Origin of the sequence: Azonexus fungiphilus, from assembly GCF_003634965.1 — a bacterium.
Classification (GTDB): Bacteria; Pseudomonadota; Gammaproteobacteria; order Burkholderiales; family Rhodocyclaceae; genus Azonexus; species Azonexus fungiphilus.
Window position 1 is genome coordinate 351592 of the sequence record NZ_RBXP01000014.1, and the last position, 54739, is coordinate 406330.

At 67.9% G+C, this 54739-nt stretch carries 52 protein-coding genes (2 of these 52 running past the window's edge); 22 read left to right on the forward strand and 30 right to left on the reverse strand.

Features of this window, described 5'->3' with window-relative positions; genetic code table 11:
• Positions 1-673, forward strand: partial view of a LytR/AlgR family response regulator transcription factor gene (locus tag DFR40_RS09220; RefSeq protein WP_121458176.1) — the 3' portion only. Its footprint begins 101 nt before the window's first position; 673 of the gene's 774 nt are visible here — the last part of the coding sequence; the start codon falls outside the window, past its left edge; the stop codon is at positions 671-673.
• Here the strand turns inward: DFR40_RS09220 and DFR40_RS09225 are convergent.
• Positions 670-1251 (reverse strand): response regulator, encoded by a 582-nt coding sequence (locus DFR40_RS09225; RefSeq protein WP_121458177.1) that lies wholly within the window; start codon positions 1249-1251, stop codon positions 670-672. The two genes, DFR40_RS09220 and DFR40_RS09225, sit on opposite strands and share 4 nt — an antisense overlap.
• Before the next feature lie 124 nt (positions 1252-1375).
• Positions 1376-3991 carry an aminopeptidase N gene (gene pepN, locus DFR40_RS09230; protein ID WP_121458178.1) on the reverse strand — a complete coding sequence of 872 codons (2616 nt, stop codon included), beginning with the start codon at positions 3989-3991 and terminating at the stop codon, positions 1376-1378.
• A gap of 132 nt (positions 3992-4123) precedes the next feature.
• Between pepN and DFR40_RS09235 the strand changes: the two genes are divergently transcribed.
• The 4 genes from DFR40_RS09235 to DFR40_RS09250 all read left to right on the forward strand — a co-directional run bounded on the left by DFR40_RS09235 (position 4124) and on the right by DFR40_RS09250 (position 8645).
• Positions 4124-4801: an energy transducer TonB gene (locus tag DFR40_RS09235; RefSeq protein ID WP_121458261.1), complete on the forward strand. Its 678-nt coding sequence runs from the start codon at positions 4124-4126 to the stop codon at positions 4799-4801.
• 3 nt (positions 4802-4804) lie between these two features.
• Positions 4805-5533: a MotA/TolQ/ExbB proton channel family protein gene (locus DFR40_RS09240; RefSeq protein WP_121458179.1), complete on the forward strand. Its 729-nt coding sequence runs from the start codon at positions 4805-4807 to the stop codon at positions 5531-5533.
• Positions 5533-5964 carry an ExbD/TolR family protein gene (locus DFR40_RS09245; RefSeq protein WP_121458180.1) on the forward strand — a complete coding sequence of 144 codons (432 nt, stop codon included), beginning with the start codon at positions 5533-5535 and terminating at the stop codon, positions 5962-5964. The genes DFR40_RS09240 and DFR40_RS09245 overlap by 1 nt, the downstream gene beginning before the upstream one ends.
• Before the next feature lie 74 nt (positions 5965-6038).
• Positions 6039-8645 (forward strand): ATP-binding protein, encoded by a 2607-nt coding sequence (locus tag DFR40_RS09250; protein WP_121458181.1) that lies wholly within the window; start codon positions 6039-6041, stop codon positions 8643-8645.
• 4 nt (positions 8646-8649) lie between these two features.
• Here the strand turns inward: DFR40_RS09250 and DFR40_RS09255 are convergent, their stop codons facing one another.
• On the reverse strand, positions 8650-9252 hold the full coding sequence (locus DFR40_RS09255; protein ID WP_121458182.1) for a methyltransferase domain-containing protein: 603 nt from the start codon (positions 9250-9252) through the stop codon (positions 8650-8652).
• Positions 9249-9737, reverse strand: coding sequence for a thioredoxin domain-containing protein (locus DFR40_RS09260; protein WP_170160191.1), 489 nt, complete (start codon positions 9735-9737; stop codon positions 9249-9251). The genes DFR40_RS09255 and DFR40_RS09260 overlap by 4 nt, the downstream gene beginning before the upstream one ends.
• On the opposite strand from DFR40_RS09260, the gene hemC reads away from it, so the two are divergent.
• The 5 genes from hemC to DFR40_RS09285 are packed head-to-tail and all read left to right on the forward strand — an operon-like array spanning position 9736 to position 13954.
• Positions 9736-10668, forward strand: coding sequence for a hydroxymethylbilane synthase (gene hemC / locus DFR40_RS09265; protein ID WP_121458184.1), 933 nt, complete (start codon positions 9736-9738; stop codon positions 10666-10668). The two genes, DFR40_RS09260 and hemC, sit on opposite strands and share 2 nt — an antisense overlap.
• Positions 10669-10674: 6 nt before the next feature.
• Complete coding sequence (locus tag DFR40_RS09270; RefSeq protein WP_121458185.1) at positions 10675-11457, forward strand: uroporphyrinogen-III synthase; 783 nt, start codon at positions 10675-10677, stop codon at positions 11455-11457.
• Positions 11454-12509 (forward strand): uroporphyrinogen-III C-methyltransferase, encoded by a 1056-nt coding sequence (locus DFR40_RS09275; protein WP_121458186.1) that lies wholly within the window; start codon positions 11454-11456, stop codon positions 12507-12509. The genes DFR40_RS09270 and DFR40_RS09275 overlap by 4 nt, the downstream gene beginning before the upstream one ends.
• Positions 12506-13696 carry a heme biosynthesis HemY N-terminal domain-containing protein gene (locus DFR40_RS09280; protein ID WP_121458187.1) on the forward strand — a complete coding sequence of 397 codons (1191 nt, stop codon included), beginning with the start codon at positions 12506-12508 and terminating at the stop codon, positions 13694-13696. The genes DFR40_RS09275 and DFR40_RS09280 overlap by 4 nt, the downstream gene beginning before the upstream one ends.
• An 18-nt stretch (positions 13697-13714) precedes the next feature.
• Entirely contained in the window at positions 13715-13954 is a 240-nt protein-coding gene (locus tag DFR40_RS09285; RefSeq protein ID WP_121458188.1) for a hypothetical protein, read from the forward strand.
• Positions 13955-13957: 3 nt separating this feature from the next.
• Here the strand turns inward: DFR40_RS09285 and hemF are convergent, their stop codons facing one another.
• The 9 genes from hemF to DFR40_RS09330 form a co-directional block, all read right to left on the reverse strand.
• Complete coding sequence (gene hemF / locus DFR40_RS09290) at positions 13958-14854, reverse strand: oxygen-dependent coproporphyrinogen oxidase (protein WP_121458189.1); 897 nt, start codon at positions 14852-14854, stop codon at positions 13958-13960.
• Between the two features lie 75 nt (positions 14855-14929).
• Complete coding sequence (purD, locus tag DFR40_RS09295) at positions 14930-16207, reverse strand: phosphoribosylamine--glycine ligase (protein WP_121458190.1); 1278 nt, start codon at positions 16205-16207, stop codon at positions 14930-14932.
• A gap of 128 nt (positions 16208-16335) precedes the next feature.
• Positions 16336-17928, reverse strand: coding sequence for a bifunctional phosphoribosylaminoimidazolecarboxamide formyltransferase/IMP cyclohydrolase (purH, locus tag DFR40_RS09300; RefSeq protein ID WP_121458191.1), 1593 nt, complete (start codon positions 17926-17928; stop codon positions 16336-16338).
• A 6-nt stretch (positions 17929-17934) separates the two neighbouring features.
• Positions 17935-18168, reverse strand: a complete 234-nt coding sequence (locus DFR40_RS09305) for a Fis family transcriptional regulator (RefSeq protein ID WP_028994262.1) — start codon at positions 18166-18168, stop codon at positions 17935-17937.
• The gene (gene dusB / locus DFR40_RS09310) at positions 18165-19193 is read right to left on the reverse strand and encodes a tRNA dihydrouridine synthase DusB (RefSeq protein ID WP_121458192.1); all 1029 of its coding nucleotides are present in this window, start codon (positions 19191-19193) and stop codon (positions 18165-18167) included. The genes DFR40_RS09305 and dusB overlap by 4 nt, the downstream gene beginning before the upstream one ends.
• A 70-nt stretch (positions 19194-19263) precedes the next feature.
• Positions 19264-20127, reverse strand: coding sequence for a 1,4-dihydroxy-2-naphthoate polyprenyltransferase (locus tag DFR40_RS09315; protein WP_121458193.1), 864 nt, complete (start codon positions 20125-20127; stop codon positions 19264-19266).
• Positions 20128-20263: 136 nt separating this feature from the next.
• The gene (locus DFR40_RS09320; RefSeq protein WP_121458194.1) at positions 20264-21562 is read right to left on the reverse strand and encodes an aminopeptidase P N-terminal domain-containing protein; all 1299 of its coding nucleotides are present in this window, start codon (positions 21560-21562) and stop codon (positions 20264-20266) included.
• A complete protein-coding gene (murU, locus tag DFR40_RS09325; RefSeq protein WP_245985651.1) occupies positions 21559-22254 on the reverse strand; it encodes an N-acetylmuramate alpha-1-phosphate uridylyltransferase MurU in 696 nt (231 codons plus the stop codon). The genes DFR40_RS09320 and murU overlap by 4 nt, the downstream gene beginning before the upstream one ends.
• A gap of 6 nt (positions 22255-22260) precedes the next feature.
• Complete coding sequence (locus DFR40_RS09330; protein WP_121458196.1) at positions 22261-23274, reverse strand: aminoglycoside phosphotransferase family protein; 1014 nt, start codon at positions 23272-23274, stop codon at positions 22261-22263.
• Positions 23275-23361: 87 nt separating this feature from the next.
• Between DFR40_RS09330 and DFR40_RS09335 the strand changes: the two genes are divergently transcribed.
• Genes DFR40_RS09335 through rsmA form a run of 4 tightly spaced genes read left to right on the forward strand, consistent with a single transcriptional unit; the run spans position 23362 to position 28953 of the window.
• Positions 23362-25878 carry an LPS-assembly protein LptD gene (locus DFR40_RS09335; protein ID WP_121458197.1) on the forward strand — a complete coding sequence of 839 codons (2517 nt, stop codon included), beginning with the start codon at positions 23362-23364 and terminating at the stop codon, positions 25876-25878.
• Between the two features lie 5 nt (positions 25879-25883).
• A complete protein-coding gene (locus DFR40_RS09340) occupies positions 25884-27182 on the forward strand; it encodes a peptidylprolyl isomerase (RefSeq protein WP_121458262.1) in 1299 nt (432 codons plus the stop codon).
• Positions 27179-28186, forward strand: coding sequence for a 4-hydroxythreonine-4-phosphate dehydrogenase PdxA (pdxA, locus tag DFR40_RS09345; RefSeq protein ID WP_121458198.1), 1008 nt, complete (start codon positions 27179-27181; stop codon positions 28184-28186). The genes DFR40_RS09340 and pdxA overlap by 4 nt, the downstream gene beginning before the upstream one ends.
• Positions 28183-28953 carry a 16S rRNA (adenine(1518)-N(6)/adenine(1519)-N(6))-dimethyltransferase RsmA gene (gene rsmA / locus DFR40_RS09350; protein ID WP_121458199.1) on the forward strand — a complete coding sequence of 257 codons (771 nt, stop codon included), beginning with the start codon at positions 28183-28185 and terminating at the stop codon, positions 28951-28953. Before pdxA ends, rsmA begins: the two co-directional genes overlap by 4 nt.
• A 41-nt stretch (positions 28954-28994) precedes the next feature.
• Here the strand turns inward: rsmA and DFR40_RS09355 are convergent, their stop codons facing one another.
• From DFR40_RS09355 to DFR40_RS09390, 8 genes are all read right to left on the reverse strand, one after another.
• Positions 28995-29186, reverse strand: coding sequence for a YgaP family membrane protein (locus DFR40_RS09355; RefSeq protein WP_121458200.1), 192 nt, complete (start codon positions 29184-29186; stop codon positions 28995-28997).
• 71 nt (positions 29187-29257) lie between these two features.
• Positions 29258-29926, reverse strand: coding sequence for a Crp/Fnr family transcriptional regulator (locus tag DFR40_RS09360; RefSeq protein WP_245985652.1), 669 nt, complete (start codon positions 29924-29926; stop codon positions 29258-29260).
• A gap of 4 nt (positions 29927-29930) precedes the next feature.
• The gene (gene xth, locus DFR40_RS09365; RefSeq protein ID WP_121458202.1) at positions 29931-30695 is read right to left on the reverse strand and encodes an exodeoxyribonuclease III; all 765 of its coding nucleotides are present in this window, start codon (positions 30693-30695) and stop codon (positions 29931-29933) included.
• The gene (locus tag DFR40_RS09370; protein ID WP_121458203.1) at positions 30692-31156 is read right to left on the reverse strand and encodes a glutaredoxin family protein; all 465 of its coding nucleotides are present in this window, start codon (positions 31154-31156) and stop codon (positions 30692-30694) included. The genes xth and DFR40_RS09370 overlap by 4 nt, the downstream gene beginning before the upstream one ends.
• Before the next feature lie 20 nt (positions 31157-31176).
• Positions 31177-33231, reverse strand: a complete 2055-nt coding sequence (locus tag DFR40_RS09375) for a M3 family metallopeptidase (protein WP_211329767.1) — start codon at positions 33229-33231, stop codon at positions 31177-31179.
• A 62-nt stretch (positions 33232-33293) separates the two neighbouring features.
• The gene (locus tag DFR40_RS09380; RefSeq protein ID WP_121458204.1) at positions 33294-34061 is read right to left on the reverse strand and encodes a DUF2189 domain-containing protein; all 768 of its coding nucleotides are present in this window, start codon (positions 34059-34061) and stop codon (positions 33294-33296) included.
• Between the two features lie 71 nt (positions 34062-34132).
• Entirely contained in the window at positions 34133-35065 is a 933-nt protein-coding gene (locus tag DFR40_RS09385) for a phosphoribosylaminoimidazolesuccinocarboxamide synthase (RefSeq protein WP_121458205.1), read from the reverse strand.
• An 80-nt stretch (positions 35066-35145) separates the two neighbouring features.
• The gene (locus DFR40_RS09390) at positions 35146-36459 is read right to left on the reverse strand and encodes a DUF3422 family protein (protein ID WP_121458206.1); all 1314 of its coding nucleotides are present in this window, start codon (positions 36457-36459) and stop codon (positions 35146-35148) included.
• Positions 36460-36616: 157 nt separating this feature from the next.
• On the opposite strand from DFR40_RS09390, the gene DFR40_RS09395 reads away from it, so the two are divergent.
• The 4 genes from DFR40_RS09395 (at position 36617) to DFR40_RS16990 (ending at position 42614) form a co-directional block, all read left to right on the forward strand.
• Positions 36617-37501, forward strand: coding sequence for an SPOR domain-containing protein (locus DFR40_RS09395; RefSeq protein ID WP_121458207.1), 885 nt, complete (start codon positions 36617-36619; stop codon positions 37499-37501).
• A complete protein-coding gene (locus DFR40_RS09400) occupies positions 37488-40829 on the forward strand; it encodes a UvrD-helicase domain-containing protein (RefSeq protein ID WP_121458208.1) in 3342 nt (1113 codons plus the stop codon). The genes DFR40_RS09395 and DFR40_RS09400 overlap by 14 nt, the downstream gene beginning before the upstream one ends.
• A 283-nt stretch (positions 40830-41112) precedes the next feature.
• Positions 41113-41727: a DUF6630 family protein gene (locus DFR40_RS09405; protein WP_121458209.1), complete on the forward strand. Its 615-nt coding sequence runs from the start codon at positions 41113-41115 to the stop codon at positions 41725-41727.
• A 68-nt stretch (positions 41728-41795) separates the two neighbouring features.
• On the forward strand, positions 41796-42614 hold the full coding sequence (locus DFR40_RS16990; RefSeq protein ID WP_147431307.1) for a hypothetical protein: 819 nt from the start codon (positions 41796-41798) through the stop codon (positions 42612-42614).
• A gap of 148 nt (positions 42615-42762) precedes the next feature.
• Here DFR40_RS16990 and DFR40_RS09415 read toward each other — a convergent pair whose 3' ends face one another.
• The 3 genes from DFR40_RS09415 to DFR40_RS09425 form a co-directional block, all read right to left on the reverse strand.
• Positions 42763-43137 carry a diacylglycerol kinase gene (locus DFR40_RS09415; RefSeq protein WP_121458211.1) on the reverse strand — a complete coding sequence of 125 codons (375 nt, stop codon included), beginning with the start codon at positions 43135-43137 and terminating at the stop codon, positions 42763-42765.
• Entirely contained in the window at positions 43134-45959 is a 2826-nt protein-coding gene (uvrA, locus tag DFR40_RS09420; protein WP_121458212.1) for an excinuclease ABC subunit UvrA, read from the reverse strand. Before uvrA ends, DFR40_RS09415 begins: the two co-directional genes overlap by 4 nt.
• Before the next feature lie 96 nt (positions 45960-46055).
• Complete coding sequence (locus DFR40_RS09425; protein WP_121458213.1) at positions 46056-46628, reverse strand: L,D-transpeptidase Cds6 family protein; 573 nt, start codon at positions 46626-46628, stop codon at positions 46056-46058.
• Positions 46629-46782: 154 nt separating this feature from the next.
• Here DFR40_RS09425 and DFR40_RS09430 point away from each other — a divergent pair, with 154 nt between their 5' ends.
• The 4 genes from DFR40_RS09430 (at position 46783) to DFR40_RS09445 (ending at position 50605) form a co-directional block, all read left to right on the forward strand.
• Positions 46783-47985: an MFS transporter gene (locus DFR40_RS09430; protein ID WP_121458214.1), complete on the forward strand. Its 1203-nt coding sequence runs from the start codon at positions 46783-46785 to the stop codon at positions 47983-47985.
• Between the two features lie 12 nt (positions 47986-47997).
• A complete protein-coding gene (ssb, locus tag DFR40_RS09435) occupies positions 47998-48465 on the forward strand; it encodes a single-stranded DNA-binding protein (protein ID WP_121458215.1) in 468 nt (155 codons plus the stop codon).
• A gap of 22 nt (positions 48466-48487) precedes the next feature.
• The gene (locus DFR40_RS09440) at positions 48488-49336 is read left to right on the forward strand and encodes an HDOD domain-containing protein (protein ID WP_121458216.1); all 849 of its coding nucleotides are present in this window, start codon (positions 48488-48490) and stop codon (positions 49334-49336) included.
• A gap of 144 nt (positions 49337-49480) precedes the next feature.
• Complete coding sequence (locus tag DFR40_RS09445; protein WP_121458217.1) at positions 49481-50605, forward strand: ABC transporter substrate-binding protein; 1125 nt, start codon at positions 49481-49483, stop codon at positions 50603-50605.
• 11 nt (positions 50606-50616) lie between these two features.
• On the opposite strand, the gene rfaE2 is transcribed toward DFR40_RS09445, so the two are convergent.
• The 6 genes in view from rfaE2 to DFR40_RS09475 are tightly spaced (at most 41 nt apart) and all read right to left on the reverse strand, a layout consistent with a single transcriptional unit that may run on beyond the window.
• Positions 50617-51105 carry a D-glycero-beta-D-manno-heptose 1-phosphate adenylyltransferase gene (gene rfaE2 / locus DFR40_RS09450; RefSeq protein WP_121458218.1) on the reverse strand — a complete coding sequence of 163 codons (489 nt, stop codon included), beginning with the start codon at positions 51103-51105 and terminating at the stop codon, positions 50617-50619.
• A gap of 41 nt (positions 51106-51146) precedes the next feature.
• Positions 51147-52844, reverse strand: a complete 1698-nt coding sequence (locus DFR40_RS09455) for a potassium channel family protein (RefSeq protein ID WP_245985653.1) — start codon at positions 52842-52844, stop codon at positions 51147-51149.
• Positions 52845-52857: 13 nt separating this feature from the next.
• Complete coding sequence (locus DFR40_RS09460) at positions 52858-53241, reverse strand: DUF6394 family protein (protein WP_121458219.1); 384 nt, start codon at positions 53239-53241, stop codon at positions 52858-52860.
• A 33-nt stretch (positions 53242-53274) separates the two neighbouring features.
• Positions 53275-53934, reverse strand: coding sequence for a BON domain-containing protein (locus tag DFR40_RS09465; protein ID WP_121458220.1), 660 nt, complete (start codon positions 53932-53934; stop codon positions 53275-53277).
• A 1-nt stretch (position 53935) separates the two neighbouring features.
• A complete protein-coding gene (locus tag DFR40_RS09470) occupies positions 53936-54526 on the reverse strand; it encodes a phosphoheptose isomerase (protein WP_121458221.1) in 591 nt (196 codons plus the stop codon).
• 39 nt (positions 54527-54565) lie between these two features.
• A protein-coding gene (locus tag DFR40_RS09475) for an HIRAN domain-containing protein (protein WP_121458222.1) crosses the window boundary here: on the reverse strand, positions 54566-54739 show its 3' portion. It continues 192 nt past the right edge of the window; only the last 174 of its 366 coding nucleotides appear in the window; the start codon falls outside the window, past its right edge — the gene reads right to left on this strand; it ends in the stop codon at positions 54566-54568.

A 54739-nucleotide genomic window follows, 5' to 3' on the forward strand; every position in this document is an offset into this window, starting at 1 on the left:
GGTGGCGATCGCCGGCGAGGCCGGCAACGGCCTGCAGGCGCTCGAGTTCCTGCGCAGCCAGGCGGTCGACGTGGTCCTTTCCGACATCCGCATGCCCGGCATGGACGGCATCGAACTGGCCAGCCACCTCGGCCGCCTGGCCCATCCGCCGGCGGTGATCTTCACCACGGCCTACGACAACTATGCGGTCCAGGCTTTCGACCTCAACGCCGTCGACTACCTGATGAAGCCGGTGCGCGCGCAGCGCCTGCTCGCCGCGCTGCAGAAGCTGCCCGAGCGGCCGCCGGCGGCCGGTCTGCTGGCCGGCATCGGCCTGACCGTGCGCGGCGGCGGTCGCAGTCATCTCTCCTGCCACGAGCGCGGCCGCCTGCTGCTGGTGCCGGTGGCCGAAGTGCTCTACTTCAAGGCCGATCTCAAATATGTGACGGCGCGCACCGTCGACCGTGAATACCTGCTCGACGAATCGCTGACCCAGCTTGAACAGGAATTCCCCGAGCGTTTCCTGCGCCTGCACCGGGCGGTGCTGGTGGCGCGGACGGCCCTGGCCGGCTTCGAGAAGGCCGCCGGCGACGATGCCGAGGCCTATGGCTGGGCCCTGCTGCGCGGGGTGCCGGAGCGTCTGCCGGTGAGCCGTCGTCAGTGGGCGGCGGCGCGCGGCGAGCTGACCGGTTAGGCGCTGCTCAGCGCCTGTGCCGGGGTGCCTGAGGCGGCGGTCGGCAAGGGCCGCGGCGCGGCGCGGCGGGGAACGCCTTCGTCGTCGAGCAGGCGGCCGATGCGGAAGAACACTTCGTGGCGCGAAAATGGCTTTTTCATGAAATCGTCGGCGCCGATGCGGGTGCCGAAGAACTGCTCCATCGCCTGCTCGTTGCCGCTCATCATGATCACCGGCGTGTCGCGCGTCGCTGCGTCGCGGCGGATCGCGCGCAGCGCCGCGAAACCGTTCATGCCGGGCAGCATGATGTCGAGGAAGACGAGGTCGGGGCGCTTCTCGCGCAGCGCGACCAGGCCGCTTTCGGCGTCCAGGCACTCGATGGTTTCGTAGCCGGCCGAGCGCAGGAACTTGCGCAGCACGGCAAGCACCGTTTTCGAATCGTCGATGATCAGCACCTGGGTGCCGATGCGCGCATCGACGCGCGGCTGCTGGCGCCTTTCTTCGGCGGCTTCGGCAGCCGCCGGCGTGGCCGCGGGTTGCGGCACCGTCACCGGCGCCGATCGGCCGAACAGGGCCTTGATCTGGTCGAAGATACCCATTGCTGCTTTCTCCGTAGTCACTGGCGCTTGTTTGCGCTCGTCGCGGGGCAATGCGGTATGGCCCCGGGGTGGTTCAATGCCGATCGCATTTGACCACGCCCGGGGGGTGATTGCCACATTTTTTTTAGGGTTGATCGCCTCCGCCGAGCGCGCGCGTCACCACTTCGAGCACGTCGCGCGACAGGCCGGCGTGATCGCGGATGCGTTCGAGCGCGGCGCGGGCGTGGGCCTGGCGGCCGGCGTCGAACTTGGTCCAGCGGTCGAAGCTGCGCGCCAGGCGTGAGGCGACCTGCGGATTGCGGTCGTGCAGCGCCAGTATCTGCTCGGCCATGAAGGCGTAACCGCTGCCGTCGGCGGCGTTGAAGCGGACCAGGTTGGCACCGAAGGCGCGGATCAGCGCGTAGATCTTGTTCGGGTTGCCGAGATCGAAGGCCGGGTGGGAGGTCAGTGCCTTCACTGTGGCCAGCGTGTCCGGCCGGCGGCTGGTCGATTGCGCCTGCAGCCACTTGTCGACGACCAGCGCCTCGTCCTTCCATTGGGCGTAGAAGTCGGCGAGTGCCTGTTCGCGCTGCGGGCAGGCGGCGGCATTGACGTTGGCCAGCGCGGCGAGTGCCGCGAACTGGTCGGTCATGTTGTCGGCCGTCCTGAACTGCTGCAGCGCGAGTTGGCGCACGGCCAGCGTGTCGAGTTCGAGCAGGTAGGACAGGCAGAGATTGCGCAGGGCGCGACGGCCGGCCTGCTCGCTGCTCGGCGCGTAGGCTTCCTGCACGGTCAACCCGGCATAAAGCCCGGAAAACTCGCCTTCGAGCTGTTCGGCGAGATGGCGGCGCAGGCCGTTGCGGGCGGCGTGCAGGGCATCCGGATCGACCACGCTCATCAGTTCGGCGAGCGTCGTTTCGCCGGGCAGGGTCAGGGCTTCGGCAACGAAGGCGGCGCCGCGCTGGGCCTGCGTCTGCAGCAGCTTGCGCGCAGCGTCGACGAAGCTGGCGGGCCAGGTTGGTGTGCGGCCGGCGGCGATGGCTGCGGCGGCGTCGAGGATCAACTGCGTCGCCAGGCGCTGGCCGGCTTCCCAGGCGTTGAACGGGTCGGATTCATGCGCCAGCAGCACGGTCAGCTGTTCCGGCGTGTAGTCGAAATCGAGATAGACCGGCGCCGAGAAGTCGCGCAGCAGCGACGGCACAGGCTCGCCGGCAATGCCTTCGAAAACGAAGGATTGCGTCGTCGCCGTCAGTTGCAGCAGGCGCTCGCTGCCCGGCAGCAGGCTGCCGTCCTCGGCGAACAGCGCGACGCGCAGCGGGATCAGGTAGGGCGCATCGTCGCTGGCGCGCGGGTTGGCCTGCGTGCAGGTCAGCGTGTAGGTTTTGGTTTCTGCGTCAAAAAAGCCGTCGACCGTGACGCGCGGCGTGCCCGGCTGCTTGTACCAGCGCATGAACTGCGTGAAGTCGAAGCCGGAGGCGGCGGCCATTGCCGCGACGAAATCCTCGCAGGTCACGGCCTGGCCGTCGTGGCGGCGGAAGTATTCGTCCATGCCGGCGCTGAAGCCGTCGCGGCCGATCAGCGTCTGGATCATGCGGATGACTTCGGCGCCCTTTTCATAGACGGTGGCGGTGTAGAAATTGTTGATTTCCACGAAGCTCTCCGGGCGGATCGGGTGCGCCATCGGGCCGGCGTCTTCCGGGAACTGCGCGGCGCGCAGGCCGCGTACCTCGCGGATGCGGGCGGTCTGGCGGTTGTGCAGGTCGGCGCCGAATTCCTGGTCGCGGAACACGGTCAGCCCTTCCTTCAGCGAGAGCTGGAACCAGTCGCGGCAGGTGACGCGGTTGCCGGTCCAGTTGTGGAAATACTCGTGCGCGACGACGCGGTCGATGTTCTCGAAATCGACGTCGGTGGCGACATCCGGGCGGGCCAGCACATACTTGGTGTTGAAGATGTTGAGGCCCTTGTTTTCCATGGCGCCCATGTTGAAGTCGCCGACGGCGACGATCATGTAGTGGTCGAGGTCGCATTCGAGGCCGAAGCGTTCTTCGTCCCACTTCATGGATTTCTGCAGCGCCGCCATCGCGTGCGGACACTGGTCGAGCTTGCCCGGCTCGACGTAGATGGCGAGCTGGACGTCACGGCCGGAGGCGGTGCGGAAGCTGTCGCGCAGCACGTCGAGCTTGCCGGCGACCAGCGCGAACAGGTAGGCGGGCTTACGGAACGGATCGGCCCATTTCGCCCAGTGGCGGCCGTCGGCTTCCTCGCCGCTGGCCACCGGGTTGCCGTTGGCGAGCAGGACCGGATAGGTCGCCTGGTCGGCGTGCAGCGTCACCGTGTAGGTCGCCATCACGTCCGGGCGGTCGAGGAACCAGGTGATGCGGCGGAAACCCTGCGCCTCGCATTGCGTGAAATAACCGTCCTTGGAACGGTACATGCCGGACAGGCGGGTGTTGCCGTCGGGCTGGATGCGGACGACGGTGCGCAGCGTGAAGGCGTCGGGCAGGCCGTCGACGGTCAGGCGGGTCGGCGTCGCGGAAAATGCCGTTTTCTTGCCGTCGACCGTCAGATCCAGGGTTTCCAGCTCTTCGCCATCGAGCATCAGCGGCTGCGCGGCCAGCGCCGGGTTGCGGCGCATCGCCAGCGTCGCGGTGACGACGGTGCCGGCGCTTTCGATCGAGAAATCGAGGTCGACGGTGTCGATGAAGTAGGCGGGCGGCGTGTAGTCCTTCAGGTAGATCGTCTGCGGGGTGTCGGTTTTCATGGTCGGGGTCGGGTTCCGGGGAGGTCGGCGATGATACCTGCGGCGTGCCTGCGACGATATGTCGCAGGCTGCGCGCGGCCGGTCGGGGTGCGACCCGGCCGCTTCTTGCGTATCATCCGTGGGCTCCGAATGATGTCATCTGCCACCGTGCCGCGCCAGCCGTCTTCCCTTGCCGAACCGCAAAACCCGCCCAGCCAGCGCTGGCTCGGCGTCGCCGTGGTCCTCGTCGCGCACGGCCTGGCGGTGTGGGCGCTGATGGCGCACCGGCTGCTGCCGACGCCGGACGAGGCGGTGACGCTGATGGTCAATTTCATCGCCCCGCCGGCGCCGCAGCAGGTCGCGCCGAAGCCGGCGCCGAAACCGCCGGAACCCAAGCCGCTGCCGAAGCCGCCGGTCCGCCAGCTGGTCGCCGAAGGGCCGCCGCGGACGCCGGACGAACCGGTCGCGCCGCCGGCACCGCCGACCCCGACGCCGGCGGTCGAAGCCCCGGCGCCGGCGATGCCGCTGCCGGTCGGTCCGGTGGCGCTCGGCGGCGAACTGTCGGTGGTCTGTCCGGAGCGTCGGGCACCGGCGTATCCGCCGTTGTCGCGGCGGCTCGGCGAGACCGGCAAGGTGGTCCTGCGCGTCACCCTCGACGAATCCGGCAAGGTCGCGCAGGCCAGCATCGACCGCAGCAGCGGTTTCGCCCGCCTCGACGAGGCGGCGCTGAGCGCGGTGCGCGGCTGGCGGTGCACGCCGGCGCAACGCAACGGCCGGCCGGTCCAGGCGACCGCCGTGCAACCCTTTAATTTCGTTCTCGAAGGAAACTGATCCATGGAACAGTCGGTCGTCGTCGAAGGCCTGGGTTTCGCCCACTTTCTCGCGCACGCGGACATCGTCGGGCGCATCGTGCTCGCCATGCTGCTGGCGCTGTCGCTGGCGAGCTGGTACCTGATCGTCACCAAGTGGCTGGGCAACTACCTGGCGCAGCGGCAGGCGCAAGCCTTCCTGCAGCGCTTCTGGCAGGGCGGTTCGCGTAGCGGCCTGGGCCAGCGCGTGCGCGCCGAGAAGATCGACAACGCCTTCGCCCGCCTGGCGCTGAGCGCGGTCGATGCGGCCGATGAGGCGGCGCAGGGCGACGACAACCTGGCCACCGCCGGCGGTCTTGCCGAGTACCTGACGCGCACGCTGAACAACGCGATCGACCAGGAGGCGGCGGCGTCCGAGCACGGCCTGACGGTGCTCGCCTCGGCCGGCTCGGCGGCGCCCTACATCGGCCTGTTCGGCACCGTCTGGGGCATCTACCACGCGCTGGTGCAGATCGGCCTGTCCGGCCAGGGTACGCTCGACAAGGTCGCCGGCCCGGTCGGCGAGGCGCTGATCATGACCGCCCTCGGGCTGGCCGTGGCGATCCCGGCGGTCCTCGCCTACAACGCCTTCAACCGGCGCAACCGCTTGTGGCTGGCCCGCCTCGAAGGTTTCGCCCACGATCTCTACGTGCTGCTGACGGTGAAAAACGAGCCCGCCGGCACGTCGACCGTGAACACCCTGCGGAGAGCGTGATGGCCGGCGCGGGCGACTTCCGCCGCTACCGCGGCAAGGCCGGCGACGGGCCGAAGGCCGAGATGAACGTGGTTCCGCTGGTCGACGTGATGCTGGTGCTGCTGGTCATCTTCATCGTCACCGCGCCGCTGCTCACGCATGCGGTCAAGATCGACCTGCCGCGCGCGGCGAGCACGGTCAACCTGACCAAGCCCGAGCACATCGAGTTCGGCCTGCGCGAGAACGGCGAGATGTTCTGGAACGGCGAGGCGGTCAGCCTCGACGAGCTGTCCGCGCGCAGCGCTGCCGCCGCCCGCCAGGAACCGCCGCCGGAACTGCACATCCGCGCCGACCGGCTGGTGCCCTACGAGAAGGTGGCCCAGGTGATGGCCATCGCCGCCCGCAACGGCCTGGCGCGCATCGGCTTCGTTTCGGACCCGGCGGCGCCTTAGGGATAACCCAGTGTTGAATCGCCTGCCCGCCAAGGCATAATCGCGGCGGGGCTAACGGCGAGGAGGGGCGGCGGATGCGGGGAGAGCGGCGACACATCGTTGCCCTGGTGCTGCTGCCGACCTTGCTGTCGCTGGCGCTGCTGCTCTTTTTCCTGCGCGGTTCGCTGCACGAATGGGCGCTGCAGCGCTGGGCCGAGGACAACCAGGCCTTCGTCGACGCGCTGGCGGCGCGGATCGACGCCGAAATCGAGCAACCGCTGCAACTGTTGCGCCTTGCCGCGCAGACCCCGGCCTTCCGCGACCTGCCGGCGCTGGCGGCGATCGATCCGGCGCTCAACGGCATTCCCGAGACGGTCGACCCGGAAAAACACCAGATTCTCGAAAGCCTGCGTCGCCAGGCCGGCTTTTCGGCACTGTTCGTGCTGACGCCGAGCGGCGACCACTATATTTCGCATCCGTTCTCGGTCCAGCGCTCGCTGCGCAAGTACAACCTCGCCGACCGCGCCTATTTCCGCCAGGCCGCGGCGACCGGCAAAGCCGTGGTCTCGGACGGCTTCATCGGCGCCGACGGCGTGCCCGGCGTGGCCATCGACGTTCCGGTCAGCGATGGCGACGGCCGCATCGTCCTCCACCTCGGCGGCGTCATCCACCTGCAGCGGCTCGGCGAGTTGCTGGCGGCGCCGAAGATCGCGCCCTTCGAGCGCGCCGTGCTCTTCGACCGCGCCGGCACCCGGGTTGCCGACTCCAGCGGTGGCCGCATCGACGATGCGGCGGCGACGCCGGCGGTGGTCGGCATGAGCCGGATGGTCGACGCCGAGGGCCAGGCCTGGCTGCGTTTCGGCACGCCCCTGCGTCACGGCTGGCGACTGGTGCTCGAGCGCAGCGAGGCGGCGCTGAACGCGGCGATCGCGCCGCAGGTGTACCGGGTGATGGGGCTGGTCGGGCTGATGGTGCTGGTGCCCTGCCTGATCGGCATGCTGCTCGCGTTCCGTTTCAGCCGCCGCTGGCGGCGCGCCGACCAGGCCCTGCTGGCGGCCAAGGACGAGCTCGAGCAGCGGGTGGTCGAGCGCACCGCGGCGCTGCAGCTGTCGGAGGCGCGTTACCGCAGCCTGTTCGAGACGACCGGCGAGGCGGTGCTGATCCTCGACGACCTGCGCATCGTCGATTGCAACCCGGCGGCGGTGACGCTGTTCGGTGCCGACAGCCGTGCGGCGCTGCTCGGCCATTCGCCGATCGAACTGTCGCCGCCGCTGCAGCCCGACGGCGAGAAGTCGGCAACCCTGGGCGCGCGCCTGATCGGCGCGGCGCTGGCCGGCGAGACCCCGCGCTTCGAATGGAACCACCAGCGCCTGGTCGATCGCCAGCCGTTCACCGCCGAAGTCATGCTCGCCCGCATCCGCCTCGACGACCGCGACCTGGTCCAGTGCGCGCTGCGCGACATCAGCGAGCGCCGTCGTCTCGACGCCGAGCTTGCCGCTTACCGCGGTCATCTCGAGGAACTGGTCGCGCAGCGTACCGGGGAGCTGGAACTGGCAAGGCGTGCGGCCGAGAGCGCCAGCATCGCCAAGAGCGCCTTCCTGGCCAACATGAGCCACGAGATCCGGACGCCGATGAACGCCATCCTCGGCATGGCCCGGATGGTGCGCAAGGGCGGCCTCAGCGAGGCGCAGGCTGGGCAGATGGACAAGCTCGAGGTGGCCAGCGCGCACCTGCTCGAAATTATCAACGCGGTGCTCGACCTGTCGAAGATCGAGGCCGGCCGCTTCACGCTCGAGACGCAGCCGCTGCAGGCGGCGGCGGTGGTCGCCAACGTCGTCTCGATGGTGCTCGAGCGGGCCCGCGAGCAAGGCCTGGCGCTGCGCAGCGAACTGCCGCCGCGGCTGCCGCCCTTGCTCGGCGACCCGACACGGCTGCAGCAGGCGCTACTCAACTACGTCGGCAATGCGCTCAAGTTCACGCCGCAGGGCAGCGTCGTCATCCGCCTGACGGTGCTTGCCGAAGACGCCGCCACGGTGACCCTGCGCTTCGCCGTCGAGGACAGCGGCATCGGCATTCCCGAAGCGGTGCTGCCGCGCCTGTTCGAGGCCTTCGAGCAGGCCGATGTCTCGATCACCCGCGACTACGGCGGCACCGGCCTCGGCCTGGCGATCACCCGCAAGCTGGCCCGGCTGATGGGTGGCGACGCCGGCGTCAGCAGCACGCCCGGGGTCGGCAGCAGTTTCTGGTTCACCGTCTGCCTGGCCCGCGACCTGGCGCCGGCCTCGCCGCAGCCCTGTGCCGGCGACGCCGAAACGGCGCTGCGCCGCGATTTTGCCGGCCGCCGCGTGCTGCTGGTCGAGGACGAGCCGGTCAACCGCGAGATCGCCGTCTGCCAGCTCGAGGATTTCGGCCTGTGCGTGGACCAGGCGGTCGATGGCGTCGAGGCCGTCGCGCTGGCCGGTGCGACGACCTACGACCTGATCCTGATGGACATGCAGATGCCGCGCCTGGACGGCCTGCAGGCGACCCGGGCGATCCGCGCGCTGCCCGGTGGAGCGGCGGTGCCGATCGTGGCGATGACGGCCAACGCCTTCGCCGAGGATCGCGCCCTCTGCCTGGCTGCCGGCATGGACGATTTCCTTGCCAAGCCGGTGCTGCCCGAGCGTCTGGCCGAGACGCTGCACCGCCGCCTGGCCGGCTGAGCGCTTACCGGCGCTGCCAGACCTGCCAGCGTTCGCGGCCGGAAAATACCGGAATCGAGTCGTCGACCGTGACATCCTCGAGGCAGTCGAAGGCCGGAGCGAGGAGGTCAGCCAGTTCTTCGCCGCGGATGCCGAAAGGCGGTCCCTTCAACTGGTCGCAGACGAAGAAGCAGCCGGCGAGCAGGCCGCCCGGCGGCAGCAGCGCGGCGACCTGGCGGCCCCAGTCGGCCCACAGCTTGCGCGGCAGCGCGCAGAGGAAGGCGCGCTCGTAGATCAGTTGCGGCGGCGGCGCCGGCCGGTAGTTGAAAAAGTCGGCGCAGACGAGGTCGACCGTGATATTGCCGAGCACGGCGCGGGCCCGTTCGACGGCGACCGGCGAGAAGTCGAGCGCCGTCACCGGCCAGCCGAGGCCGGCCAGGTGGGCGGCTTCCCAGCCGCTGCCGCAGCCCGGGATCAGCGTCCGCAGCGGCGCCCGGCCGGCGGCGAAGGCGGCCAGCGCGGCCGGCACGCCGCCGGCGTCCCAGGGCGTGACGCCGGCGGCGAAGCGCTGGCACCAGAAATCCGGGTGTTCGGGACGCTGGCTGTCCGGCTTGTCGGCGCCGCTCATCGCTGCCTGAGCGCCTGCATCGATTGCTCGATGGCGTTCTCGAGATAGCTCTGGTAGAAGTCGGGCAGCCGGGCGCCGACGATCGGCGGGTGCAGCTGGCGGCCGTCCGGGCCGTAGAAGGCGACCACCGGCACCAGACGGATGCGCTCGCTGGCGGCGAAGGCGGCGTGGCTGGTCGGCCGGCCGGCGAAGTCGGCGAGCGGCGCGTCGCTGTCCTGGCCGATTTCGCGGATGACGACGCGGCCGGCGTAGCGCGGATCGGCGGCAAGCGGCCCGAGGAAGTCGCGCTTGACCGCGCGGCAGAAGGCGCAGTCGGCACGGCTGTAGAGCACGATCAGCGGGCCGCCGGCAGCGGCCGCCTGGCGCGCCTCGGCAGCCAGCCCGACGGCCGGCGCGAGGCCGCCGGCGGCCGGGGCGGCCAGCGGCAGGCATGCTAGAATCAGGCCTCCGATCAGCCTGTACAACGATTTCCAGGATTGCCTCATGTCCGCTCCGTCGAAGATTGTCATTGCCTCCCGCGAATCCCGTCTGGCCATGTGGCAGGCGGTGCACGTTAGAGATCGCTTATCGAGTTTAAATTCCGGCTCGGAAGTTGTCATCCTCGGCATGACCACCAAGGGCGACCAGATCCTCGACCGTCCGCTCGCCGAGATCGGCGGCAAGGGCCTGTTCATCAAGGAACTCGAGGTCGCGATGCAGGAAGGCCGCGCCCACCTGGCGGTGCACTCGATGAAGGACGTGCCCATGGTGATGCCCGAGGGCTTCGTGCTGGCAGCCATCTCGGCCCGCGAAAACCCGCGCGACGCCTTCGTCTCGAACAACTACGCCGGTCTCGACGAACTGCCGGCCGGCGCCGTCGTCGGCACCTCCAGCCTGCGCCGCGAGGCGATCCTGCGCGCCAGGTATCCGCAACTGACGATCAAGAGCCTGCGCGGCAACCTCGACACCCGCCTGAAGAAGCTCGATGCCGGCGAGTACGACGCGATCATCCTCGCCGCCGCCGGCCTGATCCGGCTCGGCATGGAAAACCGCATCAAGGCGGTGTTGACCGCCGAACAGTCGCTGCCGGCCCCCGGCCAGGGCGCGCTCGGCATCGAGCTGGTCGATGGCGACGCGGCGATGGCCGCGGTCGTCGCCCCGCTCAACGATCCCGAGACGGCGCATTGCGTCAAGGCCGAACGCGCCCTGTCGCGCGCCCTCGGCGGTTCCTGCCAGGTGCCGCTGGGCGGCTACGCGATCATCGACAACGGCCAGCTCTGGCTGCGCGGCTTCGTCGCCAGCGTCGATGGCCAGCGCATGGTCAGCGGCGAAGTGCGCGGCAATCCCGCCGACGACGAGGCGCTTGGCCTGCAGTTGGCCGACCAGCTGCGCGCCCAGGGCGCCGAGGCGATCCTCGCCAGCCTGGCCTGCCACTGAACGGCGATGAGCGCGTCCGGCCCGCTTGCCGGGCGTACCGTCGTCGTCACCCGGCCGCATGCGCAGGCAGCGCCGCTGGCCAAGATGATCGCCGCCGCCGGTGGCAACGCGCTGCTGTTCCCCCTGCTCGAGATCGCGCCGGCCGCCGATCACGGTGAACTCGAGGCCGCTGCCGGCCGTCTCGACGACTACGACCTGGCGATCTTCGTCAGTCCCAACGCCGTCGCCCACGCCCTGCCGACCCTGCTCGCCGAGCGCGCCTGGCCGGCCCGGCTGGCGACCGCCGCGGTCGGGCCGGGTACCGCCAAGGCGCTGGCCGACGAGGGCATCCCCGGCTGCCTGGTTCCCGCCGAGCGCTTCGATTCCGAGGGCCTGCTGGCCCTGCCCGATTTCGCCGGCGAACGGATCGGCGGCCGGCGCGTCGCCATCTTCCGCGGCGACGGCGGCCGCGAACTGCTCGCCGACTCGCTGCGCGAGCGCGGTGCGCACGTCGATTGCATCACCTGTTACCGGCGTAGCGGTCCCGCCGCCGGTTTCGGGCAACTGCTCGAGGCCTGGCGTGCCGATCGCCTCGATGCGATCGTCGTCTCCAGCAGCGAAGGGCTGCGCTATCTGGTTGCCGGCCTGGACGAGGCCGGTCGCGAACGCCTGCGCCAGACGCCGCTGTTCGTGCCGCACGAGCGCATCGCCGGCATCGCCCGCGAACTCGGACTGGCTCGCGTCGAACTGACGGAGGCCGCCGACAGCGGCCTGATCCGCGGATTACTTGCTTATAATTGGTCAGCATGAACGCCGAACAAAACACTCCTCCCGCCGTTGAACCGGACGTCGCGCCGCCGGTCGTGCCGCGCCGCGCCAAGGGCGGCGCCCTGTGGCTGCTGCCGGTCGCCGTGCTCGCCGGCCTGCTCGCCTGGCAATGGCACGACAGCCGCGAACAGTTGAACGCCCTGCGCCAGGAAATGGCGCGCCAGATTGCCGACCTCGGCGCCGCGACGCGCAGCGAGGCGCAGTCCGACCAGCGCCTGCTGGCCCGCGCCGACGAACTGGCCGAACGGCTGCAGGCGGTCGAACAGCAGCTGGCCGAAAGCCGCGACCAGGAAGCGGCGCTGCAGGCGCTCTTCGAGAACGTCGCCAAGGGCCGCGAGGAAGCCGACCTGCTCGAAGTCGAGCAGGCGGTGACGCTGGCCGCCCAGCAGATCCAGCTGGCCGGCAACGTGCCCGTCGCGCTGCTCGCCCTGCGTGCCGCCGATGCCCAGCTGGCGCGCCTCGACAAGGCCCGCTACCTGCCGCTGCGCAAAGCCCTGGCGGGCGACATCGCGCGCCTCAACGAATTGCCGCTGGTCGACCTGCCGGGCATCAGCCTGCGCCTCGAGCAGCTGGTCAACGGCGTGGACAAGCATCCCTTCGCCGTGCACGGTCGACCGCAGGAAAGCAGCGAAAATGCACCGGCGCCCGAGCTGGCCGACACGCCCTGGTGGCGCCTGGTGCTGACCGACCTCTGGCACGAGGTGCGCGGTCTCGTCCGCGTCCAGCGCTTCGACCGCGAGGAGCCGGCGCTGCTGGCGCCGGGGCAGGGTTTCTTCCTGCGCGAAAACCTCAAGCTGCGCCTGCTCAGCGCCCGCCTGGCGCTGTTCGCCCGCGACCAGTGGACTTTCCGCAACGAGCTGACGGTCGCCCGCAGCTGGCTGGCCCGCTATTTCTCGCCCGAGGATCGCGCCGTCCAGGCCGCGCTCGAGGAACTGAAAGCCCTGGTTGCCGCCGAGATCGTCGTCGACCTGCCCGAACTGCGCGCCAGCCAGCAGGCGCTGCTGGCGCTGCGTGAAAGCGGGGCGCGCCGGTGAGGGGCCTGTTCTGGATTCTCGCGCTGTTCGCGCTGGCCGTCGCGGTGGCGCTCGGCGCCCGCATGAACGACGGCTATGTGTTGATCGTCGTGGCGCCGTGGCGGCTCGAACTGTCGCTGAATTTCCTGCTGCTCGCGCTGCTGCTGGCCTTTGTCGTCTTCTACCTGGCCCTGCGCGCCCTCGACCTGACCCTGGGCATGCCGCAGCGCGTCCGCGAATACCGGCGGCGGCGCCAGCGCGAGAAGTCCGGGCAGATATTCCAGGACGCCGTGCGCTTCCTTTTCGAAGGCCGCTTCGGCCAGGCGCTCAAGCGTGCCGGCGAAGCCTACGAGGCCGGCCGGGCGCCGGCGCTGGCTGCCCTGATCGCGGCGCGCGCCGCACAGCGCCTGGGCGATCCGGCGCGCCAGCAGGAATGGCTGGACAAGGCCAAGCAGCAGGATCTGCGCAACGAGCCGGCGACGCTGATGCTGGAAGCCGAAATGCTCAACGAGGAGCGCCGCTTCGCCGAGGCGCTGGCGGCGCTGCAGCGCCTGCAGGACAAGCAGGGCCGGCACATCGCCGCGCTGCGCCTGGAACTGCGCGCGCGTCAGGGGCTCGGCGACTGGGACGGCGTGCTCAAGCTGCTGCGTCAGCTGGCCAAGCGCGACGCCCTGCCCGAAGAAATGATCCGTCCGCTGGCGACCAAGGCGCATCTGTCGAACCTGCTGCGCTGCGGCGACGACCGCGACGCGCTGGTCGCCTACCTGCGCACGGTGCCGGCCGACGAGCGCGTTGCCGAGGTCGTGCTCGCCGCGGCCCGCGGTCTGGCGGCAGCCGGTGCCGACGGTGAGGCACAGCAACTGATCGAGGCGATGCTTGACGGCGGTGACGACGAAGTCTGGCAGAGCGATCTCGTCGCCATCTACGGGCGGCTCGGCGGCGGCGACCAGATGTCGCGGATCGCCCGTGGCGAAGGCTGGCTGCGTCAGCGTCCGCAGCACGCCGGCCTGCTCCTGGCGCTGGGCCGGATGTGCACGCGCCAGCGCCTGTGGGGCAAGGCGCAGAGTTACTTGGAAGCATCCCTGTCGGTCGAGGAGACGCAGGCGGGGCATCTTGAACTGGCACGTCTGGGCGATCAGCTCGAACGGGTCGACGACGCCAACCGGCATTACCGCGCTGCGGTGATTCCGGCCATCGGCGAAAAATAAATCGCGGAGGAGCGGGACGTGCTGAACATCGACATGCGCAAGATCTACAACTTCTATCCCGTCGAGCCGGCTCCCGCACCCGATGCGTTGCCGACCGGCGGCGACCTCTACTACGAATGCCTCGACTGCTCGGTGATCGTCAATTCGGTCCCGCACATCAAGGCCGCCTGCGCCTGCGGCAACCTGCAGGGCAGCGGCGGCAAGCTCGAGATCAAGGACCCGGTGCGCGTCCGGGTCGTCAAGGGCAAGCTGAAGTAAGGTTCAGACCCAGTCCTGCGGCCGCAGGAAGGTCTCGTAGAGTTCGGCCTCGGGCGTACCTGCCGCCGGCTGCCAGTCGTAGCGCCATTTGACGACCGGCGGCAGCGACATCAGGATCGCCTCGGTGCGGCCGCCCGACTGCAGGCCGAACAGCGTGCCGCGGTCCCAGACCAGGTTGAACTCGACGTAACGCCCGCGCCGGTAGGCCTGGAAGTCGCGCTCGCGCTCGCCGTAGGGGGTGTCGCGGCGCTGCGCCAGCACCGGCAGGTAGGCCGCTGTGAACGCCTTGCCGACGGCCTGGGTCAGGCTGAAGCAGCGCTCGAAGCCGCCCTCGTTGAGGTCGTCGAAGAAGATGCCGCCGACGCCGCGCGGCTCGTTGCGGTGCTTGAGGAAGAAGTACTCGTCGCACCATTGCTTGTACTTCGGGTAGACGTCGTCGCCGAAGGGGGCGAGGGCGTCGCGGCAGGTCCGGTGGAAATGCCGCACATCCTCGCGTCGACCGTAATAGGGCGTCATGTCCATGCCGCCGCCGAACCACCAGACATCGTCTTCGCCTGCCTTGCTGGCGACGAAGCAGCGCACGTTCATGTGCGCCGTCGGGCAATACGGATTGCGTGGGTGCAGCACCAGCGACACGCCCATCGCTTCCCAGGCGCGCCCGGCCAGTTGCGGGCGCACGGCGGTGGCCGAGGCCGGCAGCGACTTGCCGGTGACGTGCGAGAAATTGACGCCGCCGCGCTCGAAGAAGTCGCCTTCCTCGATCAGCCGGGAAATCCCACCGCCGCCCTCGGGGCGCTGCCAGCTGTCGGTGAGGAAAGACTTGCCGTCGAAGGCTTCAAGCTCGCCGACGATGGCGGCCTGCAGGCCGGTGAAAAAATCCTTGAGGCGGGTGCTGTCCATGAAATCTCCGGAAATGAAACGGGCGGCCCGCTGCATCGCGAGCCGCCCGTCAGAGTGGGGTTCTGCCTGATTGGTTCAGCGGCTGATCGCGCGGTAACCGATGTCCTTGCGGTACTGCACGCCGTTCCAGCTGATCTGGGCGGCTGACTCGTAGGCGGCCTTCTGGGCCAGCCTGACGTTCTCGCCGAGCGCGGTGACGCAGAGCACGCGGCCGCCGCTGGTGACCACCTGGCCGTCCTGGTCGGCCGTGCCGGCGTGGAAGACGTGGCAATCGTCGCCGAAGCTGTTGCCGGCGGGCAGGCCGCTGATGGCGTCGCCCTTCTGCGGCGTTTCCGGGTAGTTGGCGGCGGCGAGGACGACGCCGAGCGCAACGCGGCGGTCCCATTCGGCCTCGACCTGGTCGAGCGTGCCGTTGATGCCGTGTTCGAGCAGCTTGACGAAGTCGGACTTGAGGCGCATCAGGATCGGCTGGGTTTCCGGGTCGCCCATGCGGCAGTTGAACTCGAGCGTCTTGACCGAGCCGTCCTTGGCGATCATCAGGCCGGCGTAGAGGAAGCCGGTGAACGGGATGCCGTCGGCGAGCATGCCGCGCACCGTCGGCAGGATGATCTCGCGCATCGCCTTGGCGTGCACCTCCGGCGTCACGCACGGGGCCGGCGAGTAGGCGCCCATGCCGCCGGTGTTCGGGCCCTGGTCGCCGTCGAAGATGCGCTTGTGGTCCTGGCTGGAAGCCAGCGGCAGGACGTTCTTGCCGTCGACCATGACGATGAAGCTGGCTTCCTCGCCGTCGAGGAACTCCTCGATGACGACGCGGGCGCCGGCATCGCCGAGCTTGTTGCCGGAGAGCATGTCGTCGATGGCGGCGTGCGCCTCTTCCAGGCTCATGGCGACGACGACGCCCTTGCCGGCGGCCAGGCCGTCGGCCTTGATGACGATGGGGGCGCCCTTGCGCTCGATGTAGGCGTGGGCGGCGGTGGCATCCGAGAAGGTCTCGAATTCGGCCGTCGGGATGTTGTGGCGGGCCATGAAGCGCTTGGCGAAATCCTTCGAGGATTCGAGCTGCGCCGCCGCCTTGGTCGGGCCGAAGATCTTCAGGCCGCGGGCGCGGAAGACGTCAACGACGCCGGCGGCCAGCGGTGCCTCGGGGCCGACCAGGGTGAGATGCACCTTGTTTTCTTCGGCAAAGTCGGCGAGCGCCTGCGGGTCGGTGATGTTCAGGTTTTCCAGCTCGTGCTCGCGCGCCGTGCCGGCGTTGCCCGGCGCGACATAGACCTTCTGCAGGCCCGGCGTCTTGGCCAGGCGCCAGGCCATGGCGTGTTCGCGACCGCCGGAACCGATGACGAGTAGTTTCATGTCTTATTCCTTGTTATATCCGAGGCCATTTCGTGGCCGGCGAAGCCGTGACGCGAAGACGAGCCGAAGGCAGTGCTATTGCACGGCGAGGCGAAGTCGACAAAGTCACGGCGCAGCCGGGCACGAAATCAGTGGCGGAAGTGGCGGGCGCCGGTGAACACCATGGCGATGCCGTGCTCGTCGGCGGCGGCGATGACTTCCTCGTCGCGCATCGAGCCACCCGGCTGGATGACGGCGGTGGCGCCGGCTTCGGCGAGGACGTCGAGGCCGTCGCGGAACGGGAAGAAGGCGTCCGAGGCGACCACCGAACCCTTGAGTTCGAGGCCGGCGTTCTGTGCCTTGATGCAGGCGATCTTGGTCGAATCGACGCGGCTCATCTGGCCGGCGCCGACGCCCAGCGTCATGCCGCCGCCGCAGAAGACGATGGCGTTCGACTTGACGAACTTGGCGACGCGTTCGGCGAAGAGCAGGTCTTCGATCTGCTGGGCGGTCGGCTGCACCTTGGTCACCACCGTCAGGCCGGAGGCCTGGGCGGTGAAGTCGTCGGCCGTCTGCACCAGCAGGCCGCCGCCGACGCGCTTGAGTTCCAGCTTGTTCAGGTCGCGGCCGAGCGGCACGACGAGCACGCGCAGGTTGGTCTTGCCAGCCAGCGCGGCCTTGGCTTCGGCGGTGAAGGACGGGGCGATCAGCACTTCGACGAAGTGCTTGCGTTCATTCATGGCGTTGACCACGTCGATGCCGACTTCGCCGTTGAAGGCGATGATGCCGCCGAAGGCCGAGGTCGAGTCGGTCTTGAAGGCCTTTTCGTAGGCGCCGAGCAGGTTGCCGTCGATGGCCACGCCGCACGGGTTGGCGTGCTTGATGATGACGCAGGCCGGGGCGTCGAAGACCTTGACGCATTCCCAGGCGGCATCGGAGTCGGCGATGTTGTTGTAGGACAGTTCCTTGCCCTGCAGCTGGGTGTAATTGGCGATGCTGCCCGGCAGGGCGACGGTGTCGCGGTAGAAGGCAGCCTGCTGGTGCGCGTTCTCGCCGTAACGCAGGGTTTCGACGCGGTCGAAGGCCAGTTGCAGCTTGGCCGGGAACACGGCCGGGACCGGCGCGGCGGCTTCCGGCTGGGCTTCGGCGCCGTCGTCGAGGCCGGTCAGCCAGTTGGCGATCATGCTGTCGTAGCGGGCAGTGTGGGTGAAAGCCTTCTTGGCCAGGTTGAAGCGGGTGCCAAGTTGCAGGGCGCCGGCGTTGGCCTTCATTTCGTCAAGCAGCGGCTGGTAGTCGGCCGGGTCGGTGACGATGGCCACGCCGGCGTAGTTCTTGGCCGACGAGCGGACCATGGCCGGGCCGCCGATGTCGATGTTCTCGATGGCGTCGGCCAGCGTCACGCCGGCCTTGGCGATGGTGGCGGCGAACGGATAGAGGTTCACGCAGACCAGATCGATGGTCGGGATGCCGTGCTCTTCGATGGTCGCCAGGTGTTCCGGCAGGTCGCGCCGGGCGAGGATGCCGCCATGCACCTTCGGATGCAGGGTCTTGACGCGGCCGTCGAGCATTTCCGGGAAACCGGTGTAGTCGCCGATTTCGGTGACGGTCAACCCGGCGTCACGCAGCATTTTCGCGGTGCCGCCGGTGGACAGCAGCTTGACGCCCTGGGCGGCCAGGCCTTGGGCGAATTCGAGTACACCCGTCTTGTCGGAGACGGAAATCAGCGCTTGCTTGATGGTCATGGCGATTTACAGAAGTTGATGTTCGGTGAGTTTCTTGCGCAGCGTGTTGCGGTTGATGCCGAGCATCTCCGCGGCCAGCGTCTGGTTGGTGCCGGCCTTGGCCAGCACCAGTTCAAGCATCGGTTTCTCGACGCTCTTCAGGACCATGTCGTAGATCGCCGCCGGCTTTTCGCCGTCGAGGTCCCGGAAGTACTGCTCCAGTGCGTTGATCACGCACCGCCCCAAGTCATGTTGGCTCATGCTGCCAACGCCTCCTCTCGGTTGTTGTTTTCTTCGTATTGCAGATGATCGTGTTCTGCCGCGTACTGCTGGAAGAACTGGTCAACGGCATCCCGCTGCGCCTCGACGGTCGGCAGCGTGTTCATCATCTTGCGGAACGCCGCCGAGCCGACCAGGCCCTTGGTGTACCAGGAGATGTGCTTTCTTGCGACCTTGACCCCCGTGTCCAGGCCGTAGAAATCGTAGAGGTCCTCGAGATGCGCGAGCAGGATCGCGTGAATCTCGCCGACCGGAGCCGGCGCCATTTTCTCGCCGGTCTTCAGATAGTGTTCGATCTCGCGGAACAGCCACGGCCGGCCCTGGGCGGCGCGACCGATCATGACGCCGTCAGCGCCGGTGACGTCGAGCACATGCCTGGCCTTTTCCGGCGTCGTGATGTCGCCGTTGGCGATCACCGGGATGCGGATCAGCGTCTTGACCATGGCGATGGTGTCGTACTCGGCCTCGCCGGTGTATTGCTGGCAGCGCGTCCGGCCGTGGATGGCGACGGCGCGCACGCCGGCGCTCTCGGCGATGCGGGCGATGGTCGGCGCGTTGCGGTTGGCCAGGTTCCAGCCAGTGCGGAATTTCAGCGTCACCGGGGTGTCGGGCACGGCACCGACGACGGCGTCGAGAATGCGGCCGACCAGGGCTTCGTCCTGCATCAGCGCCGAACCGGCCATCACGTTGCAGACCTTCTTGGCCGGGCAACCCATGTTGATGTCGATGATCTGGGCGCCGTTGTCGACGTTGTGACGGGCCGCGTCGGCCATCATCTGCGGGTCGGCGCCGGCGATCTGGACCGAGATCGGTTCGACTTCGCCGGTATGGTTGGCGCGGCGCAGCGTCTTGGCGCTGCCGTAGAGCAGCGAGTTCGAGGTGACCATCTCGGAGACGGCCAGCCCGGCGCCGAGCTTCTTGCACAACTGGCGGAAAGGACGATCGGTGACGCCCGCCATCGGTGCGACGAAGAGATTGTTTCGCAAGGTAAAACCGGCAAATTCCATGGGCGAGCGCAGACCGCGGGCAGATCAGGGGAAGCCGCGCATTTTACCGGAAAAGGCGCCTAAAAAGTAGTCAAATCGTCAGGCTTAGGGTTAACAGCAGGGCGAACAGCAACTGCAGGCCGGCGGTGGCCGCCAGCAGGCCGTTGAAGGCCGGTCCCGGCGTTTCCCGCCAGAAACGGCGGATCAGCCACAGGGCCAGCGGCAGCGAGGCGAGCGGCGGCCAGGCGGTGCCGGCGAGCAGTGGCAGCAGCGCGTAGGGGGCGAGGATTTCGCCGGCGTAGAGCCAGCGCGTCGCCGGCCGGCCGAGGCGCACGGCCAGCGTGCGCTTGCCGCTGGCGGCGTCGCCGTCGAGGTCGCGGTAATTGTTGACGGTGATCACCGCCGCTGCGTGCAGGCCGAGCAGGGTGCCGGCGAGCAGCGCCGCGGGCGCCAGGCTCAGCGTCTGCAGGTAATGGCTGGCGCCGACCGCGACGATGCCGAAGAAGACGAGCACGAAGACTTCGCCGAGCGGTCCGTAGGCGATCGGTTTCGGGCCGCCGGTGTAGCTCCAGCCGGCGGCCAGCGAGGCCAGGCCGATGACGACGATCGGCCAGCCAGCGTGGGCGACCAGGTAGATGCCGCAGGCGAAGGCCAGGGCGAAGCTGGTCCAGGCGCCGGCCTTGACGGTGGCCGGCGTCAGCCAGCCTTCGGCGGTGGCGCGGCGCGGGCCGACGCGTCCGGGCTGGTCGGTGCCGCGCAGGAAGTCGCCGACGTCGTTGAACAGGTTGGTGCCGATCTGGATGAAGGCCGCGCCGAGTGCCGCCGCCAGCAGCGGCAGCCAGAGCAGATGGCCGCTCTGTTGCCAGGCGAGGGCGGTGCCGACGAGCACCGGCGCCAGCGAGACGGTCAGCGTCTTCGGGCGGCAGGCGAGGAACCAGGCGGTGCTTTTCTTCATGCGGGGAGAACCTTGGGCAATGAGCGCGACTTTAACCGGGCGACGTGCCGGCGCCCTTGGCCCAGATCAATGCCGGCGGCCGGCATGCGGCGGGTGCTTGACGGTCGACGCCGGTTTTCGGCCCAAAACCGGGGCCTCAGTCATGGCGCATCACGGCCTCGATCTCGGCGACGGTCTTCGGCGCCGTGGTGTAGACCGCGCAACCGTCGGCGGTGACGCGAATGTCGTCCTCGATGCGGATGCCGATGCCGGCCAGCGCCGCCGGCACGTCGGCCGCCGGGCGGAGGTAGAGGCCGGGTTCGACGGTGATGGTCATGCCCGGCTGGAGCACGGTCCACTGCTCGCCGGCCTTGTATTCGCCGGCGTCGTGCACGTCGAGGCCGAGCCAGTGGCCGGTGCGGTGCATGTAGAAGCGGCGGAAATCGCCCTTCTCGATCAGATTGTCGAGGTCGCCGGCGAGCAGCTTGAGGTCGATCAGGCCCCGGGTCAGCACGCGCACCGCGGCGTCGTGCGCTTCCATGAAGTGGCGGCCGGGGGCGGTGGCGGCGATGGCGGCGGCCTGGGCGGCGAGGACGATCTCGTAGACGTCCTTCTGGGCGGCGCTGAAGCGGCCGTTGACCGGGAAGCTGCGGGTGATGTCGGCGGCGTAGCCTTCGACTTCGCAACCGGCGTCGATCAGGACCAGGCTGCCGTCGGCGAGTGGCTTGTTGTTCTCGACATAGTGCAGCACGCAGGCGTTGCTGCCGCCGGCGACGATCGGCGTGTAGGCGTGGCCGGCGGCGCCCTGGCGGCGGAACTCGTAGCTCAGCTCGGCTTCCAGCGCGTACTCGGCGAGGCCCGGACGGCAGGCGCGCATGGCGCGCAGATGCCCGGCCGAGGCGATGTCGGCGGCGCGCTGCATGGTCGCCAGTTCGCTTTCGTCCTTGATCAGGCGCATCGCGTCGAGTTCGGCGCGCAGGTCGTGGATTGCCCGCGGTGCCCGCTTGCCGGCGCGGGCCTGGGCGCGGACGGCGTTGAGCGCCCTGGCGATGCGCGCATCCCAGGCTTCGTCGTGGCCGACGGCGTGCCACAGCGTGTCACGGTCGACCAGCAATTCGGGCAATTTCTGGTCGAACTGCTCGATCGAATAGGCGGCGTCGAAGCCGAAGGCGGTCTTCGCCGCCTTCGGGCCGTAGCGGTAGCCGTCCCAGATCTCGCGCTCTTCGTGCTTGTCGCGGCAGAACAGGATGGATTTCGGGCGCTTGCCGCCGACCAGCACGATCACCGCCTCCGGCTCGGCGAAGCCGGAGAGATACCAGAAATAACTGTCGAAGCGGTAGGGGTAGTGCGCGTCGCGGTTGCGCACGACTTCCGGCGCCGTCGGGATGATGGCGACGCCGTCGGCTATGGTCTTGAGGAGTTGCCGGCGGCGGGCGATGTGGGGAGCGTGGCTCATGCGGTTCTCAGTTCCTGGTCAAGTTCGGCGAGCCGTTGCGGCGTTCCCACGTCGACCCAGCGGCCGGCGTGATGTTCCCCGGCCAGCGTGCCGGCGGCGATCGCGGCGTCGAGCAGCGGGCGCAGTTTCATCGGCTGGCCGCTCGCCACGGCGGCGAACATGCCGGGCGAAAAGACACCGATGCCGGCGTAGGTGAGCGTTTGCTCACCGCTGGCCGCGACGACCCGGTCGCCGTCCAGCGAGAAGTCGCCGGCGGTGTGGTGCGCGGGGTTGGCGACGAGCAGCAGACGGGCGCCGCCGGGCGGGCATTTTTCGCCGTTGTTGACGGTCGACCGTGAAAATTGACCCAGATCCACGTCGCAGAAGACGTCGCCATTGACCACCAGGAACGGCCCGTCGCCGAGTTGCGGCAAGGCCAGTGCGATGCCGCCGGCGGTTTCGAGTGCGCCCTGCGGCTCCGGCGAGTAGGTGATGGTAAGTCCCCACTTCGATCCGTCGCCGAGCGCAGCTTCGATCTTTTCGCCAAGGTGGGCGTGGTTGATGACCACCTCACGAAAACCGGCAGCCGCCAGCTTCTCCAGGTGCCAGACGATCAGCGGCTTGCCGCCGACCGGCAGCAGCGGTTTCGGTGTGTGGTCGGTGAGCGGCCGCATGCGTTCGCCGCGGCCGGCGGCGAGGATCATCGCTTGCATCGCGGCCTAGCGGCGGTAGCCGATCTGCCCGGTGTTGCCTTCGAGCTTGTCGAGCAGGTTGAGCAGCGGTTTGAGCGGGATGTAGCGGCTGGCCGTCTTGCGCGCGTAGTTCATGAAGCGCGGCAGGTCTTCGCTGTATTTTTCCTTGCCGTCGCGGTACTTGAGGCGGCAGAAGATGCCGAGCACCTTGAGGTGGCGCTGCAGGCCCATCAGTTCGTAGTCGCGCCAGAAGTCGCCGAAGTCGGCGCGCACCGGCAGGCCGGCGGCGCGGGCCTTTTCCCAGTAGCGGACGACCCAGTCGATTTCCTGTTCTTCTTCCCAAGAGATGAAGGCGTCGCGGAACAGCGAGACGACGTCGTAGGTGATTGGCCCGTAGACCGCGTCCTGGAAGTCGATGATGCCCGGCGTCAGCGTCTGCGCGCTCTCGACGACCATCAGGTTGCGCGGCATGAAGTCGCGGTGGACGAAGACTTTCGGCTGGTTGAGCGCCGAGTTGATCAGGAACTTGAAGGTCCGGTCGAGCATCAGCAACTCGCTGGCGTCGAGCTGGACGCCGAGGTGGCGGCCGACGAACCATTCCGGGAAGAGATCGAGCTCGCGGCGCAGCAGCGTCGCGTCGTAGGGCGGCAAGGTGGCGGCGGTGGACGACAGCTGCCATTGGACGAGCACGTCGAGGACCGGGCGGATCAGCGTGTCGGCCAGCGACAGGTCGGCGTTGAGCGCGTCGAGATAGCCGATGCGGCCGAGGTCGGTGAGCACCAGGAAGCCCTTGTCGAGGTCCTGGTCGAGGATGCGCGGTGCCGCCAGGTCGGCCTTGGCGAGCAGGCCGGCGACCTTGATGAAGGGTTTGCAGTCTTCCTTTTCCGGTGGCGCGTCCATCAGGATGCGCGTGCTGCCGTCCGGCCAGGTCAGGCGGAAGTAGCGGCGGAAGCTGGCGTCGGCCGAAGCCGGGGTGATCGAAACGGACTGTCCGGGGAAGCGACTGGCAACCCAGTCGGTAACAAGTTGATCGCGCGACATCGAGGAGGGGAAGGTTCGTTGTAAAATGGCGCGATTTTAACACCCGGGCATTCCGCTTTCCGGTCCCGGCCCGCTCAGAATGCTCCGATGACAGGTTTCTCCCGACGTCCGATTGCCGTGCTGGTTTGCTGCCTCTTTGCCGGCGCGCAGGGTTCGCATGCGGCGTTGGGCGGCTTGCCGGCAGCCCGGCCAGGCGTTGCCGACAGCATCGCGACGATCGAGGCAGCGCCGCTGCGGGTCGAGCGCAAGCTGGCCGTTGCCGCGCGCCAGAAATCCTCGCGCAAGCTCGCTGCCGCCGGCAGCATCATCCCGGTGCTGACGCCGCCGAACAAGGACGTGCCCCTGTTCCTGACCGCCGACAGCATGGAAGGCCAGACCGACGAGCTGGCCGTCGCCGAAGGCAACGTCGAACTGCGCAAGGCCGAGTTGTTGCTGCAGTCCGACAAGCTGACCTATCGTCCGCTCGACGACGAAGTCGAGGCCACCGGGCAGGTCCGCCTGGCGCAGAACGGCATGGAGGTCGAGGCCGATCACCTGAAGATGAAGCTCACCGAGCAGCTCGGCTTTGCCGACAAGGCGCGCTATTCGGTGACCCGGGAGGTTGACAGCAAGCTCTACGAGGAAAACCGTACCGTGGTCACGGTGACCAGCGTCAACGGTGCCAACAGCGGCGCGCCGATGATGCTCAATGTGCCCAACGTCTACGGTTTGCCGGTCGACTCGCCGGCGCCGCGCGAAATGACCGGCAGCGGTACCGCCGAGCGCATCGATTTCCACGGCGAGAACCACATGCGCCTGAGCCAGGGCACCTTCTCGACCTGCAAGCCGGCGTCGCCCGACTGGTACCTCAAGGCCGAGCGCATCGATCTCGACTACGACAGCAACTACGGACGCGCCGACGATACCTCGCTGTGGTTCAAGGGGGTGCCGCTGTTCTACGCGCCCAAGGCCTGGTTCCCGATCAGCACCGACCGGCGCTCGGGGATGCTCAGTCCGTCGTTCAAGCAGTCGACGAAGACCGGTTTCGACCTGACCGCGCCGTTCTACTGGAACATCGCACCCAACTACGATGCGACCTTCTATCCGCGCTACATGAGCAAGCGCGGCACGCAGCTGGGAATCGAAACGCGCTACATGAACGAGGGCGTCGAGAGCGACGTGCGCACCGAATACATGGGCAACGACAGCAGCGAACGCCGCCGTCGCTATGCCTACGCGCTGCGCCACCAGCAGCAGTTCGGCGACGGCTTTGCCGCGGCGCTGAACTGGAACGGCGTGTCCGACGACAACTACTGGGAGGACATGTCGTCGCGCCTGCTGCAGACCTCGCAGGTCCAGCTCGAGCGACGGGCGACGCTGTCGTACGTGCCCAGTCCCTGGCTGCAGAGTTCGCTGCAGGTGCTGCGCTACCAGACGCTGCAGCCGGACCCGGACAACCCGATCGCCCGCCCGTATTTCCTCGAGCCGCAGCTGAACCTGCTGGGCTACCGGCCTAACCTCGGCGGTTTCGATTTCACGCTGGTCGGCCAGTATTCGCGCTTTACCCATGAGGATCGCCAGAGCAAGGATACCGGCGATCGTCTGGTGCTCTATCCGCAGATCAGTTTCCCGGTGATCAGTGCCGCGCTTCAGGTTACGCCGAAACTCGGCCTGCACATGAGCAGCTACGCGATTGACCGGGCGACCCTGAACGGCGGCGGCACGGATCGCATTTCGCGGGTGCTGCCGACCTTTTCGCTGGATTCGACGGTGGTCTTCGAACGCGAAGGTCGACTGCTTGACCAAGACTACGTGCAGACGCTGGAGCCGCGGCTGTACTACGTATACATCCCCTACAAGAAGCAGGGCGACATCCCGGTCTTCGATACCGGCCTGTCCGACTTCAACTTTGCCCAGGTCTTCTCGGAGAATCGCTACAGCGGCTACGACCGGATCAACGATGCGCACCAGCTGACTGCCGCGCTGACGACCAGGATTCTTGATGCCCAGACCGGCGCCGAGCAGTTCAAGGCGATGCTCGGCCAGCGCTACTACTTTGCCAAACAGCGGGTCACGCTGCCGGGTGAAACCTCGCGTCAGGACAATTTCTCCAACCTGATCGCTTCCGTGACCGGCCTGGTTGCGCCCAAGACCTATGCCGAAGCGACCTGGGAATACAACTACGACGACCGGACCAGCGACCGCTTCTCGGCCGGTGTGCGCTACCAGCCGGACTACGGCAAGGTGCTCTCGGCCAGCTATCGCTATACCCGCGACCCGCTGACCAACAAGTCGATTGTCGACCAGGTCGATTTCGCCGGCCAGTGGCCGCTGGCGCCGCAGTGGTACGCGGTCGGCCGCTTCAATTACTCGCTGCGCGACAGCCAGGCCCTGGAAACCATCGGCGGTCTCGAGTACAACGCCGGCTGCTGGGCCGTCCGCGGTGTCGTCCAGCGCCTGACCGCGACCTCGGGCTCGCCCAACACGACCTTCTTCCTGCAGCTCGAACTGCAGGACTTCACCAGTATCGGTTCCAACCCGCTCAGCCTGCTGCGGCGCAGCATCCCGGGTTATGGTAAAACCAACGAACTGTCGTCCGACCGCAGCCTGATCTCCAACCAGTGACCCTCATGCCCAAGACTTTTTCCCTCCTGCTCGCCTTTTTCTGTTCCCTGCTTGCCTTGCCGGCCGCCGTCTCGGCGCAGGAGCCGGTCGAGGCCGATTACATCGTCGCCGTCGTCGGCGACAGCGTGATCACCCGCAACGAACTGCGCGCCCGTCTGGCCGCTGCCTTGCGCCAACTCGAGAAGCAGGGGACGCCGCTACCGCCGCAGGATGTGCTCGAGCGCCAGATGCTCGAACGGATGATCATGGACCAGGCGCAGTTCGCCTATGCCAAGGAGAGCGGGCTGCGCATCGACGACGCCCAGCTCGACCAGGCGATCGGCCGCATCGCCGCCAACAACAACATGAACCTGGTGCAGTTCCGCAGTGCCCTCGAGAAGGACGGCATCGCCTATGCCGATTTCCGCGAGGAGATCCGCGGCGAGATGATCATGGCCCGCCTGCGCGAACGCGAGGTCGAGAGCCGCCTGGTCGTCTCCGACAGCGAAATCGACAACCACCTGGCCAACCAGGCCGCCAGCGGCGGTGGCGACGAATACCGGCTGGCGCACATCCTGTTGCGGGCGCCGGAGTCGGTGACGCCGGAGCAGCTGGCCAAGTTGCGCAAGCGCGCCGAGCAGGCGCTGGCCAAGGCGCGTGCCGGCGAGAACTTCGCCGAGCTGACCGCCGCCTACTCGGATGCCCCCGACGCGCTGCAGGGCGGCGACCTCGGCTGGCGGCCGCTCGACCGCCTGCCGACGCTCTATGCCGAAGCCGCGGCCCGTCTCGGCGATGGCAAGGTCAGCGACCTGCTGCGCTCGGCCGCCGGTTTCCACATCATCAAGCTGGTCGCCAAGCGCGGCGGCAACGGCCCGGCCTCGGTGCAGCAGACCAATGCCCGGCATATCCTGATCCGGGTCAATGAAGTCGTTTCCGAAGCCGAAGCCCGCCATCGCCTCGAAACCGTCCGCGAGCGCATCGTCAACGGCATGGATTTCGCCGAGCAGGCGCGGGTCTTCTCGCAGGACGGTTCCGCGGCCAAGGGCGGCGATCTCGGCTGGCTCAACCCGGGCGACACCGTGCCCGATTTCGAGCGGGCGATGGACGCCCTGAAGCCGGGCGAACTCAGCCCGGTCGTCAAATCGCCGTTCGGCATGCACCTGATCCAGGTGATCGAACGCCGCGAACGCGACGTCTCGGCCGAGCGCCAGCGCCTGGTCGCCCGCCAGGCGATCCGCGAGCGCAAGCTCGACGACGCCTACCAGGACTGGCTGCGCCAGCTGCGCGACCGCACCTACGTCGAAAACCGCCTGGAGCAGCAATGACCGTACCGGTGATCGCCGTCACCAGCGGCGAGCCGGCCGGCATCGGTCCCGAACTCTGTCTGCGCCTGGCCGGCTGGTCCGGTCCCGGCCGCCCGGTCGTCCTCGGCGACCGCGACTTGCTGCGCGAGCGCGCCGAGCAGCTCGGCCTCGACATCGAACTGCGCGATTACGCGCCTGCCGGTTTTTCGGAAAATTTGACGGTCGACCGTCAAATTCTCGAGATTTTGCCTGTGCCGCTTGCCGTGCCCGCCCGTCCCGGCGTGCTCGACCCGGCCAACGGCGCCTACGTGCTGGCGCTGCTCGACCGCGCGCTGGCCGGCTGCCAGTCCGGCGAATTCGCCGCGATGGCGACGGCGCCGGTGCACAAGGGCGTGATCAACGACGCCGGCGTCGCCTTCACCGGTCATACCGAATACCTGGCCGAAAAAACCGGCACGCCGCTGGTGGTGATGATGCTTGCCGGCGATACCGAACGCGGTCCGCTGCGCGTCGCGCTGGCGACCACGCACCTACCGCTCAAGGAGGTGCCGGCGGCGATCACCGGCGAACTGCTCGAACGCACGCTGCGCATCGTCGACGCCGACCTGCGCGGCAAGTACGGCATCGCCGAACCGCGCATCCTGGTCGCCGGGCTCAACCCGCATGCCGGCGAGGGCGGTTATCTCGGCCGCGAGGAAATCGACATCATCGAACCGGCGCTGGCCCGGCTGCGCAGCGAAGGTCTGCAACTTTCCGGCCCGCATCCCGCCGACACCATGTTCACCCCGCCGGTGCTCGCCGGCGGCGACGCGGTGCTGGCCATGTACCACGACCAGGGCCTGACCGCGCTCAAGTACGCCACCTTCGGCAACGGCATCAACGTCACGCTCGGCCTGCCGGTGATCCGCACCTCGGTCGATCACGGCACCGCGCTGGCGCTCGCCGGCAGCGGCCAGGCCGACCCCGGCAGCCTGTTCGCGGCGGTCAGCGAAGCGGCCAGAATGGCAATGAGGAAGCAAGCATGAAGGGACACGTCGCGCGCAAGCGTTTCGGCCAGAACTTCCTGGTCGACCAGGGCATCATCGGCGCCATCGTCTCGGCGATCAATCCGGCGCGCACCGACAGCGTCGTCGAGATCGGCCCCGGCCTCGGCGCCATCACCGTGCCGCTGCTCGAGCGCGTCGACCGGCTGCACGTCGTCGAGATCGACCGCGACCTGATCGCCCGCCTGAAGAAGCAGCATCCGGCCGAGCGCCTGAGCATCCACGAAGGCGATGCGCTCGCCTTCGACTTCGCCAGCATCGGCAGCGACCTGCGCCTGGTCGGCAACCTGCCCTACAACATCTCGACGCCGCTGCTCTTCCACCTTGCCAGCTACGGCCGGCAGGTGCGCGACATGCACTTCATGCTGCAGAAGGAAGTCGTCGAGCGCATGGTCGCCGAGCCGGGCAACGCCGACTACGGCCGGCTGTCGGTGATGCTGCAGTACAGCTTCTGGCTGGAATGGCTGATCGACGTGCCGCCGGAGAGTTTCGACCCGGCGCCCAAGGTCGATTCGGCGGTCGTCCGCCTGATTCCCAAGGCGCCCGAGCTGCTGAACGCCAGGGACCCGGTGCGTTTCTCGTCGCTGGTCCAGGCCGCCTTCGCCCAGCGTCGCAAGATGCTGCGCAACAACCTCAAGGGCATCCTCGACGACGCCGGCTTCGCCGCCCTCGGCATCGCTCCGACGCTGCGTCCGGAAGACCTCGAAGTCGGCGACTACGTGCGCATCGCCAACTACCTGAGCAAATAGAAACCCGCCGCAGCGGGTTTTTGTCCTGGGCTTGCGCCGCTTCAGTCCTTCTTCAGCGGGCAGGTGTTCAGGCCGATCAGCGGATACAGCGGGCACCAGCCCATCAGGCCGGTGGCCAGGGGGACGATGCCGATCCACGCCCAGACCGGGCCGCCGGTGAGGGCCCAGGCGATCAGGGCGATGCCGGCCACGATGCGCAGGACCTTGTCGATGCCGCCAACATTGCTTTTCATGATGTGTTCTCCGGTAGTTGAGTAGACGACGCCAATGTAAGCGCGGCGCGCGACCCAGTATGTAACCTGGGTCACACAGCGGCAAGTTTGTTCAGGCCGTCGCGGTCGGTCACGGTCAACTGCTCGCGGCCGAGCAAAACCAGGCCCTGCGCGGCGAAGCCCTTGAGCAGGCGGCTGACGATCTCGCGCACGCTGCCGAGTTCGTCGGCCAGTTGCTGGTGGGTGACGTTCAGGGTGTCGCTCTGGCGGGCCAGGATCAGCCTGGCCAGGCGCTGGTCGAGGCGGGCGAAGGCGACTTCCTCGACCAGTTGCATCAGTTCGCCGATGCGTTCGGCGAAGAGATGGAAGACGAAATCGCGGAATGGCGGGTGGTCGACCAGCAGCTGGGCGAACTCGGCCACCGGCAGGGCGAGCAGGGTGAGCGGCGTTTCGGCGATGCCGCGGGCGTTGTAGTCGCTACGCCCGAGCAGGCAGGACGAGGAGATGATGCAGGAGCCGCCGGGCGCGACCCGGTAGAGCATCAGCTCGCGGCCGCTCGCCGCCTGCTTGACGACCTTGATGCTGCCCGCCAGCAGCAGCGGAAAGCCGGCGCACGGCTGGTGTTCGGCGAACACCGCGGTGCCGGCCGGCAGCGTCGCCGCCGGCGCCTGCAGCAGGCGTTCGAGGCGGGCTTCGGCGAGGCCGGCGAGCGCCGGGTAGAGGCGCAGCAGTTGTTGACGGTCGACGGCGCTATTCGGCACTTTTTCAGCCCAGCGTCGCCCACACCGGGGCATGGTCGGATGGCCGCTCGCGCTTGCGCGGTGCACGGTCGACGCCGGCGCCGGTGCATTTTCCGGCGAGCGGCTGCGAGAGCAGGATGTGGTCGATGCGCAGGCCGAGGTTCTTCTGGAAGCCGAGCATGCGGTAATCCCACCACGAGAAGGTCTTTTCCGGCTGTTCGAAGAGGCGGAAGCTGTCCGCCAGACCGAGGCCGAGCAGGCGCTGGAAAGCGGCGCGCTCGGGCGGCGAGACCAGGATGCAGTCGGTCCAGCGCTTGGGGTCGTGCACATCGCGCTCGTCGGGGGCGATGTTGTAGTCGCCGCACAGCGCCAGCTGCGGGTATTGGCGGAGTTCGCCTTCCAGCCAGTCGGCCAGCGCGGCGAGCCAGCGCAGCTTGTAGTCGTACTTGTCGCAGCCGACTTCCTGGCCGTTGGGCATGTAGGCGCAGACGACGCGGACGCCGTCGACGGTGCCGGAAATCAGCCGCTTCTGTTCGTCCGGGAACAGCGGATTGCCGCAGACGACATCGGTGATCGGGCTTTTCGCCAGCAGCGCGACGCCGTTGTAGGTCTTCTGCCCGGAGAAGGCGACCTGGTAGCCGGCGGCTTCGATCTCGGCACGCGGGAAGTTGTGGTCCTCGAGCTTCAGTTCCTGCAGGCAGACGACGTCGGGCGCCGCTTCGGCCAGCCAGTCGAGCAGGTGGGGCAGCCGGACCTTCAGCGAATTGACGTTCCAGGCGGCGATCTTCAAGGCTTGCCCCCGCTCGTCTTCGGGTAGCCGGCGATGTCCAGCAGGTTGTCGTAGGCGGCCGGGTTGTAGCCGCGCTGGCGCTGGTTGCCGACCTTCAGCGTCGGCACGAAGACGTCGCCGACCAGCTTCTTGACCTCGTCGAATTCCTCCGGCGTCTGGATCGATTTCTCGGTGAACGGCACCTTGCGCTTCTGCAGCAGTTCGCGCGCCTGGCGGCATTCCTCGATGCAGTCGGGGGCGGTGTACAGCAGCACCGGGAAGGTTTCGGCCGCCTTCTTCGTCGCGAACGGCAGGCCGTCGTCGGGTTGCGCCTTGCCGCCGGCCTTGGCGGCGTTGCGCACCTGGCCGGGCGGCGGCGTGTCGGAGACGACGGTGCGGCCGCTGCTGTCGGTCCAGCGGTAGGTCTGGGCGTGCACGCCGGCGCAGCACAGCGCCAGGCAGAGGACGAGCAGTCGTGACATGGAGGTTCTCCCTGGAATGGTCAAGCGGCGATCATGCCGCTGTGGCGCAGCAGCGCGTCCGGGCTCGGGGCGCGGCCGCGGAAGGCGGTGAAGTTCTCCAGCGCCGGCCGTTCGCCGCCGCGCGACAGGATTTCGTCGAGGAAACGCTGGCCGACCACCGGGTCGAACGGGTCGCCGGCTTCCTCGAAGGCGGCGTAGCAGTCGGCCGACAGCACTTCCGCCCACTTGTAGCTGTAGTAGCCGGCCGCGTAGCCGCCGCCGAAGATGTGCGAGAAGCTGTTCGGGAAGCGGTGCCATGCGGGCGGAATCAGCACGGCGACTTCGTTGCGTACTTCGGCGAGCAGGTCCATCACGGTCGACTGGCCCTTGGGGTCGAATTCGTAGTGCAGGCGCATGTCGAAGATCGAGAATTCGAGCTGGCGCACGGTCATCATGCCGCTCTGGAAGTTCTTGGCGGCGAGCATCTTGTCGTAGAGCGCGCGCGGCAGCGGTGCGCCGCTGTCCACATGCGCGGTCATGCCCTGCAGCACGTCCCATTCCCAGCAGTAGTTTTCCATAAACTGGCTGGGCAGTTCGACCGCGTCCCACTCGACGCCGTGGATGCCGGAGACGCCCAGCTCCTCGCCGCGCGCCAGCAGGTGATGCAGGCCGTGGCCGGTTTCGTGGAACAGGGTCTGGACTTCATCGTGCGTGAAGGTCGCGGGTTTGCCGCCGACCGGGCGCGCGAAGTTGCAGTTGAGGTAGGCGATCGGCTTCTGGATGCCGCCGGCGGTACGCTTGCGCGAGCGCGCCTCGTCCATCCAGGCGCCGCCGCGCTTGGTCTCGCGGGCGTAGAGATCCATGTAGAACTGGCCGACCAGCTCGCCGGCCGGCGTTTCGATGCGGTAGAAGCGGACGTCCTCGTGCCACACCGGCGCCTTGTCTTCCTTGACCTTGACGGTGAACAGGCTCTCGATGACCTGAAACAGGCCGGCGATCACCTTCGGCTCGGTGAAGTACTGCTTCACTTCCTGCTCGGAGAAGGCGTAGCGCGCCTGCATCAGCTTCTCGGAGGCGTAGGCGGCGTCCCAGGGCTGGAAGTCGGTCAGGCCGAGTTCGTCCCTGGCAAAGGCTTTCAGTTCGGCGATGTCCTTTTCGGCGAAGGGCTTGGCCTTCTTTGCCATGTCGCGCAGGAAATCGAGCACCTGCGCCGGCGTGTCGGCCATCTTGGTGTACAGCGAGACTTCGGCGAAGTTGTTGAAGCCGAGCATCTGCGCATCTTCCGCCTTGAGTTCGAGCAGGCGCTTGATCAGCGGGCCGTTGTCCCATTCCGGCTTGGAGTAGCCGTTGTCGATCTCGGCGGCGCGCGTCGCGTAGGCGTGGTACATGCGCTGGCGCAGCTCGCGGTTTTCGGCGTATTGCATCAGTGGACCGTAAGAGGGCGCGTGCAGCGTGAATTTCCAGCCGGCGACACCGGCCTTCTCGGCGGCTTCGCGGGCGGCGTCCTTCGCGTACTCGGGCAGGCCGGCGAGCAGGCTTTCGTCGCTGACGATCTCGGCGAAGGCGTTGGTCGCGTCGAGCAGGTTTTCCGAGAACCTGGCGGCGATCTGCGACAGTTCTTCCATGATCGCCTGGAAGCGCGGCTTCTGGTCTTCCGGCAGTTCGGCGCCGCCGAGGCGGAAATCGCGCACCTCGTTGTCGACGATGCGCCGCTGTGCGACGGTCAACGTCGAATATTCGGCACTTTTCTTCAGCGCCCGGTACTTGTCGAACAGTTTCAGGTTCTGGCCGAGTTCGGTGTAGAAGCGCGAAACCTCCGGCAGCATCTCGTTGTAGGCCTCGCGCCAGGCGGGCACGTCGTTGACCGAATGCAGGTGGCCGACGATGCCCCAGGCCCGGCCGAAGCCTTCCAGGCCGTCGCTCAGGGCGCCGGCGAAGTCGGCCCAGGTGGCGGGCGTCGCGTCATCGGTCAGGCGTTCGACCAGCGCGCGGCCGTCGGCCAGCAGTTGCGTGATCGCCGGCTTGACGTGTTCCGGCTGGATCAGGTCGAAGCGGGGCAGGTCGGTGAAGTCGAGCAGCGGGTTGGTGGCGGTCATGGCGTTCCGGGGAAAGAAAAAAGGGGCGGTCGTGGCCGCCCCGGGTGATTGGCGTCAGCGTTCTATTCTACTAGCTCGCGGTAAGCATGCCACGACGCATGGCCGAGCATCGGCATCAGCACGACCAGGCCGAACAGCAGCGTGGCGAAGCCGGTCAGTGTCAGTGTCACGATCAGCACCGCCCACAGCGCCAGCGGGCCGGGGTTGGCGGCGACGGCGCGCAGGCTGGTGGCCATCGCCGAGACCGGGTCGCAGTTCCGGTCCATGATCATCGGCACCGAGACGACGGCCAGTGCAAAGACGAAGGTGGCGAGCAGCGCGCCGACGATGCTCCAGGTGGCGACGAAGGCCAGGTGTTCGCCACCGATCAGGATTTCGCTGAGCAGCGCGCTGCCGGCAAAGGCGCCGCCGCCGCTGAGCAGGGCGAAGGCAATCGCCGTGAAGCGTTCCCAGAGTAGCGCGGTCAGCGCCAGCAGCAGGCCGAACAGCGCCAGCGACTGGCCGTTGCGCCGGAAAGCGCACAGCGATTCGATGAACAGCGGTTTCTCGCCCTGTTCGCGGGCCCGGCTGAGTTCGTAGAGGCCGCCGGCGAGTAGCGGGGCGACCAGGAAGAAGCCGGAAATGGCGAAGGTCAGCAGGTGCGGATGGCTGACCAGCGAGAGCAGGATCAGGTCGCCGCCGAGCGCGAACAGCAGGCCGTAGGCCAGCGAGGGCAGGGGGTTGTGCCGGATGTCCTGCCAGGCGGCCTCCAGCCAGCGGCTGGGGGCACGCGCATCGATGCGGCGGATGCCGACAGCGGCATCGCCCGGACCGGAAAAGACGGTGTGCATGGCTGGACTCCTTGGTCGAATCAGACACACCCGTCGGACTGCGGCGGCCGGGAACGGTTCCCGGCGCTTTGTTACAGTGTTTTACCGGTGAGCTTTTCGTAGGCCTCGATGTACTTGGCGCTGGTCCGGGCGATGACCTCGGCCGGCAGCTTCGGCCCGGGCGCAACCTTGCCCCAGTCGAGGGTTTCCAGGTAGTCGCGGACATACTGCTTGTCGTAGGACGGCGGATTGCTGCCTTCGGCGTACTGGTCGGCCGGCCAGAAGCGCGACGAATCCGGGGTCAGCGCCTCGTCGATCAGGTGCAGCGTGCCGGCGGCGTCGATGCCGAACTCGAACTTGGTGTCGGCAATGATGATGCCGCGCGTTGCCGCATAGACCGCCGCTTCTTCATAGAGGCGGATGGCCGCGTCGCGGGCTTCGGCACAGAGTTGCGCGCCGGTCTTGCCGGTGCCCTTGAGCGCCTCGGCCAGCGTTGCGTCGCAGTTGGCGGCGGCCTGCTCGTAGGAGACGTTCTCGTCGTGGTCGCCGACTTCGGCCTTGGTCGCCGGGGTGAAGATCGGCTGCGGCAGCTTCTGCGCCATCTTCAGGCCGGCCGGCAGGGCGATGCCGCAGATGGCGCCGGTCTGCTGGTAATCCTTCCAGCCGGAACCGATGACGTAACCGCGGACCACGGCTTCGATCGGCAGCGGCTTGAGGCGCTTGACGACGACGGCGCGGCCGCGCACCTGCTCGCGTTCGTTTTCGGCCACCACCGATTCCGGATCGACGCCGGTGAGCTGGTTGGGGACGATGTGAGCGAGCTTGTCGAACCAGAAATTGGCGACGGCCTGGAGGACTTCGCCCTTCTTCGGAATCGGGTCCGGGAGGATGACGTCGAAGGCCGACAGGCGGTCGGTGGTGACGATCAGCAGCTTGTCGGCGTCGACCGCGTAGATGTCGCGGACCTTGCCCTTGGACAGGAGCGGCAGGCTGGTGATGGAGGATTCGAAGAGCGGTGCGGTCACGGTCGTGGTCCCGAAAGATCAAAGGCGCGATTATAAGGGAGCGCGCCGGTCAAGGCACCGTGCCGTGCCGCCCGGGCGCTTCAGTGGCTGCCGCTTGCCTCGGCGGCGAGCTTGCGGCGCATGCGCCGCGTGCCCCAGGCGACCAGCCCGGCGATCACCGGGATCGAGATCGCGGTGACGATGTCCGGGTTGAGGTGGTGCAGGTCCTTGCTGCCCTTGGCCAGGTATTGCACCAGCTGCGAGCCGTAGTAGGTGAGCACCACCACCGACAGGCCTTCGACCGTTTCCTGCAGGCGCAGCTGCAGTTTGGCGCGGCTGTTCATCTGGGTCAGCAGTTCCTGGTTCTGCCGCTCCAGCTCGATATCGACGCGGGTGCGCAGCAGCTGGCTGTTGCGGGCGACGCGGGCCGACAGTTCTTCCTGGCGGCGGCTGATCGCCTCGCAGGTCTTCATCGCCGGCAGCAGGCGGCGCTGCATGAATTCGTAGAGCGTCGGCAGGCCGGGGATGCGCGTCTCGCGCAGTTCCTCGATGCGCTGCGCGACCAGCCCGTGGTAGGCGCGCGAGGCGCCGAAGCGGAAGGTGGTGCGGGCGACCGAGTTCTCGACGTCGGCGGCCAGCGCCGACAGTGCGGCGAGGACGCTGCGCTCGTCTTCCGGATTCTTGGCTTCGCCGATGCGTTCCATCAGCTCGGCCAGCTTCTTCTCGCCGGTGTACAGCCAGGCGCCGACTTCCTTGGCCACCGGCAGGCCGAGCAGCGCCATCATCCGGTAGGTCTCGATCTCGACCAGGCGCTGCACGGTGCGGCCGGCCTGGCGCTGGGTCATGCCCTCGTTGAGGACGAGAAAGCGCGAGAAGCCGTTGTCGATCTTGAAATCGGTGAACACCCAGGCCGCGTCGTCGGCGACGCGGGCGCCGCCGAGCGCCCGACCGCTCGGCGAGAGGCCGGCGAGGACCGATTCCGGGCTGATTTCGGCGGTCGACCGCAATTCGACATGGGTCGCCACCATCAGCTTGCCCGGGATGCCGCGCAGCCACTCCGGATGCACCGCGTCGAAGGCGGTGACGTCCGGGTGCAGCGTCTCGCCCGGGGTCAGTTCGCGGTAGAAGGTGTAGGTCGAGAACTCGGTGTGCAGTTCCCAGCGCATGCGGAAGGCGCCGGTTTCGATCATCAGGTGCGAGTCGGAACTGTCGATCGAGTTGCAGACATGGCCCTGGCACAGCTTCGTCAGGTTGGCCCGTTCCGCTTCGGCGGTCGTTGCCGCGTGCTTGAAGACCAGGTGCGAGACGAGCACGGCGCCAGCCAGCGAGGTCGACGGGCGGGCGTGGAATTCGTTGTTGAGGCGCTGGCGGAGCGGGTGTTCTTCCAGTTCGGCGAGTATCAGGCGCGGGTGCATGACCGTCTCGGGGCTCGGGATTGTTGCGGTGCAGCAGATTGTAGCACCGGCTTTTTGCCGGCGCGCGACCGCCCGGCGAAAAGACAGGGGCATGCAAAAACACGCCTGCGGCGGCAGCCGGCCTTAGAATACCGGCCGAATCCACGGAGAGCTTTCGATGCCGATCACCCGCACCCTCATCCTCGTTGCCGCGCTGCTGCCGGCGCCGATCCTGGCCCAGGGGCTCGGCCGGGCGCCGGAGCGCGAGGCGCCGCGCCTGAATGCGGTCGCCGATCCGGGCGCCGACTACCGGATGGCGCTGCGTTTTTTCGCCGGCGAGGGCGTCGACCGTGACAATGCCCGCGGCCTCGACTACCTGCGCAAGGCCGCAGCAGGCGGGCATGCCGAGGCCCAGTTCAACCTCGGCAACTACCTCAACATGTTCCAGGCCGACTATGCCGGCGCGGCCCACTGGTGGCGGCAGGCCGGCGCCCAGGATCACCCGGCGGCATTGTTCAACCTGGCCGAGTTGCTGACCGCCGGCCTGGTCCCCGCGCAGGCCGGCGAAAGTGCCGCCGCCTACCGCCAGCGGGCGGTGGCGCTCGGCTTCGTCCCCGAGCCGGCGGTCGCGGCCGAGCCGGTGCCGCCGGCCCGTGACATCGAGCCGGCGCCGGCCAGCCCTGCCGTTGCCGCGGCGCCGCCGCTGGCGGCAGCTGCCGTGCCGGTGGCCGATCCGGCCAGCGCCGCCTGGCTTGCCGCGCCGGCCGACTCGGCGACGATCCAGGTCTTCGCCTCGACCAGCCTGGCCGAAGTCCGCGCCGTTGCCGCCCGTCATCCGTGGCGGCGGCCGCTGGCGCTGCTCACTTTCGAACGCGACGGCCAGCGCTGGCACGCCCTGCTGCACGGGCGTTTCGCCGATGTCGCCGCGGCTCGCCGCGGGTTGGCCGAGCTGCCGCCGGCACTGCGCGCCGGCAAGCCGTGGCCGCGCCGGCTCGGCGATGTGCGTGCGCAGACGCGGATGACGCTGCAGGCACTGCCGGGAAAGTCCAATGAGCTGCGCTGACTGCCTGGCCGAGGACGCCGCCGCCCGCCGGCGCGCGCTCGAGCTCGCTTCCTTCATCGTCGAAGCGCCGGCCGGCGCCGGCAAGACCGAGCTGCTGACCCAGCGCACGCTGCGCCTGCTGGCCATCGTCGATGCGCCGGAAGAGGTGCTGGCGCTGACCTTCACCAACAAGGCGGCAACCGAGATGCGCGACCGCATCCTCGGCAGCCTCGAAGCAGCCACTCGCGACGCCGGCGAACTGGCGCCGCACAAGCTCGAAACGCGCAAGTGGGCGCTCGCTGTCCTGGCCCGCGATCGCGAGCTGGGCTGGAATCTGCTGGCGCACCCCGGCCGCTTGCGCGTCACCACGCTCGACGCGCTGTGCGCCGGCCTGGCCCGGCAGATGCCTTTCCTCTCCCGCTTCGGTGCCCAGCCGGCGGTCACCGACGATGCCGAGGCGCACTACGCAACGGCGGCGCGGCGGACGCTGGCCATGGTCGAAGCCGACACGCCCGACGCCGCCGTCGTCGCCGCTGCGCTGGCCTTCATGGACAACGATGCCGGCCGTCTCGAACGGCTGCTGGTGAGCATGCTCGGCCGGCGCGACCAGTGGCTGCAGCACGCCGCCCGCGTCGACGGCGGCGTCCTGCGCGACGAGGTCGAAGCCGGTTTCGCCGCGCTGGTTGAGCGCGAACTGGCGCGCGCCGCCGACCTGCTCGACGCCGCCTGGCAGGCGCGGCTGATGCCGCTGGCCCGTTTCGCCGCCGCCAACGCGCCGGAAGCGCTGGCGCCGCTGCTCGACTGGCAGCAGCCTTTGCGCCCGCAGAGCGCCGACCTCGCCGCCTGGCGCACGCTGGCCGGCCTGCTGCTGACCGCCGACGGCAGTTTCCGCAAGGCGCTGAACAAGAACGTCGGCTTCCCGGCGGGCAAGGAATTCGCCGAGCAGAAAGCGGCGATGGCCGGCCTGCTCGCCGAACTGGCCGAGGTGCCCGGGCTGGAAACCGCGCTCGCCGGCATCGGCGGCCTGCCGGCGCCGGTTTTGAGCGATTCCGAGTGGTCGACCGTCGAAGACTTCTCGCGTCTGCTGCGGCTCGCCGCCGGCCAGTTGTGGCTGGTCTTCCAGGAGGCCGGCGAAGTCGATTTCATCGAGATCGCCGCCCGCGCCGGGCTTGCGCTCGGCGACGACGAGGCGCCGACCGACCTCGCCCAGGCGCTCGACTACCGCATCCGCCACCTGCTGGTCGACGAGTTCCAGGACACCAGCCCCGGCCAGGTTGCCCTGATCGCCCGGCTGATGCGCGGCTGGACGCCGGACGACGGACGCACGCTGTTCGTCGTCGGCGACCCGATGCAGTCGATCTACCGTTTCCGCAAGGCCGACGTCGGGCTCTTCCTCAACGTCCGCGCCCGCGGCATCGGCGACCTGCGCCTCGAACACCTGCGCCTGTACCGCAACAACCGCTCCCACCCGGCCATCGTCGATTGGGTCAATGGCGCCTTCCCGGCGATTTTTCCGGCCGCCGACGACCCGGCCGCCGGTGCCGTCTGCTACGCCGAATCGACGGCGACCAAGGCGGCGGTTGCCGACAGCGGCGTCGTCCTGCACCCGGTGTTCGAGCGCGGCGACGGCGCTGCCGCCGAGGCGGCGCTGACGCTCGAACTGATCCGCGCCGCCCGGGCGGCCGACCCGCAGGGTCGCATCGCCGTGCTGGTGCGCGCCCGCCGCCATCTCGACGGCCTGGTCGAGGCGATCCGCCGCCAAGCCCCGGAACTGCGCTTCCAGGCGGTCGAGATCGAAGGCCTGGCCGAGCGCCAGCACATCCAGGACCTGCTCAGCCTCTACCGCGCGCTCAGCCACCGCGCCGACCGCGTGCACTGGCTGGCGATCCTGCGCGCGCCGTGGTGCGGGCTGACCCTGGCCGACCTGCACGCGCTCGCCGGCAACGACCGTCAGCGCACCGTCTGGCAATTGATCAACGACGAGGCGCGGCTGGCCGCGCTCAGCGCCGACGGTCGCCACCGCCTGCAGCATCTGCGCGCGGTTGTCGGCCTGGCGCTGGCCGAGCGCGACCGCCAGCCGCCGCGCCGCTGGCTAGAAGGCGTCTGGCTGATGCTCGGCGGCCCGCGCTGCCTGGAAGCACCGGCGGCGCTGGCCGATGTCGACGCCTTTTTCGCCCTGGTCGAACAGCTCGCCGCCGCCCACCGCCTCGATCCGGAGACACTCGCCGCCCGCGTCGGCGAGCTTTACGCGCCGGCCGATCCGCTCGGCGACGCGGTGCAGATGATGACCATCCACAAGGCCAAGGGGCTGGAATTCGAAACGGTGATCGTGCCCGGCCTGCATCGCGATACCGGCAACAACGACAGCCCGCTGCTGCTCTGGGACGAAGTGCTCGGTGCCGACGGCCGCGAGCGCCTGCTCGTCGCGCCGCTGCGCGCGCGCGGCGAACGCGCCGACGAGCCGACCGTCTACGACACCCTGCGCCGCCTGGAAAACGCCCGCGCCGCGCACGAAACCGAGCGCCTGCTCTACGTCGCCGCCACCCGGGCGATCCGCCGCCTGCACCTGGTCGGCGTCGCCGAACTCAGCGACAAGAGCGACGACGGTCTGCGCCAGCCGCCGTCCGGCAGCTTCTTGCGCCTGCTCTGGCCGGTCGCCGGCCAGGCCGTTTTCGCCGCAGCACTGGCCGCCGATGCGCCAGCGGAGCTTGTCCCGGCCGAGGATGGTTCGACCTTCGTGCCGCCGCTGCTGCGCCTGGCCGAGCCGGCGATCCCGGCCGAACTGGCGGCGCCGCCGTCGCGCCCGGCGGCCAACCGTGTCGAGGCGCTGGCCGGCGGGACCGCCGCGCAACAGGAGGCAGCGGTCGGCACGCTGGTGCATCGCTGTCTCGAACTGATCGTCCGCCAGGGCCTCGCCGCCTGGCCAGCCGAGCGCCTGCCCGGGCTGGTCGACGGCTGGCGGCGCTGGCTGCGCGCCCAGGGGCTGGACGCGGCCCAGGCTGAAACCGGCGCCGACGAAGCGCTGAGCGCGCTGCAGACGACGCTGGCCTCGGACACCGGCCGCTGGCTGCTCGCTGACCATCCCGGCGGCGGCGCCGAACAGGCGTGGACCAGCCGCGACGGCGATCTGACGGTCAACCACGTGATCGACCGGATTTTCATCGCCGACGGCGTGCGCTGGATCGTCGACTACAAGACCGTGCGCGCCGCCCCGGAAGAACTCGCCGCCCGCGCCGAGGGCTTCCGCCCGCAACTCGAACGCTACGCCGCGCTGTTCGCCGACCAGCCGCAGCCGCTCAGGCTGGCGGTGTGGTTCGTGCTGCAGGGGCGGCTGGTGACGCTGGATTGAGGCCGCGTGATCGGAGAGCGATGAAGTGATTGCGTCGAGAGGATCAATGGTTGATCAGGTGATCCACTCGGGATAATCTTCATGTCATTCCTGCCTGCCTGCGTGGCGGGCATTCATTAGCTGACTGTCGAAGACGGCGGGGGCGATCGATACAAGGCACGTTCGGAACGCCCCGCTAAAATCCTTCAAGTCATTGAAATAATATGAATAAAATTTTCATATGCCCTGTTTGTTGGATTGTTTTTCATCTATTAGGGGGCATATTTAACGTTAGGTATTCGTGATGCTGAAGTTTCTTGGCAAGCTGCTCAATCGAGATCTCACAACTCCGGCAGAGCCTATTGACACGAATGTATCGGAGGACGAAATCTGGGAGATATTGCATCCCAAGAATAAAAGGGAGTTGGCGCTTCGGAAGAAGAACCTGCAGAGCTTTCTTCAATTTGCAGCGAGCCAATTGAACAAGACCGAATGTCAGCGCTTGTGCCGAGTTGCAAAGCGAGCGCTAGATGACTCCGAAGACATGTTCGGTGCGTTGGAAGAAGTCATGTTCGGTGAAGAAGGCCAACGGCGTGGAAAATGGGTGTTTATCCAGTTAGATTGCAAGGCACGCGAGGAAATCGTTTGGCAGGCTTCAGAGATTCTGGCCACATTCGGCATCAGTGAGCGTTGGGAGCATGATTGCGAAGCGGAATTCCGCTCAGTTCCCGAAGCATTACTGGCCTTGTCCGACTGGTTAGCCGAAAGAGACCTTACGCTTCTGCACTTCGAGACAAACTCGGATTCGTATTGCTCGGTAATTGTCAGAGCATCGGAAAGCTCTACCGCCAAGGAGCTTGCGTTGGCGGCTCACCTCACACTGTACGATCATGCAGAGTTTTCTCGCGCAAATATCTAACCCGGCGCTCAACCGGACCTGCGCGAAAAGCCGCGCGGACCGGTTAGCTCCGTTAGGCCTCAGAATCGATGTCCGCAGCCCTATTCGATTGGCTTGACCGCGTAACGTGGTTAGCTGAGGTGCCGAGATACGCCTCCGCTATTCTCACAAGACAGGTCCAAGCGAAGATTTCCCGTTCTCGACCGGAGTGCTGGTCAGATAATTTTGCGTGGTTACCGGCAGAAAATGGCGAAGAGCGATTCTTAACCGCGTTTGCAAACCACTATGGACGCATTCGCGCCTTCCACGGATGTCGGCCCGCCGATTTAAAAAGCTATTTCGATTACGGCCTTCATGGACAAACAGCTGAAATTCTCGAAGCGCAGTTCCTGTCGATCTTCCGGGACTTGCCGGAACAGAAGTTGCAGGAGGCCTTGGCTGAGCTCAAGGATCGGAAGGAAAGCGAACGGGGCCGGTTCTGGGTCGTTTTGGAAGAACGTGAACTCATAGAGCATTGCGGGCACTACCTCATTCAAGGCAGCGAGTACCTCATGGCGCTAGCCGCCTCACTGTGCCGCTTGGCGCCCGGTGAGGACTATCGCATGCGCCTCCGCAAGCATGGAACACCGACGATCTTTGAACTCCATATTCCTATTCAACATCTGCAAGAGGCTCAGGTCGATGCGTTGGCTCGTCTAGTACTTGCCGCTTGGGGTGAACTCGTCTCCAATCGTCCGCTAGGAATGGGACACAGCCCCTGCCTCGTTGTTCGACGCACGGTTGAGCCACAGTACTTTGTCGGCCACACGCATCCCGCACGAATTCGAGATCCACACCTCGGCCATACAATCTACGTCAATCAACACACCCGATGCGTGCATTGCGCTGAGGCGCGGATTGACACGTGAAGTGCAACACCTAGAAATTTTGTGCACTTTTCACGGTCGACCGTAAGAAACCCGCCATTTCCCCGCTAGCGTTGGCAAGTCGCTACGGTTTGCGACGATCTGCGCCGAGGTCAAGCGCGCGGCGGTTCGCCCGCGCTCCGGTTCTGCGTCAGGGCCAGAGGACGCAGGCCCAGACCACGGCGGCGTTGATCAGCGACAGCAGCACCGCGGCGCTGCCCATGTCCTTGGCCTGCTTGGCGAGTTCGTGCTTTTCCGGCGAGGCCTTGTCGACGATGGCTTCGAGGCCGGAGTTGAGGATTTCGACGATCAGGATGAGCAGGATGCTGCCGATCAGCAGTGCACGGTCGACGCCGGTTTCGCCGAGAAAAACGGCGAGCGGGATGGCGACGATGGCGAGCAGGACTTCCTCGCGGAAGGCGGCTTCGTTCTTCCAGGCGGCGGCGAGGCCGTCGCGCGAGTAGCCGAGCGCGTTGATCAGCCGGACGAGGCCCTGCTTGCCCTTGAATTCCTTGTAGTCGCTCATTTTTTCTTGTCCAGCAGGGGTTTGAGGAAGCGGCCGGTGTGGCTGGCCTTGCATTTCGCCACCTGTTCCGGCGTGCCGGCGACCAGGATGCGGCCGCCGCCGCCGCCGCCTTCGGGGCCGAGGTCGACGATCCAGTCGGCGGTCTTGATCACGTCGAGGTTGTGTTCGATGACGACGATGGTGTTGCCGTGGTCGGCCAGGCGGTGCAGCACTTTCAGCAACAGTTCGATGTCGGCGAAATGCAGGCCGGTGGTCGGTTCGTCGAGGATGTACAGCGTCCGGCCGGTGTCGCGCTTCGAGAGTTCGAGCGCCAGCTTGACCCGCTGCGCCTCGCCGCCGGACAGCGTGGTCGCCGCCTGGCCGAGGGTGATGTAACTCAAGCCGACATCGACCAGGGTCTGCAGCTTGCGGGCGACGACCGGCACCGGGTCGAAGAATTCGCGCGCCTGCTCGACGGTCATGCCCAGGATGTCGTGGATGTTCTTGCCCTTGTACTGGATTTCCAGCGTCTCGCGGTTGTAGCGCTTGCCGTGGCAGACGTCGCAGGGGACGTAGATGTCGGGCAGGAAGTGCATCTCGACCTTGATCATGCCGTCGCCCTGGCAGGCTTCGCAGCGGCCGCCCTTGACGTTGAAGCTGAAGCGGCCGGGGCCGTAGCCGCGCGCCCGCGATTCCGGCACCTGCGAGAACAGTTCGCGGATCGGCGTCAGCAGGCCGGTGTAGGTCGCCGGGTTGGAGCGCGGCGTGCGGCCGATCGGCGACTGGTCGACGTTGATCACCTTGTCGAACAGGTCGAGGCCGAGGATTTCCTTGTGCGGCGCCGGTTCCGTGGTCGAGCCGTAGAGGTGTTTGGCGGCCGCGGCGTAGAGCGTGTCGTTGATCAGCGTCGACTTGCCCGAACCGGAGACGCCGGTGACGCAGGTGAACAGCCCGCCGGGAATCTCCAGCGTGACGTCGCGCAGGTTGTGGCCGTAGGCGCCGACCACCTGCAGTTGCTTGTCCGGGTTTGCCGGCCGGCGTTTCTGCGGCACCGCGATTTCGCGCACGCCGGACAGGTAGGCGCCGGTCAGCGAGGCCGGGTTGGCGGCGACCTGCGCCGGCGTGCCTTCGGCGACGACCGAGCCGCCATGGACGCCGGCGCCGGGGCCGATGTCGATGACGTAGTCGGCGGTGCGGATGGCGTCCTCGTCGTGTTCGACGACGAGCACGGTGTTGCCCATGTCGCGCAGGTTGCGCAGCGTCTGCAGCAGGCGGTCGTTGTCGCGCTGGTGCAGGCCGATCGACGGCTCGTCGAGCACGTACATGACGCCGGTCAGGCCGGAGCCGATCTGCGAGGCCAGGCGGATGCGCTGCGCCTCGCCGCCGGAGAGTGTTTCGGCCGAGCGTTCGAGGCACAGGTAATCGAGGCCGACGTCGATCAGGAAAGTCAGCCGGGCGGTGATTTCCTTGAGGATCTTGTCGGCGATCTGCGCCTTATGGCCGGGCAGTTGCAGGCAGTTGAAGTAATTGCGCGCCTCGCCCAGCGGCAGGCGGCTGATCTCGTGCAGCGTCTTGTCGCCGACGCGCACGTGGCGGGCCTCGACGCGCAGGCGGGTGCCGTTGCAGGTCGGGCAGGTCGAGTTGCTGATGTACTTCGACAACTCCTCGCGCACGGCATTGGAATCGCTCGCCCGGTAACGCCGTTCCAGGTTGGGGATGATGCCCTCGAAGCTGTGGCTGCGGTCGAAGCGCGTGCCCTTCTCGTTGGCGTAGCGGAAGTTGATGGCGGTGCTGCCGGAGCCGTAGAGGATGATCTGGCGGACGTCGTCTGAAAGTTGCTCGAACGGGGTGTCGACCGTGAAATCGTAGTGTTCGGCCAGCGATTCGATGATCTGGAAATAGAACTGGTTCTTCTTGTCCCAGCCGCGAATCGCGCCGGCGGCCAGCGACAGGTGCGGCGCCGTGACCACGCGCTTGGGGTCGAAGAACTGGATGACGCCGAGGCCGTCGCACTTCGGACAGGCGCCCATCGGGTTGTTGAACGAGAACAGGCGCGGTTCCAGTTCCTGCAGCGCGTACGAGCAGACCGGGCAGGCGAACTTGGCCGAGAACAGGTATTCCTGGCCGGAATCCATCTCCAGCGCGATGGCCCGGCCTTCGGCGTGGCGCAGCGCGGTCTCGAAGGATTCGGCGAGGCGCTGGCGCATGTCGTCGCGGACCTTGAGGCGGTCGACGACGACATCGACGTTGTGCTTCTGCGACTTGGCCAGCTTGGGCACGGCGTCGATTTCGTACACGGTGCCGTCGACGCGCACGCGGGCAAAGCCCTGGGCGCGCAGTTCGGCGAACAGGTCGAGCTGCTCGCCCTTGCGGTTGGCGACGACCGGCGCCAGGATCATCAGCTTGGTCTCGGCCGGCAGCGCCAGCACGTGATCGACCATCTGCGACACCGTCTGCGCTTCCAGCGGCTTGTCGTGGTCCGGGCAGTAGGGCGTGCCGGCGCGCGCGTAGAGCAGGCGCAGATAGTCGTGGATCTCGGTGACGGTGCCGACGGTCGAGCGCGGGTTGTGGCTGGTTGCCTTCTGCTCGATGGAAATTGCCGGGCTCAAACCCTCGATCAGGTCGACGTCGGGCTTTTCCATCAACTGCAGGAATTGCCGGGCGTAGGCCGACAACGATTCGACGTAGCGCCGCTGGCCCTCGGCGTAGAGCGTGTCGAAAGCCAGCGAGGACTTGCCGGAACCGGACAGGCCGGTGATCACGATCAGCTGATCGCGCGGCAGGTCGAGGTTGATGTTCTTCAGATTGTGGGTGCGGGCGCCGCGGATGCGCAGGGTTTCCATCGCCGTTTTCTGCGTGGTTTGGGGAGGGGCAACTATACGCAAAAGCGGCGGGTTTTGCACGGAAGGCTGTATGAATGTACAGCCTTCCGCCGCCGCTCAGCGCTGGCGTGGCGTGAACACTTCCTGCTCGATCAGCCAGCGGCCGTCGACCTTGCGCAACTGGAGCTGCTTGATGCCATCGTCGCGCAGCGCCTGCGAGCGATAGCGCTGCTCGAAGGTGAGCCAGGCGCGGTCGCTGCCCTCGCGGCGGATCTCCGGCTGGCCGAGGACGAGTTCGATCTGGCCGGCGCGGCCGATGATGCGCTGGCGGGCGCTGCGCCACTGCGCCGGGCTGACCGTCTGGCCCTTGAATCCGGGATGGTAGTGCTGGAGGTAGGCGGCGACGTCGCGGCCGGCCCAGGCATCGCGCCAGCCGGCGAGGAAGGCGAGCAACTCGTCGGCTGCCGGTGCGGCAACAGGCAGCGTCGGTGCCGGGGCCGGGGCGGCGGCAGGGGCCGGCGGCGGTGCGACCGGTGCGCCTGGCGCTGCCGTTTCGACCTGCTCGAGCGGCGGCGGTGGCGGGGCGTCGAAGACCTTCGCCGCGAGCGGGCCGCAACCGGCGGCGCCGACGCTGGCCGCGATCAGTGCCGCGCTGGCGGCGCGACCGAGCTTGTGTGCCTGGCTGTCCATCGTTCTTTCTCCCTGTCGGCCCGCGCAGGGCCGGAAAATGACGTCAAGATGCCGGCAACTATACCGCAGCCGACGGCCTTTGCGCCGGCCCGGCGCCGGCGTACGGCGTGCTAAACTCGGCGCCTTCGCTGCAACGCAACACATCCCCAGATCCATGTCTTCCCCCTCCGACCGCATGAGCCCCGAGGAGCGTCGCACCGGCGTTTCGCTGGCCTCCATCTTCGCCCTGCGCATGCTCGGGCTGTTCCTCATCCTGCCGGTGTTCTCGGTGCATGCGGCGCAGATTCCCGGTGGCGACAGCCTGCTCCTGGTCGGCCTGGCGCTCGGTGCCTACGGCCTGACCCAGGCGGTCTTCCAGATTCCCTTCGGGATCGCCTCCGACCGCGTCGGGCGCAAGCCGGTGATCGTCGCCGGCCTGCTCGTCTTCGCGCTCGGCAGCTTCGTCGCCGCCTGGGCGCCGGACATGCACTGGATGATCGCCGGCCGCGTGCTCCAGGGCATGGGCGCGATCTCGGCGGCGGTGACGGCGCTGGCCGCCGACCTGACGCGCGAGGAACACCGGACCAAGGTGATGGCGATGATCGGTTCGTCGATCGGCCTGGTCTTCGCGCTGTCGCTGGTCGGCGCGCCGCTGCTCTACGGCTGGGTCGGCATGGGCGGCCTGTTCACGCTGACCGGCGTCCTCGCACTGGCCGCCATCGGCCTGCTGCTCAAGGCCGTGCCGCCGGTGGCCGCGCCGCCGCGCCAGGCGCCGCTACCGCTGCGCGAGGTGCTGGGCAATCCCGACCTGCTCAAGCTCAACCTCGGCATCGGCACGCTGCACATGATCCAGATGGCGATGTTCGTCGTCCTGCCGCAGGCCCTGCTGCACCGCGGCGGCTTGCCGGCGGCCGCGCACTGGCAGGTGTATCTGCCGGCCGTGCTGGTCTCCTTCGCCTTCATGGTGCCGGCGATCATCGCCGCCGAGAAGAAGGACCGGATGCGTCCGGTTTTCCTCGCCGCGATCGGGTTGACCGTCATCGTCCAGCTCGGCCTGGCGCTGGCCAGCGACAGCCTGTGGCTGCTCGGCCTGTGGCTGCTGCTCTTCTTCGTCGCCTTCAACATTCTCGAGGCGACGCTGCCGTCGCTGGTCTCGCGCACCGCGCCACCCGCCGCCAAGGGCGCGGCGCTGGGCGTCTACAACACCACCCAGGCGATCGGCCTGTTCGTCGGCGGCGCGCTGGGCGGCTACATTGCGCAACATTTCGGCGATAATGCGGTGTTTTCCGCCTGCACCGCGCTCGCCCTGATCTGGCTGGCCGTTGCCGGCACGATGAAATTCCCGCGGCGCGCTGCGCCGGCGGTTCAAACTGTCTAGGAGACGACAACGATGGCCTCGGTCAACAAGGTGATTCTCGTCGGCAATCTCGGTGCCGACCCCGAAACCCGCTACACGGCGAGCGGCGATGCCGTCTGCAACATCCGCCTGGCGACGACGGAAAGCTGGAAGGACAAGAATACCGGCGACAAGCGCGAAATCACCGAATGGCATCGCGTGGTCTTCTACCGCAAGCTCGCCGAAATCGCCGGCCAGTACCTGCGCAAGGGTTCGCAGGTCTATCTGGAAGGGCGGATCAAGACGCGCAAGTGGCAGGACAAGGACGGCCAGGATCGCTACACCACCGAAATCGAATGCACCGAAATGCAGATGCTCGGCTCGCGCCAGGGCATGGGTGCGCCGGCTTCGCAAGGGGGCGGCGGCGGTGGTTACGACGAGCCGGCCGACTACGCGCCGGCGCCGCCGAAGAACAAGCCGAAGCCTTCCTTCGACGACCTCGGCGACGACATCCCGTTCTAAAAACGCCTGCGAGGCTAGCGACATGAGCAAACCGGTGACCTTCAGGATTCTCGAGGACATCGCCAAGGACTTGTCCGGCGACGAGATCACCTTTCCGACCTTTCTCGACATCACCTTCCAGGTGCGGACGGCGCTGAAGGACCCGAACCTCAACGTCGACCAGCTGGCCAAGCTGGTCGGCGCCGAGCCGCTGATGAGCACCAAGATCATCCGCATGGCCAACTCGGTGGCGCTCAATCCGTCCGGTCGCGAGATCGCCGACGTCAAGAACGGCATCATCCGCGTCGGCATGGAGGCGGTGCGCACGGTGTCCTTTGCCGTGGCCATGGAGCAGTTGCTCAAGTCGAAGCAGATGCAGCCCTTCGAGGGCATTTCCAAGCGCCTGTGGGAGCACACCGCGCACGTCGCGGCGCTGGCCCGGGTGCTGGCGCGCAAGATCGCCAAGATCAACGGCGACGAGGCGATGTTCACCGGCCTGGTGCACGACATCGGCGTCTTCTACCTGATGTCGCGCGCCGCCGGCTTCCCGGAACTGGTCGCCGACAAGGCCGAGCTGCACGCCTTGCTGGTCGACTGGCACGACAACATCGGCCACGCGCTGCTCTCGGCGCTCGGCTCGCCGGAGTCGGTGCTGGGGGCCGTGCAGGAGCACGAGAACCCGCGCGAAATCAAGGAAATCAAGACCCTGTCCGACGTCCTCTACGTCGCCAACAAGATCGCCAACCGCAGTTCCTGCTGGCGCGATCCGGAATTCGCCTGCGCCGTCGACACCTCGGTGCTCGACAGCCTGTTCGATGCCGAAACGCTGGCCGGCATCATCGCCGAGTCCGAGGAAGAGGTCGCCTCGCTGAAGGCCGCGCTCGGCGCCTGAGCGGCCGACGGCCGGGGTCGGCCCGGCTAGGTGTTTTCCGCAATTGGCCGGGGCCGGCCGGCATGGATAATCGATCGGTATTGCATCGTGCCGGCCGTGTTCACGGTCGACCGCCGAAATCGCGGAAAAACCCCAGGAAATCCCATGGCCGCCCATTCCCGTATTGCGCGCCTCGCCGCCGCATTGTTCGCCTTCGCCGCGCTGACGCCGGCTTTTGCCGCCAAGGAACTGCTCGTCGTCCAGATCGCGCCGCTGAGCGGGCCGCAGGGCGTCACCGGTCGCGCCATCGGCGCCGGCGCCCGCCTCTATTTCGATCACGTCAATGCCGGCGGCGGCGTCAATGGCACGCCGATCCGTTTCGTCAGCCGCGACGACGGCCAGAATCCCGAAACCACTGTCCGTCTCGTCCGCGAGAGTCTGGAGCGCGAGGCGCCGGTCGCCTTCGTCGGCAGCGTCGGCACCAACAACGTCGAGGCGCTGGTCCGCGACGGCGCCCTGGCGCGCAGCGGCACGCCGCTGGTCGGCGCCGTTTCCGGTGCCAGTTCGGTCACCGGCAAGCCGTCGATCTTCATCGTCAAGGCCGGTTACCGGGCCGAGATCGCCCGTCTCTTCCAGCAGCTCGGCCAGGTCGGCCAGAAGCGCGTCGGCCTGGTCTACCAGAAGGATGCGCTGGGCGACGACGTGCTCGCCGGCGCCGATGCCGAGGCCGGCAAGTGGGGCATCGAACTGGTCGCGCGTGCCGGCTACGAGCGCAATTCGACCAAGGTCGAAGGCGCCGTCGAGGCGATGCTGAAGGCCAACCCGGCGTCGATCTTCCTCGGTGCGACGACCCTGGCGGCCGTCGAATTCGTTCGCCAGTACCGCGAACGCGGCGGCTTCGCGACGATCTACGGCCTCTCGATCATCGACTCGCAGGTCCTGCTCGACAAGCTCGGTCCGGAGGTCGCGCGCGGCTTCGCCTTCTCGCAGGTGGTGCCGCCGGAAAGCCGCTCGGTGCTGCCGCTGGTGCGCGAGTATGCCCGGCTGAAGGCGCAGGGCAAGCAGGCCGATCTCGGTGCCCGCTCGATGGAGGGCTTCATCGCCGCCAAGGCGCTGGTCGCGGCGCTGCGCAAGGGCGCCAGCAGCGGCCCCGAGGCCGGCAAGGCGATGGCGGCGACGCGCAAGCTCGATCTCGGCGGCTACAGCCTCGATTTCTCGGCCAGCGACCGCACCGGCTCGAACTACGTCGATTTCGCGATGCTCGGGCGCGGCGGCCAGGTCGTCCAGTAAGCCGGCGCCGCCTACAGGCGGCGGATCTTCTCGAGCAGCGCCGTCGTCGATTTCTGGTGGATGAAGGGGATCGAATGGACGCTGCCGCCCCAGCCACGCACCTCGCTGCAGCCGACGATCTTGTCCACCGGCCAGTCGCCGCCCTTGACCAGAATCTCGGGGCGGCAGTCGAGGATGCGCTGGAGCGGGGTGTCCTCGTCGAACCAGGTGACCAGGCTGACGCACTCGAGCGCCGCCATCACCGCCAGGCGGTCGGCCAGGGCGTTGACCGGGCGGTCGTCGCCCTTGCCCAGGCGCTTGACCGAGGCGTCGCTGTTGAGCGCGACGACCAGGCTGGCGCCAAGCGCCGCGGCCTGCGCCAGGTAGGTGACATGGCCGCGATGCAGGATGTCGAAGCAGCCGTTGGTGAACACCAGCGGCCGGGCCAGCGCGGCGGCACTGACGGTCAACTGCCCGGGCGGGCAGATTTTGCTTTCGAAGGCAGGCGGGGCGTAATCCATGGCGGCATCGGGAATCGGCGGCGGGCCGCCATTGTACCGTGTCAGCGGGGTTTCCCGGATTTCGCCAGGGTGCGCCAGAGCAGGCCGGCCGGCGCGGTTTCGCCGTCGAGCACGTAGTCGAGTTCGTTGGCGTTCTGCAACGTCAGTTCAAGGCGGCGGCGAGCGGCCAGCGGGCCGGCGAGGAGCAGGTGGTCGCCGGCGGCGAGTTCGAAATCGTCGTCGGGCAGCAGGTGCAGGCGGTCGCTGCGGTCGATCAGCAGGACCAGCAGCGGCAGCTGGCGGCTGCGTTCGCTGGCATCGCAGAGGATCTGGCCGAGACGGAAGCTGCCGGCGTGCATCAGCGCCTGGCGTGCCGCCGGCGCTTCCGTGGCATTCAGGCGGATGCTCCAGACGGTCGGCGTCAGCCCGTCGCCGATGCCCTGCAGACGGTCGACCAGGCTGCGGCAGTCATTTTCGCCGGCTTTGCCCAGGCTTTCGAGAAAGCGTGCGAGCAGCGGCGTGGTCAGGATGGCGATGCTCTCGTGGGCGACGATGTGGCTCGGCACCATGGCGAATTCCGGCGCGTAGGCCTGGAACAGCGCGCTGTTGGCGGCGTGGTTCTGGCGCGTGACGACGAACAGTTCGGGCTTGAGTTCGCTGGCGGTGACGGCAATCGACAGGTTGTTCACGTCGTTGTCGCTGCCGGCGATGATGCCGACGGCGTCGGCGATGCCCGCCCGGCGCAGCGTTTCGGCCTCGGTGCCGTCGCCGGCCAGGCGGCCGTCGGCGTCGGTGGCGGTCGGGTCGACGATGCTCAGGGTGATGCCGGTGGCCTGCAGGCGCGTCGCCAGGGCCTGGCCGAAGCGGCCGTAGCCGCAGAGGATCCAGTGGCCGTGCGGCGGCCGGTGCGCCGCCGGGATCGGCGAGCCGGGCAGGCTGGTCAGCAGTTCGACCAGGCGGAAACGCTCCGGCGCGGCGATCGCCAGCGCCAGGTGGTCGGCGAAGCGGGTGAACGGATTGATGATGTGGTCGGTGCCGAACGAGGCCATGTTGGCGGCCACCGCCGGACTGCGCGCGCGGGCGATGACCGGCAGCTTGGGGGCGAGCAGGCGGACGGCGATGGCGATCACCAGGTTGGCCTGCTCGTCATTGGTCACCGCCAGCACGCCGCGGCATTTCGGGTGCTGCAGGCCGGCCAGCAGCAGGTTGTCGGGCAGGCTGGCGTCGGCGGCCAGCGCCGGGGTGTCGGTCTTGAAGTCGAGCAGGTCGAGCTCCTCGACGCGCAGTTCGTCCTTCTCGAGGACGACGAAGGCCTGGCCGCTGCGGTCGAAGTTGCGGCAGATCAGGCTGCCCGTCTCGCCGCAGCCGCAGACCAGGTAGAACGGCGCCTTGAGGCGGCGGACGCGGCGGGCGAAGCGGCCGGCGGTGAGGGTGTTCTGGAAGCCCTTGTCCTGGAGCAGCGCGATCAGCGTGATCACCGAGTACGACCAGCCGACCACCGACAGGTAGATGCAGACGATCACCCACATCCGCTGGGCGTCCGAGAAGGCGCCCGGAATCTCGCCGAAGCCGATGGTCGTCGCCGTGTAGCTGATGAAATAGAAGGCGTGGAAGAAGGACAGCGGCGGTGCCGGGCGGCCGTCGGCGTCGACGCCGGGAACCAGCGTCAGGCCGCAGACCGAGATCGCGTAGATGACGATCAGCGCAATGATCGGCGCGCGCATGCGCCGCAGGACCAGGAAGAAGGTGCTGTTGACCACCGTCGGCTCCGCGTCAGCGGCGCAGCATCACGGTTTCGACGATGAGCAGGACGACCGAGACGATATTGGCGAACAGCGCGCCGCCGGACAGCGAGACGACGCTCGAGGTGACCGAGGCGGTCATGCCTTCGCCGGTGACATGGACGGCGACGGCCCAGGTGACGGCGGCGGCGATCAGCTGCAGGTCGGCGACCAGGCTGGTGGCCAGGTGGATGGCGCCGATCTGGGTGCGGTCGCCGAACTTGAGCGCGGTGGCGATCAGGCTGACCACCAGCGCCGCCGCCAGTTCATAGACGTGGTGCAGCTCGGGGCGGTCGATGTCGCCGATGAAGAAGCCGAAGTTGAGGGTCGCCGCGAGGACGATGAAGAAACCGAAAACGACTTTTTCGAGATTCATTTTTACCGTCCTGTCACGGTCGACCGTCAAGAATCAGCGTTTTTCGACCGGCGCCGCCTGGTTGGCCGGCGCCTTGCGGGCACCCAGCGCCTGTTCGTCGAGGCGGCGGATGTCGTCGTCGGAGAGCACTTCGAGCAGGTTGACCACCTTCTTGACGCCGGCCGTGGTGCGGGCGACGCTGACCGCGACCCGCGCTTCGCGCTCGTTGACCAGGCCCATCAGATGCACGACGCCGCGGTCGGTGACGACCTTGACGTGGTTGGCCGAGATCTGGTTGCTGTCGACCAGGCGCGCCTTGACCTTGGAATCGATGAACGAGTCGTTGCTGCGCGCGCCCAGCGACGAGGCGGCGGCGATCACGGTCTCGTTGTACACCTCGCGGACGCCGTCGAGCTTGCGTGCTTCGGCTTCGATGGTGGCGCGGGCGGTTTCGTTGGGCACTTCGCCGGTGATCAGCAGGCGGCGGTTGTAGGAGGTGAAGCTGACCCGCGAGGCGGCCTTGTACTCGGCCGGGATGCGGCCGGCGGCCTTCCATTCGGTCGATTCGTCGTCGGTCTGGGTGCCGGTCGAGCGGCGGTCGTGGATGCTCATGACGCCGACCGCGGCGCCGGCGACGACGGCCGGGAAGCAGCCCTGCAGCGTCGGGACGGCGAGGGCGATGAGGAGCAGGGAAAGGCTGAGGCGCTTGTTCATGTCATTCGACTCCAAGTAGCAGTGCATCGATGCCGTCGCACAGGCAGTGGATGATCAGCAGGTGGGTTTCCTGGATGCGGGCGGTGCGGTCGGCGGGGACACAGAGATTGATGTCGGCATCGCGCAGAAGTTCGCCGATTTCGCCGCCGCCCTTGCCGGTCAGGGCGATCACCGTCATGTCGTGCTCGTGGGCGGCGCGGATCGCTTCGATGACGTTGCCCGAGTTGCCCGAGGTCGAGATCGCCAGCAGCACGTCGCCGGCATGGCCGAGAGCGCGCACCTGCTTGGAGAAGATGTGGGCGAAGCCGTAGTCGTTGCCGACCGCGGTCAGGATCGAGCTGTCGGTCGACAGCGCGACCGCCGCCAGTTCCTGGCGTTCGGCCTCGAAACGGCCGACCAGTTCGGCGGCGAAGTGCTGGGCGTCGGCGGCCGAGCCGCCGTTGCCGCAGGCCAGGATCTTGCCGCCGTTGAGCAGGCAGCCGGTCATCGTCTCGATCGCGGCGGCGATCGGCGCCGACATTGCATCGACGGCGTTGAGCTTGGTCTGGGCGCTGTCCTCGAAATGCTGGGCGACGCGGGCAATCAAATCCATGAAGCGGAATCCTGAAGAGGGACGGCCCATGATTCTACATCACAGCTCGAGATAGACCTCGACGACGACGCGCCGCCAGGGATCGGGATCGTCGGCGAGGGCGCCGACGCGTGCCCGCAGCCGCTCGCCGCGCTCGAGCGCGGCAGCCAGCACGCGGTTGCCGGCGCGCGGCAGGTAGCCGATCGGGCGGCCCTGCCAGTCGACGCGGACGGC

Coding starts and splice junctions, on each gene's coding strand:
- DFR40_RS09225 (WP_121458177.1), bottom strand. CDS start 1,251: ATGGGTATCTTCGACCAGATCAAGGCCCTGTTCGGCCGATCGGCGCCG.
- pepN (WP_121458178.1), bottom strand. CDS start 3,991: ATGAAAACCGACACCCCGCAGACGATCTACCTGAAGGACTACACGCCG.
- DFR40_RS09235 (WP_121458261.1), top strand. CDS start 4,124: ATGTCATCTGCCACCGTGCCGCGCCAGCCGTCTTCCCTTGCCGAACCG.
- DFR40_RS09240 (WP_121458179.1), top strand. CDS start 4,805: ATGGAACAGTCGGTCGTCGTCGAAGGCCTGGGTTTCGCCCACTTTCTC.
- DFR40_RS09245 (WP_121458180.1), top strand. CDS start 5,533: ATGGCCGGCGCGGGCGACTTCCGCCGCTACCGCGGCAAGGCCGGCGAC.
- DFR40_RS09250 (WP_121458181.1), top strand. CDS start 6,039: ATGCGGGGAGAGCGGCGACACATCGTTGCCCTGGTGCTGCTGCCGACC.
- DFR40_RS09255 (WP_121458182.1), bottom strand. CDS start 9,252: ATGAGCGGCGCCGACAAGCCGGACAGCCAGCGTCCCGAACACCCGGAT.
- hemC (WP_121458184.1), top strand. CDS start 9,736: ATGTCCGCTCCGTCGAAGATTGTCATTGCCTCCCGCGAATCCCGTCTG.
- DFR40_RS09260 (WP_170160191.1), bottom strand. CDS start 9,737: ATGAGGCAATCCTGGAAATCGTTGTACAGGCTGATCGGAGGCCTGATT.
- DFR40_RS09270 (WP_121458185.1), top strand. CDS start 10,675: ATGAGCGCGTCCGGCCCGCTTGCCGGGCGTACCGTCGTCGTCACCCGG.
- DFR40_RS09275 (WP_121458186.1), top strand. CDS start 11,454: ATGAACGCCGAACAAAACACTCCTCCCGCCGTTGAACCGGACGTCGCG.
- hemF (WP_121458189.1), bottom strand. CDS start 14,854: ATGGACAGCACCCGCCTCAAGGATTTTTTCACCGGCCTGCAGGCCGCC.
- purD (WP_121458190.1), bottom strand. CDS start 16,207: ATGAAACTACTCGTCATCGGTTCCGGCGGTCGCGAACACGCCATGGCC.
- purH (WP_121458191.1), bottom strand. CDS start 17,928: ATGACCATCAAGCAAGCGCTGATTTCCGTCTCCGACAAGACGGGTGTA.
- DFR40_RS09305 (WP_028994262.1), bottom strand. CDS start 18,168: ATGAGCCAACATGACTTGGGGCGGTGCGTGATCAACGCACTGGAGCAG.
- dusB (WP_121458192.1), bottom strand. CDS start 19,193: ATGGAATTTGCCGGTTTTACCTTGCGAAACAATCTCTTCGTCGCACCG.
- DFR40_RS09315 (WP_121458193.1), bottom strand. CDS start 20,127: ATGAAGAAAAGCACCGCCTGGTTCCTCGCCTGCCGCCCGAAGACGCTG.
- DFR40_RS09320 (WP_121458194.1), bottom strand. CDS start 21,562: ATGAGCCACGCTCCCCACATCGCCCGCCGCCGGCAACTCCTCAAGACC.
- murU (WP_245985651.1), bottom strand. CDS start 22,254: ATGCAAGCGATGATCCTCGCCGCCGGCCGCGGCGAACGCATGCGGCCG.
- DFR40_RS09330 (WP_121458196.1), bottom strand. CDS start 23,274: ATGTCGCGCGATCAACTTGTTACCGACTGGGTTGCCAGTCGCTTCCCC.
- DFR40_RS09335 (WP_121458197.1), top strand. CDS start 23,362: ATGACAGGTTTCTCCCGACGTCCGATTGCCGTGCTGGTTTGCTGCCTC.
- DFR40_RS09340 (WP_121458262.1), top strand. CDS start 25,884: ATGCCCAAGACTTTTTCCCTCCTGCTCGCCTTTTTCTGTTCCCTGCTT.
- pdxA (WP_121458198.1), top strand. CDS start 27,179: ATGACCGTACCGGTGATCGCCGTCACCAGCGGCGAGCCGGCCGGCATC.
- rsmA (WP_121458199.1), top strand. CDS start 28,183: ATGAAGGGACACGTCGCGCGCAAGCGTTTCGGCCAGAACTTCCTGGTC.
- DFR40_RS09355 (WP_121458200.1), bottom strand. CDS start 29,186: ATGAAAAGCAATGTTGGCGGCATCGACAAGGTCCTGCGCATCGTGGCC.
- DFR40_RS09370 (WP_121458203.1), bottom strand. CDS start 31,156: ATGTCACGACTGCTCGTCCTCTGCCTGGCGCTGTGCTGCGCCGGCGTG.
- DFR40_RS09375 (WP_211329767.1), bottom strand. CDS start 33,231: ATGACCGCCACCAACCCGCTGCTCGACTTCACCGACCTGCCCCGCTTC.
- DFR40_RS09380 (WP_121458204.1), bottom strand. CDS start 34,061: ATGCACACCGTCTTTTCCGGTCCGGGCGATGCCGCTGTCGGCATCCGC.
- DFR40_RS09390 (WP_121458206.1), bottom strand. CDS start 36,459: ATGCACCCGCGCCTGATACTCGCCGAACTGGAAGAACACCCGCTCCGC.
- DFR40_RS09395 (WP_121458207.1), top strand. CDS start 36,617: ATGCCGATCACCCGCACCCTCATCCTCGTTGCCGCGCTGCTGCCGGCG.
- DFR40_RS09400 (WP_121458208.1), top strand. CDS start 37,488: ATGAGCTGCGCTGACTGCCTGGCCGAGGACGCCGCCGCCCGCCGGCGC.
- DFR40_RS09405 (WP_121458209.1), top strand. CDS start 41,113: ATGCTGAAGTTTCTTGGCAAGCTGCTCAATCGAGATCTCACAACTCCG.
- DFR40_RS16990 (WP_147431307.1), top strand. CDS start 41,796: ATGTCCGCAGCCCTATTCGATTGGCTTGACCGCGTAACGTGGTTAGCT.
- DFR40_RS09415 (WP_121458211.1), bottom strand. CDS start 43,137: ATGAGCGACTACAAGGAATTCAAGGGCAAGCAGGGCCTCGTCCGGCTG.
- uvrA (WP_121458212.1), bottom strand. CDS start 45,959: ATGGAAACCCTGCGCATCCGCGGCGCCCGCACCCACAATCTGAAGAAC.
- DFR40_RS09425 (WP_121458213.1), bottom strand. CDS start 46,628: ATGGACAGCCAGGCACACAAGCTCGGTCGCGCCGCCAGCGCGGCACTG.
- DFR40_RS09430 (WP_121458214.1), top strand. CDS start 46,783: ATGTCTTCCCCCTCCGACCGCATGAGCCCCGAGGAGCGTCGCACCGGC.
- ssb (WP_121458215.1), top strand. CDS start 47,998: ATGGCCTCGGTCAACAAGGTGATTCTCGTCGGCAATCTCGGTGCCGAC.
- DFR40_RS09440 (WP_121458216.1), top strand. CDS start 48,488: ATGAGCAAACCGGTGACCTTCAGGATTCTCGAGGACATCGCCAAGGAC.
- DFR40_RS09445 (WP_121458217.1), top strand. CDS start 49,481: ATGGCCGCCCATTCCCGTATTGCGCGCCTCGCCGCCGCATTGTTCGCC.
- rfaE2 (WP_121458218.1), bottom strand. CDS start 51,105: ATGGATTACGCCCCGCCTGCCTTCGAAAGCAAAATCTGCCCGCCCGGG.
- DFR40_RS09460 (WP_121458219.1), bottom strand. CDS start 53,241: ATGAATCTCGAAAAAGTCGTTTTCGGTTTCTTCATCGTCCTCGCGGCG.
- DFR40_RS09465 (WP_121458220.1), bottom strand. CDS start 53,934: ATGAACAAGCGCCTCAGCCTTTCCCTGCTCCTCATCGCCCTCGCCGTC.
- DFR40_RS09470 (WP_121458221.1), bottom strand. CDS start 54,526: ATGGATTTGATTGCCCGCGTCGCCCAGCATTTCGAGGACAGCGCCCAG.